The organism is Pseudomonas sp. W15Feb34, assembly GCF_023127765.1.
In the GTDB taxonomy this organism is placed as follows: domain Bacteria; phylum Pseudomonadota; class Gammaproteobacteria; order Pseudomonadales; family Pseudomonadaceae; genus Aquipseudomonas; species Aquipseudomonas synxantha_A.
Genome location: NZ_SPKN01000044.1, coordinates 230,686 through 286,898, shown reverse-complemented (window position 1 = coordinate 286,898; position 56,213 = coordinate 230,686). Strand labels below are relative to the sequence as shown.

Here is a 56,213-nt window from a genome sequence, read left to right as displayed (position 1 = left end):
GGTGGTCGTGCTGTTCCTGGTCCAGGGCTGTGGGGCCTGCCTTGTGGTGTACATGCGCGATCACAAGAACCCGGTTGCCTTCGCATCACTGGCAGCCTTTGCACTCATCGTCTTCCTCGGGCTGATCCCGGCAAGCGGGTCGAAGCTGGGTGGGTTGCCATTGCAAGGCTCCGCCTCCGGAGGGCGCGTGTGTACGCTGATGACCTGGTCGGACGACGCCAAGGTTCTTCGCGGGCTGGTAGACGCCGACAACCCGCAGCGCAGTGTAAAACTGCGGGTAATGGCAGACTCGGACGGCAGCTACATCGTGCGCCCCTGGCAGGCCAAGGAAAAAACCGTCAGCTTCGTACCCCATGCCAGCGTCGCGCAGTTGGACGAATGCCCGTGAGTTCAGCGCTTGTTCAATACCCGCGCCAAGCGATCCCCACTCAGTTGAATTACCGCCACCAGCACCACCAACAACACAATCACCGTGAGCATGATCTGCGAATCAAATCGCTGATAGCCATAGCGGTAGGCAATGTCGCCCAGGCCACCGGCACCGATCGCACCGGCCATGGCCGATGAGTTGATCATGGTGACCAGGGTGATGGTGAACCCGCCGACGATCCCCGGCAGGGCTTCCGGCAGCAGCACATGCCAGATGATGTGCCAGCGCCGGCAACCCATGGCCTGAGCCGCTTCGATCAGGCCGTGGTCGACCTCGCGCAGGCTGACTTCGGCAATGCGCGCAAAGAACGGTGTGGCGGCGATGGTCAGCGGCACCACGGCCGCCCATACACCGTAGGTGGTGCCGACGATCAGCCGAGTGAACGGGATCAACGCCACCATCAGGATCAGGAACGGAATGGAGCGGAACAGATTGACGAACGCCCCCAGCACGCGGTTAAGCGTCGGCGCCTGGTAGATGCCGCCCTTGTCGCTGGTAACCAGCAATACCGCCAGCGGGATACCGACCAGCAAGGCGATCAGCGACGACACACCGACCATCAACAAGGTGTCGATAGCGCCCTGTACTAAACGATCAAACCACATAGCCCAGCACCTCCACCCGTTGTGCCCAATTGCCGGCGCGGTTACGCAGCTCTTCGGCATTGTGCGGCGACCCATTCACCGCCAGCAGTAATTGCCCCAGAGCGTGCCCCTGGATCCGCTCCACACCGCCTTGCAGCAAACGCACGCGGCCGCCGAGGGCGCTGAACAGTGCGGCCAGGTCCGGCTCATCGGTATCGCTGCCGGTGAACTGCAAGCGCAGCACCAGCGCCGCATCAGCCGAGGTTTGTGTCGGTTGCAGGCGGGCTTGCAATTCGGGCGGCAGGCCGTGTTGCAGCGGTGCGAGCAGGGTCTTGCTGACCTCATGCTGCGGGTTGCCGAACACTTGCCACACCGGGCCTTGCTCGACGATGCGCCCGTGTTCCAGCACCACCACGCGGTCGCAGATTTCGCGGATCACCGCCATCTCATGGGTGATCAATACGATGGTCAGGCCCAGGCGTTGGTTGATCTCACGCAGCAGGCCGAGGATCGACTGGGTGGTCTCCGGATCGAGGGCCGAGGTGGCCTCGTCGCACAGCAGAATCTCGGGGTCGTGCACCAGCGCGCGGGCGATGCCGACGCGCTGTTTCTGCCCTCCGGAAAGCTGCGCCGGATACGCCTTGTGCTTGTCTTGCAGACCTACCAGCTCCAGCAGTTCATGCACCTTACGCACGCGTTGTGCCTGGTTCACGCCGGCGACCTTGAGAGGCAGTTCGACGTTTTGCCACACGGTCTTGGCCGACATCAGGTTGAAGTGCTGGAAGATCATGCCGATGCGCCGGCGCAGCGCTACCAGGTGGTCTTCATCGAAGCCGCCGATGTCCACCTGATCGATCAGTACGCGCCCGCTGCTGGGTTGTTCCAGGCGGTTGATGGTGCGGATCAGCGACGACTTGCCGGCGCCGCTGCGGCCGATGATGCCGAACACTTCGCCACGCTGGATCGCCAGGTCGATGCCTTGCAGGGCGTGCACGGTGCCGCCATAGGTTTTGCCCAGATTGATAAAACGCACGTGGGCGCGATTGAGGTCCGGGTGCAGTTCAGTTTGCTCGGCGTCCCTGGGCGCATGGCCCAGGTCGCGCAGTTGGGCGTTGGCGGCGGTCATTTTTTATCTTCCCAGCCGACTTGGTAGAGCTTGCCCAGGGATTTATTCAATGCGGCACGTACCACCGGCGAGTGCTGGTAGATGTCGACGAACTTGATCACTCGTGGGTCGGTCTTGCTCTTGGGCTGAATCACGAACTGAATCACGTACTCCGGGTGGTCGAGGCCATCGAACAGCAGCGCCGATTCCGCATCGAAGGTCTTGGACAGGCGGATATACGCCGGGTAGCCCTGCACCAGGTCGGCGTCGTCGTAGGCGCGTACCAGTTGCACGGCTTCCACCTGCAGGATCTTGAGCTTTTTGGGGTTGCTGACGATGTCTTCTTCGGTGGCCTTGTAGCCCACGCCCGGCTTAAGGGTAATCAACCCGGCCTTGGCCAGCAGCTGCAAGCCGCGCCCGCTGTTGATCGGGTCGTTGGCAATGGCCACGCTGGCGCCTTCGGGCAGGTCGTTGAAGCTTTTGTATTGCTTCGAATACAGGCCGACGTTGTTGATGATGCCCGGTGCGTAAGACACCAGGTCAAACCCGGCGGCGGCCTTGGCGTTTTCCAGGAAGGGAATGTGCTGGAAGTAGTTCACGTCGATATCGCCGGCGGCAAGGCTGACGTTGGGGGCGATCCAGTCGCTGAACTCGACCAGTTCGACTTTCAGGCCCTGTTTGCCGGCCTCTTCAACGGCCGCTTCCAGCGGAATGGCGAAGGCGGCGGTGGTGCCGATTTTCAGGGGAGGGTCGGCGGCGAAGACCGCTGTGCTGAATAACCCGAAGGCCAGGGCCAGTGCTTTGACTGGGTGGGTGAGCAGTGTTTTTTTCATAATCAATTTCCAGTCATAAGGTATAGGCACAAACAATGGAGATCCAATGTGGGAGGGAGCAAGCCCCCTCCCACATTTTTGATCAGTGTCGGTAGCTGGAGCCGGTGTGTTGTTCGGGTAAGCGAGCGGTGCCGTGGAAGACTTTTTCCCGCAACGTGCCCTGCGCATACTCGGTCTTGTACGACCCACGTCGTTGTAGTTCCGGTATCACTAGGTCAATGAAATCCACATAGCTCTCCGGCGTCACAACGCGCGTCAGGTTGAAACCATCCAGCCCGGTTTCGCTGATCCAGGATTCCAACTCATCGGCAACCTGTTCAGGCGAGCCCACCAAGGTGATATAGCGCCCACCCAGGGCGTGCTGTTCGAGCAATTTGCGCCGGGTCCAGTCGTTGTTTTGCAGGTTCTTGGTGGCCGACTGGATCGCGTTGCTCTTCACGTACTGGATCGGTTCGTCCAGTTCGTAGGCAGAAAAATCAATCGCTGTGGACGCCGAAAAGTGCGCCACGCCGGCTTCCGCACTGGCATAGCTCAGGTACTCGGCGTGCTTGGACCATGCAAGTTCTTCGGTGGCGCCCACGATCACGTTGAGGCCCATGAACACCTTGATGTCATCCGGGTTGCGCCCAGCCTCCACTGCGCTGGCGCGCACCTTGTCCACCTGTAGCCTGGTCGCGGCCTTGTTCTGCCCGCTGATGAACACGCACTCGGCGTGGCGCCCGGCGAACAGCAGCCCGCGCTCGGAACTGCCGGCCTGGAACAGCACCGGCGTACGCTGCGGCGATGGCTCGCACAGGTGATAACCCTCTACCTGATAAAACTCACCGTGGTGCTCCACCTTGTGCACCTTGCCCGGTTGCGCATACACCCGCGTTTGCGGGTCGTTGAGCACCGCGTCGTCTTCCCAACTGCCTTCCCAGAGTTTGTACAACACCTCCAGGTATTCATCGGCCTGGTCGTAGCGCCGGTCATGTTCGACCTGTTCGGTGAGGCCCATGGCTTTGGCGGCGCTGTCGAGATAGCCGGTGACGATGTTCCAGCCGACGCGGCCACGGCTCAGGTGATCGAGCGTGGACATGCGCCGGGCGAACAGATAGGGCGGCTCGTAGGTCAGGTTGGCGGTAAGGCCGAAGCCAAGGTGCCGGGTGACGGCGGCCATGGCCGAGACCAGCAGCAACGGGTCGTTGACCGGCAGTTGGATGGACTCCTTGAGCGGCACGTCAATCGAGTTCTGGTACACGTCATAGACGCCGACGATATCGGCGATAAACAAACCATCGAACAGCCCGCGCTCAAGGATCTGCGCCAATTCGGTCCAGTATTCGAGGCTCTTGTACTCGGTCGAGTTGTCCCGTGGGTGAGTCCACAAACCGTGGTTGATGTGCCCGATGCAGTTCATGTTGAAGGCATTGAGCAGGATCTTTTTCTTGCTCATCAAATGGTCCCCCGCAGAGGCGGGTTTTCATCGTTGAGGTAATAGTTGCCTACCGCATGGTATTTCCAGCGCACCGGATCATGCAGGGTGTGCACCCGGGCGTTGCGCCAGTGGCGGTCCAGGCCATGCTCGGCCAAAGTCGCCTGGCTGCCGGCCAGTTCGAACAAGGTGCTGCCCGCTGCGAGGGAAATCTCGGTGCTCAGGGCGCGCACTTCGGCCACGGCGATGGACGCGGCGGCGACGGTCTGGGCATTGCTGTCGGCCTGGGCGCGGTCGAGGAATTCGCCGGAGCGCTCCAGCAACGCCTCGGCGGCGTGCAAGCGAATGCTCAGGTGGCCGAAGCTCTTTAGAGTCAGCGGGTCTTCGGTGGCCTTGTCGTTGCCGGAATCGATCCACGGGCGGGTCTTGGTGCGCACAAAATGCAACGCATCTTCAAACGCTGCGCGGGCGATGCCGGTGTCGATGGCGGCGTGAAGGATCTGCGCCAAGGGGCCCACGGTGGTCGGGCGTTCGAAGGCGCTCTGGAATGGGATCACGTCCTGCGCTGCGACCCACACGTTATCGAATACCACTGAGCCGCTGCCAGTGGTGCGCTGGCCGAAGCCGCTCCAGTCGTCGATGACCGTCAGGCCCTCGCTGTCACGGGGTACGAACGCCAGTTGCTGGATGCCGTTTTCATCCACCACCGAGGTGGGAATGCGTTGGGCATAGATCGCGCCGGTGGCGTAGAACTTGCGCCCGTTGATGCGAAAACCGTCGCCGTCGCGGGTGAGGCTGGTCACGCGGTCATGGGCGGTCTTGGTGCCCAGTTCCGCCAAGGCGTTACCAAAGCGCTGACCGGCCAGCACCTCGGCGTACAGGCGCTTTTGCTGCTCGGGGTTGCCGTTTACGCGCAGCACTTCAAGGGCATAAAAATGATTTTGCGGGATCTGGCCCAAGGAACCATCGGCCTGGGAAATCAGTGCAATCACCTTGGCCAGGGTGACATTGGATACGCCCGCGCCGCCGAATGCCTTGGGCACCGTGATACCCCACAGGCCGGAGCGCGAAAACACGTCCAGCTCGGGCCACGGCAGGCGGCGTTCGCGGTCGCGCTGGGCGCTGTCGCGGCGCAAATCTTCAGCGAGGTCGCTGGCGACAATAAGGGCTTGCTCATCGCTGGTGATAACCGCGACGTGGTGAGAAAGGGTCATGAGTTTCTCCAGAAGCTCGTGGAAAAAGTGTTCTGGTCGGTTAAATCCAGGAATGACGAGCAGGTAAGGTGCCGTTCAGTCGATAGGCGCCGATGGCGTGATACTTCCAGCGCACCGGATCGTGCAGGGTATGCACCCGCGCGTTGCGCCAGTGACGGTCAAGGTTGAATTCGGCGAGGGTGGCGCGGCTGCCGGCCAGTTCGAAGAGCTTTTCGGTAACCTGCAATGCCACTTCGGTGGTGAGCACCTTGGCCTCGGCCACGGCAATCGAGGCGCGCGCGGCGGACTGCGCGGTGATCGGCGCCGCGCTGACCTGGTCCAGCACCTGACCGGCCTTGCGCAACAGTGCTTCGGCAGCGTGCAGTTCGATCTTCAACTTGCCGATATCGGCGATCACATACAGGTCATCGCTGGCCCGCTCGACCTTGGCGTCGATCCAGGGGCGTGAACGCTCGCGTACAAAGGCGATAGTGTCGTCGAGGGCACCACGGGCGATGCCGGCGTCAATGGCTGCCTGGATCAGTTGCGACACGGCACCCTGGATATTCGGGCTTTCGCCCAGGCGCCAGTTGTCGATGACCAATTCCGGGTCTACCGCCACCCGGTCGAGCAGCACGGTGCCGCTGGCGGTGGTGCGTTGGCCAAAGCCCGACCAGTCATCGACGATGCGCAGCCCCTCGCTGCCGCGCCGCACGAAGGCCATGACTTGCTTGCCGTCATCGTTCAATGCCTTTATCGCGACCCAGTGGGCAAATAGTGCGCCGGTGGAGTAGAACTTCTGGCCGCTGACCACGAACCCATCGCCTTCGGCCGTAAGGCGTGCCTTGAGCTCCAGCGTGTTTTTGGTACCGCGTTCCGGGCCGCCGTTGCCGATGCGCCAACCGTCGAGCACGCTCTGGAACAGCTGCTTTTTCTGGCGCTCGGTCGCGGTGCCCTGCAATACGTGCAGGATGCCGAAATGGTTCTGCGGGATCTGCCCGAGGGCCGGGTCGGCTGCGCTGATGATCGCGAAGACTTCGGCCAGGGTCACAAACGACACCTGTGGGCCGCCGTATTCGCGGGGAATGGAAATACTGCCCAGGCCGCTGCGGGTGAATTGTTCGAGTTGCGCCCACGGCAGTTTGCGCTGCTGGTCGCGCGTAGCGGCCTGCAGGCGCGCAGCCTGGGCCAGCTCATGAGCCGCGCTCAGTGCCTGGGCGTCGTTGCGCAGCACCGTTGCGGGCAACAACAGGGGGGCTACGTCCAGATCACTCTGGGGGGGTGTTAGAGCCAAGTTAGACATCAGCGCCGCTCCTTGGCTGCACGCAATGCCCTGGCGTTATGCACCGGGGTAATTCTGACCATACCGACCTCGCATTCAATGAAATAAAAACAGAAAAATCAGGAATGTCCGGTGGTCCGGTGCATATACCCTAAGCGTGTTAATTCTTTAAATAAACTAACTTTTAGGAATATGCATAGAAGGGCTGTCACCCCGGTTCACAGGGTGAGCCGAAGCGACGCGGTTGATAGCCCGGCGCGGGCGAGGCAGGCGGGGTTGGCAAGACTGGCGTGCAAGCGGCGATACGTAGCGTGCGGGCCGGTGCCCAGCGTGAATTATTGCCCACGCGATCGAGAATGCAGTACGTGACTTCCAATCGGCAGTCGTCGCCCGCTTCGACAATGATCTGGGACGGTACCCACACCTGCACTGCCAGGCCAACGTTTTTGTCCTGGATTTTCGGCAGGTCCAGGCGCACATCACCCCAGCGCAGTGTGATGGCATCGCCGGCACTCATGTTCAAGTAAGGTTCGATGGTCAGCGGAATGCCGCGCCGAACCTGGTTGCGATTGACGCCATGGCGGCGGATCGTCTCGGGCAAACCCACGGGGGCGAGATTCTGGTTTTCATCACTTTCGTGGTTGAGGCATGGCGCAGGCTGGCCTCCGGGGTAGTTGGTCTTGACCCGCACCAGGGCGACGGCCGAGCGCATCGGGCCATGGCCGATTTGCAGGACCTGGTAGTGGACGCGTGCCGGCCCGTCCTGCACGAAGCTTTCCGGTACCCACAGATGAGTGAACGTGCCGATCTTGCACGCCGTCACCTTGCGCGAGGCGGCAAAGCAGTTGTTCCAGAACAGTTCGATCAGGTCGCCTTCCTCCATGCCCGAGTAGGGGGATATGTCGACCTGCAGATGGGTGGAGGCCAGGGCGCTGATGCCGTTTCCTACCGCCTGGGGCAGCTTCGGGGCAGGCAGCATGGCCAGGGTTTGGGTATGTGTCATAAGTAATCTCCTTGTTGCAGCCAGCAGTCATCGTTCCGAACCTTCGGCGCATAGGCACAGGGCGATTCGAAAGGAACGATTCAGTCAGTAGCCGGGATGGGATCCAATCCTCAAGGCGCTAGATAAGAGGGTTGGCCGGGGAGCGTCAATGGAGGCAAAAGGCTAAACGGCGGGTTTGAGGATATTCAGAAGGGTCTGACGGGGAGGGGGATTTTAAGGGGGGGACGGCGGGGGTATTTTATGCGCTGAAATGGTAACCCGTTGTAGGAGTGAGCTTGCTCGCGAAGAACGTAAACGGTAACGCGGTGATTCAGATCGACCGAGTTGCCTGGGCGTTTTTCGCGAGCAAGCTCGCTCCTACAGAGGGTGGGTCAGTGGGCGAGGAATTTGCTCAGAAACTGCCGGGTGCGTTCTTCCCTGGGGTTGGCGAACAACGCTTTGGCTTCACCCTGTTCAACGATCACGCCCTTGTCGAAAAAGATCACCCGGTTGGCTACGTCCCGTGCAAAGCTCATTTCGTGGGTCACGATGACCATGGTGCGGTTTTCTTCGGCCAGGCTGCGAATGGTTGCCAGCACTTCGCCCACCAGTTCCGGGTCGAGAGCCGAGGTGGGTTCGTCGAACAGAATCACCTCCGGCTCCATGGCCAACGCACGGGCAATCGCCACACGCTGTTGCTGGCCGCCGGACAGCCGCCTTGGGTAGGACGCCTCCTTGCCCGCCAGGCCGACCCTGGCCAACAGCTTGCGCCCCAGTTCGGTGGCCGCTTCCCGTGGCATCTTCTTGACCACAATCGGGCCTTCGATGACGTTTTCCAGCGCAGTGCGGTGGGGGAACAGGTTGAAGTTCTGGAACACAAAGCCCACGTGCTGGCGCAGACGACGCACCAGCCCCTGTTGCTGGTTGAGCGGCTTGCTGCCGTCGATCTGGATATCCCCCACCTTGATGCGGCCGCTGGTGGGTTCTTCGAGGAAATTCAGGCAGCGCAGGAAGGTGGTCTTGCCGGAACCGCTGGGGCCGATGATGGCGACCACTTCGCCTTCCTTGACCTCAAGGTCGATGCCGTCAAGCACCACTTGACCGTTGAATTGTTTGGTCAGTTTTTCAACCACGATCATGCTTCAGGACTCCAGGTCATGCCGGTTGACCCGGTCTTCCAGACGATTTTGCAGATGCGCCAGGATGCTCGCCAGGATCCAGTAGATCAGGGCTGCGGACAGATACATGGTGAAAATTTCGAAGGTCCGCGCCGATACCAGTTGGGCCTGACGGAACAGCTCGGGTACCTGGATGGTGGCGGCCAGCGCAGTGTCCTTGACCAGCGAAATGAAGCTGTTGCCCAGGGGCGGCAATGCCGTGCGCATCGCTTGCGGCAGAATGGCCCGGCGCAGGGTTTGCGCACGGGTCATGCCAATACTGGCGGCGGCTTCCCACTGGCCACGCTCGATGGAGGCGATGGCGGCCCGCAGGATTTCACACGCATAAGCGGCCATGTTCAGCGAAAAGCCGATCATGGCCGCCGGGATCGGATCCAGCTCGATGCCCACTTGCGGCAAGCCGTAGTAGATCAGGAACAGCTGCACCAGCAACGGCGTACCGCGAAAGAACGACACGTAGACTCGGGCCGTCCAGCTCAGCAACTTGAAGCGCGACAGGCGCATCAAGGCCAGGCCGAAGCCCAGCAGCAAGCCGAAAAACATCCCGCCCAGGCTGAGGATTACCGTGTAGTACGCGCCCTTGAGCAGAAAGGGCGCGGAGTCCAGCGCGAGTTGAAGACCTGCTTCCATTATTGAGTGACGTCAGCGTTGAAGTACTTCTCGGACAGCTTCTTCAAGGTGCCGTCGGCGCGCAGTTTGTCGAGGGCCGTGTTGACCGCATCGAGCAATTCAGGCTCGCCTTTGCGCAGGGCGATACCGGACTCCTGACGGGAGAAGGCGTCGCCGGCAGCGGCAGTGTCGGGGGCTTTCTTGGCGTATTCGAGGGCGGCCAGGCGGTCGATCAGGATCGCGTCGATACGGCCGATGCGCAGGTCCTGGAACTTGGTTGGGTCGTCGTTGTAGGTCTTGATAGTGGCTTTGGGTTGATTGTCCTTGAGCCATTGTTCGTAGTTGGTGCCCAGGCCCACGCCGACCTTTTTACCGGCCAGGTCGTCGGCTTTCGTGATCGAGTCGACGTTCTTTTTCAGCACCAGTGCCTGGATGCCGGACACGGTGTATGGCTTGGAGAAATCGTACTTTTTCTTACGCTCTTCAGAGATGGTCACCTGGTTGACCACTGCGTCCAGGCGCTTGGATTCCAGTGCGGCGAGAATGCCGTCCCACGGTGTAGCTTGCAGCTTGACCTTGACGCCCAGCTCCTTGGCCAGTGCTTCGGACAGTTCCACTTCGAAACCGCTGAGCTTGCCGCTTTCGTCGACGAAGCTGAACGGTGGGTAGGTGCCTTCCAGACCGATCTTGATCTCGCCGGCCTTCTTGATGGTGTTCAACTGCTCGCCGGCAACCGCCTGGCCCAACCAACCGGCGCCAAGCGCCAGGCCCAAAGTGCTGACCAGCAGCGTGCGACGCAATACAGAAATAGTCATGAAGAGCCCCTGTGTTTTTATGGTGAGCGAAGCAGGTGACGCAGTAGTCGTATCCTGCCTTAAAGCGCGAAGCGCGTCTTCGCCTTCGGCGCGATGATAAAGCGGGTTTTTAAGACTTGAAAATAATAAAAAAACAATTTCATATTTCTTTTGAGAATATATGCCATTCAATCAATTGAATACTGAGTCATAGGCAAACAATGCCGGCGCCCCACCGGTATGCAGGAAAATGATCGGCCCCTCTTCAAACCGCTGGCGCCCGATGCCGTCCAGCAAACCGGCCATGGCCTTGCCGGTATAGACCGGGTCCAGCAGCAGACCTTCCTGGCTGGCCAAAAGTTTGATCGCGGAAAGTGTGCCGGCATTCGGTTCGCCATAACGGGGGCCGAAATACTCGTCCCACAGGATCACTTTGAAGGCGTCGGGAATAGCCACTCCGAGCAACTCGGCAGTGCGTTCTGCCAGGCTTTGCACTTTGGGCAACTGCGCTTGCTCGGTGCGCGACACGGTGATGCCGATCACCGGCAACTGCGGCAGTACTTCGCTCAAGGCCAGGGCCAGGCCGCTGTGCGTGCCGGCACTGCCTGAGGCGAGCACCACGGCGGCGAACTCAATCCCGCTGTCTTCAATCTGCGCGGCCAGTTCCAGCCCTGCGCGCACGTAACCCAAAGCGCCGAGTGCATTGGAACCACCGATAGGCACCAGGTAGGGCTTCTTGCCATTGCTGCGCAGGCGGTCGGCGAGGGCGGCGAGTTGGGCGTCGGCGTTGTCGAGGTTTTCCACCAGTTCCACTTTGGCGTCAAACAGCTCCAGCAGCAGGCGGTTGCCATTGGCCAGGTAGTTGGCGTCTTCGGTGCCAGTAGGGTTTTCCAGCAGAGCAACGCAGCCCAGGCCGAGTTTGGCGGCCAGTGCGGCGGTCTGGCGGACGTGGTTGGACTGGATCGCGCCGGCGGTGACCAAGGTGTCGGCGCCCTGGGCAATGGCGTCGGCCGCCAGGTATTCGAGTTTGCGCAGCTTGTTGCCACCCATGGCCAGGGGCGTGGTGTCATCGCGCTTGACGTAAATGTCCCTGCCCAGCCAGGCCGACAGCCGTTCAAGTTTTTCCAGAGCGGTGGCACCGCCCAGTAGTTCCAGACGGTTAAAGCGCTTGAGCTGTTGTTTGATCATGGCTACGCACGGTGACTGAATGATGGGGAGGACTATAGGCAGGCACTTTTCATCGGGCAACCGTCAATCGCTTATGAACAATAGTTCTTACGACCACACCATTGGTTCTTAAGAGCTGCCAGGGTGCATACCGTAAAGTGATGGCCATTTCGTCAGGAGTGAATACCGTGAGTGAGCGTTCCAGTCATTGGCAATTGCAGACCATCGTCAGCCAGCTGCGCGGCGCGCGGGACCAGTGGCGAACGCGCAACGGTCGCTTGAGCGGCGAGCACGGTGGCCGTGAATTGCCGTCCCGCGAGGCGGTGGCGCAAATCCTCGAAGCCTTGTGCGGCGCGCTATTTCCCATGCGTCTGGGCCCGGTGGACCTGCGTGAAGAAAGCGAAGACTTCTACGTGGGGCATACCCTCGACGTGGCGCTCAACGCCTTGCTCGCCCAGGCGCGCCTGGAGTTGCGCTACGCCGCACGCCAGGGCGGCGAAGATGACAGCGGTGTGGATGCCCATGCCATTCGGCTGATCCAGGATTTTGCCCTGGCATTGCCGGCTCTGCGCAGCCTGTTGGATACCGACGTACTGGCCGCCTACCACGGCGACCCGGCTGCACGCAGTGTGGATGAAGTGCTGCTGTGCTACCCGGGCATCCTGGCGGTGATTCACCATCGCCTGGCCCACCACCTGTACCGCGCAGGTTTGCCGCTGCTGGCGCGCATCAGTGCAGAAATCGCCCACTCGGCCACTGGCATTGATATCCACCCCGGCGCGCAGATTGGCCCGAGTTTCTTCATCGATCACGGGACTGGCGTAGTGATTGGCGAAACGGCGATCATCGGCGAGCGCGTGCGTATCTACCAAGCGGTGACACTGGGCGCCAAGCGCTTCCCAGCCGATGAGGATGGGCAGCTGCAAAAAGGCCATCCGCGGCACCCCATTGTCGAGAATGATGTGGTGATCTACGCCGGGGCGACGATTTTGGGGCGGATCACCATCGGCCAGGGCTCGACCATTGGCGGTAATGTGTGGCTGACCCGCAGTGTGCCGGCGGGGGCGAATATCACTCAGGCGAACTTGCAGCATGACGATGGGGCGCAGAAGTAATACCTGAGCCAACCGCCGACCCGTGTGGGAGCAGGCAAGCCAGCTCCCACATTTCGTATGTATTTCAACGTGGGGTCGCTGAACGATTTGCCTTCTTCATCCGTCATACCAATCCTTGAGCTAGTGTAGGAATCATCGACCACTCAGCCCTGCGATTAGTCCCAGACCGCCTATTCATGTTTAACTTGAATGTTCGTTCAAGTTAAACCCGGTGGTTCGCTGCCCGCTCACAACAGGAGGCTTACCTTTGCTGAGTCCGTTATTTACAGCCATATCCCGCAACCTTGAGGTGCATCGTTCATGAGTGCATCGTCCACCCCTTCCAGCGGCATGGTGCGCATGAATGCGCCCGTTTTCTACTTTGCCGCCACCTTCATCCTGCTGTTTGGCATCACGGTCATCGCTATCCCGCAACAGGCCGGAGCCTGGCTGCTGGCGGCGCAAAACTGGGCGGCCAATACGGTCGGCTGGTACTACATGCTGGCGATGACCCTGTATCTGGTCTTCGTGGTGGTCACCGCGCTATCGGGCTACGGCAAGATAAAACTCGGTGCCGACCACGACGAGCCCGAATTCAGTTACCTGTCCTGGGCCGGCATGTTGTTCGCCGCCGGGATCAGCATCACGCTGTTTTTCTTCTGCGTCTCGGAGCCGTTGACGCACCTGGTGCAGCCGCCCCAAGGCGAAGCGATGAACGCCGATGCAGCGCGCCAGGCCATGCAGGTGCTGTTCCTGCACTGGGGCCTGCATGGCTGGGGTGTGTTCGCGTTCGTGGGCATGGCCCTGGCGTATTTCGCCTACCGGCATAACCTGCCGCTGGCATTGCGTTCGGCGCTGTACCCGCTGATCGGCAAGCGCATCAATGGCCCTATCGGTTATGCGGTGGATGGCTTCGGTATCATCGCGACGGTGTTCGGCCTGGGCGCTGACATGGGTTTTGGCGTGTTGCACCTCAATTCCGGCCTGGACTACCTGTTTGGCATTGCTCACACCCAGTGGATCCAGGTGGGCCTGATCACGTTGATGATGGGCGCGGCGATCATTGTTGCGGTAGCCGGCGTCGACAAGGGCGTACGGGTGATGTCCGACATCAACATGCTGCTGGCCTGTGCGCTGTTGCTGTTTGTGTTATTCGCCGGGCCTACCCAGCACCTGCTCAACACCTTGATCCAGAACATCGGGGACTACCTGGGCGCGCTGCCGACCAAGAGTTTCGATGTGTACGCCTACGACAAGCCAAGCGACTGGCTGGGCGGCTGGACAGTGTTCTACTGGGCCTGGTGGATCGCATGGTCGCCGTTCGTAGGTCTGTTTATTGCGCGTATCTCCCGTGGCCGTACCATCCGCGAATTCGTGTTTGGCGTGCTGCTGATTCCGCTGGGCTTTACCCTGGCGTGGATGTCGATCTTCGGTAACAGCGCCATCGACCAAGTGCTCAACCATGGCATGGCCGCGCTGGGCCAGTCGGCCATCGATGACCCGTCGATGAGCCTCTACCTGCTGCTGGAAACCTACCCGTGGAGCAAGACGGTGATTGCGGTCACGGTGTTTATCAGCTTTGTGTTCTTTGTGACCTCGGCGGACTCAGGCACGGTGGTGCTGTCCACCCTGTCGTCCAAAGGCGGCAACGCTGATGAAGACGGGCCGAAGTGGCTGCGGGTGTTCTGGGGGGCGATGACAGCGCTGGTGACCAGTGCCCTGCTGTTCGCCGGCAGTATCGATTCGTTGAAATCTGCGGTGGTCCTGACCTCGCTGCCGTTCTCGCTGATTCTGCTGCTGATGATGTGGGGGCTGCACAAGGCGTTTTACCTGGAGTCGCAAAAGCAGATCGCGCAGTTGCATTCCCTGGCGCCAATATCGGCTTCACGCAAAGGCCGTGGCGGCTGGCGCCAGCGCTTGAGCCAGGCCGTGCATTTCCCGTCACGTGATGAGGTGTATCGCTTCCTTGAATCGACGGTGCGCCCGGCGATCGAAGAAGTGACGGCGGTGTTTGTCGAGAAGGGCCTGAATGTAGTCACTCAGCCGGACCCGTCCAACGACAGCGTCAGCCTGGAAATCGGCCATGGCGAGGAGCATCCGTTCATCTACCAGGTGCAGATGCGCGGCTATTTCACGCCGTCGTTTGCCCGCGGTGGCATGGGTTCCAAAGAGATCAACAACCGCCGTTACTATCGTGCGGAGGTGCACTTGAGTGAGGGTAGCCAGGACTATGACCTGGTGGGCTATACCAAGGAGCAGATCATCAACGACATCCTCGACCAGTACGAGCGCCATCTGCAGTTCCTGCATTTGGTGCGCTGATACCGTTCCTCTCAAGTAGGTCTTTGCTGTAAAAGGAAGAGGCAGACTTAAGCGATTCAGCGGGTTAAAAGGCTTGGGAATAACCTTATTCCCGGGCCTTTCAACCCTCAGTCCAGAGAGGATTCGATGACGTACATTGCTGCCGAAAACCGCTATGAATCTATTCCCTATCGCCGCGTAGGCCGCAGTGGATTGGTGCTGCCGGCACTGTCCCTGGGGCTGTGGCACAACTTTGGCGACAGCACCCCGATCGACACCCAGCGCGCTTTGCTGCGCACGGCGTTTGACCTGGGTATCAACCACTTCGACCTGGCCAACAACTACGGCCCGCCCTACGGCAGCGCCGAGATAAATTTCGGCCGTTTGCTGCGCGAAGACTTCAAGCACTACCGCGACGAATTGATCATCTCCAGCAAAGCCGGTTGGGACATGTGGCCCGGCCCCTACGGCCAGGGCGGTGGCTCGCGCAAATACATCCTGGCGAGCCTGGATCAAAGCCTGCAACGCCTGGGCGTCGACTACGTGGATATTTTCTACTCCCACCGTTTTGACCCCGACACGCCCCTGGAAGAAACCGCCAGCGCCCTCGCCACCGCCGTGCAACAAGGCAAGGCGTTGTACATCGGTATATCGTCCTATTCCGGGGTGAAAACCCGCGAAATCGCAGCCTTGCTCAAAGAGTGGAAAGTGCCGCTGTTGATTCACCAACCGGCTTACAACCTGCTCAACCGCTGGGTGGAAAAGGACCTGCTCGACACCACCGAAGAACTTGGCGCTGGGGTGATCGCCTTCACGCCGCTGGCCCAGGGTTTGCTCACCGACAAGTACCTCAATGGCATACCGGCCGATGCACGGGTCAATCGTCCGGGTGGTGGTTCGTTGCAGGCCCAACACCTGTCCGAAGCCAACATCGCTCATGTGCGCGGCTTGAATGAAATCGCCCAGCGTCGCGGCCAGAGCCTCGCGCAATTGGCGCTGGCCTGGACCCTGCGTGATCCACGGGTGACCAGCGCGCTGATCGGCGCGAGCCGGCCGGAGCAGATCATCGAGAACGTCGGGGCGTTGAAGAACTTGAGCTTCAGCGCTGAAGAACTGGCGCAGATTGATCGGTTTGCGCAGGAAGGCGGGATCAACTTGTGGGAAAAGCCATCCACTGCTGAATAACTGACACAACTGGGTCAAAAATGTGGGAGGGGCGGTGCGACGATTCGACTTGCTCCCGATAGCAGTGGGTCAGCTACGGATGAGCTGACTGAACCACCGCCATCGGGAGCAAGTCGAATCGTCGCACCGCCCCTCCCACATTTGGTTTTCGGTGTGGCGACTAGAACGGCACATCCCCAAGAATCGTAGCCCGGTGCATCACCCGCCGCTGTGGCCGGTAGTCATCCACGGCGTAATGCTGGGTCACGCGGTTATCCCAGAACGCCACGTCATTCTCTTGCCAGCGCCAGCGGATGGTGAATTCCGGGCGGGTGGCGTGGGCGAACAGCAGCTTGAGAATGGCCTCGCTTTCGGCCGCTTCCAGTTCATTGATTCGGGTGGTGAAACCGTCGCTGACGAACAGCGATTTGCGCCCACTTACCGGATGCGTGCGCACGACTGGGTGCGATAGCGGCGGGTTTTTCTTGCGAGTTGCCTCCCAGCGCACCAGGTCCTCGGCGGTGTTGCCAAAGCGCTCCAGCGGGAACGACTTGGTGAAGTCGTGTGTGGCGGTGAGGCCATCGAGCAAGCGCTTTAGCGGTTCAGACAGTGCTTCATAAGCCGCAATCCCACTGGCCCACAAGGTATCGCCCCCGAACGCCGGCAATAGCTTGGCGCTGAGCACCGCGCCGAGGGCCGGGGTTGGCAGGAAGGTTACGTCGGTGTGCCACACGGCATTGTCGCGCACGTCGGTGACGGCGGTGTCGAGGATCAGCACTTCGGGCTGTTCCGGCACGTTAGGGTAGATCGGATGAATGTGCAGGTCGCCGAAGTGCGCCGCGAACCGCGCTTGTTGCTGCGGGGTGATCACCTGGTCCCGGAAGAACAATACCGAGTGGTCGAGCAGCGCCTGCTCGATGGCACCGTGATGTGCCTCGCTTAGCGGCTGGGAGATGTCGACGCCACTGATCTGGGCGCCCAGGGCGGTACTTAATGGGGTAACGGTCAGGCTGCTCATTGTAGATTCTTCACTCAGTGTGCCTGGCCATGCCAGGGCACTAATTTACGCTGCAGGGCGCGCAGGCCCATTTCCATGGCGAAGGCGATCAGGGCGATCACCAGGATCCCCAGCACCACCACATCGGTGACCAGAAATTGCGCCGCCGACTGCACCATGAAACCCAGGCCGCTGGTGGCGGCAATCAACTCGGCGGCCACCAGGGTCGACCAGCCCACGCCCAGGCCGATACGCACACCGGTGAGGATATCGGGCAGGGCGCTGGGCAGGATCACATGGCGAATCAGTTGCGCACGGGTGGCGCCCAACGACTGCGCGGCCCGCAGCTTGGCCGGGTCGACGGTGCGCACCCCGGTTGCGGTGGCGATGGCGATCGGGGCGAAAATCGCCAAGTAAATCAGCAGCACCTTGGACAGCTCACCAATGCCGCACCAGATCACGATCAGCGGCAGGTAGGCCAGCGGCGGAATCGGCCGGTAGAACTCGATCAACGGATCGAAAATGCCTCGGGCAATGCGGTTGGCACCGATGGCAATCCCCACCGGCACGGCGGTCAGCACTGCAAAACCCAGGCCCAGGCCGATGCGGCTCAGGCTCGCGCCCAGGTGCTGCCACAAGGTGGAATCCATGTAGCCGGTGGTCGCCAGCAGCCAGCCTTTTTGCAACACGGCGGACGGTGGCGGCAGGAACAAAGGTTCGATCAAACCGGTGGCGGTCACCGCCCACCACAAGGCAAGCAGAGCGACCAGGGTCAGTACGCTGATCCAGCGTGTGCTCAGGCTGCGGCGTAACGGGATAACGGCGGGCGCCACCGGCTTGCTGGCGGTGGCGGGAAGTTCGTAGCTGCTCATGCGTACACCTGCCGTTGGGAGAACACTTTGCCCAGCACGTGTTCGCGGGTTTCGATAAAGCGCGGGTCGGACTTGATTGCGCGGGCTGATTCACCGGCAGCGTAACGTTGGCCGAAATCCAGCTGCAGGCGTTCGACGATCTGGCCGGGGTTGGGCGCCAGCAGGATCAGGTCCGTGGCCAGGAACACCGCTTCTTCAATGTCATGGGTAATCAGGAACACCGGCTTGGCCGTGCGCCGCCACACTTGCAGCAGCAACTCCTGCATTTGTTCGCGGGTGAAGGCATCCAGCGCACCGAAGGGTTCGTCCATCAGTAATACGCGAGGGTCGGCCGCCAGGGCGCGGGCGAGGCCGACGCGTTGCTTCTGGCCGCCGGAGAGTTGCCAGATGCGCCGGCTGTCGAAACCGGCCAGGTCCACCAGCGCGAGCATTTCGCGGGCGCGTACGTCGCGCTGCGCCTTGGGCACGCCGGCCAGTTCCAGGCCGAAGGCGACGTTGGTCAGCACGTCCTGCCAGGGCAACAGGGCGTCGTCCTGGAACACCACACCGCGTTCGGCGCTGGGCCCTTTGACCGGCACACCGTCGAGGGTGATACGCCCGGCAGAAGGCTCGACGAAACCGGCAATCAGGTTCAACAGCGATGTCTTGCCACTGCCGGACGGGCCCAGGGCAACCAGCAGCTGCTGGGGCCCAAGCTCCAGTGAAATATCGGACAGTACCGGTTCCGGGGCGCCTGGGTACTGTGCGCTGATGCGCTCCAGCTGTAGCAAGGCCATCGCGATGAACTCCTTGGATCAGTTAGAAATGAACTTGGCGCTGACGTAAGGGGCGTAGTCGGGCAGTACGGCATCGACCTTGCCTTGTTCCTTGAGGAACACAGCAGTGTCGGTGACTGCCTTGGTGGTCGGCGCGCCCAGCAGGGTCACCTGGTCAGCGGCCAGCGGGTAGACGTTGCCTTGCAGCAGCAAGGGAATGTCACTGGCCTTGGCGCCGGAGAGTTTCACCAGCTTGTCGACGTTGCCGGTGTCGGCCAGCCAGGCTTGTGGGTCTTTACGGTAGGCGGCGTAGGCATCCAGGGTGACCTTGGCGAAGGCGGTGACGATGTCCGGGTGCTTCTCGGCAAAATCCTTGCGCACGATCCAGGCATCGAATGTTGGCGCGCCGAACTTGGCCAGCTCGCCGGAGGTGATCAACACCTTGCCGTTTTCCTTGGCTACGCCCAGAGCCGGGTCCCACACGTAGGTGGCGTCGATATCACCGCGCTTCCACGCGGCGATGATGGCCGGAGGCGCCAGGTTGAGAATGGTGACTTTGGCCGGGTCGATGTTCCAGTGTTTCAGCGCGGCAAGCAGGCTGTAGTGGCCAGTGGAGACGAAGGGCACGGCGATCTTTTTGCCGATCAGGTCCTGCGGGCTGTTGATCCCCGATCCGTTGCGCGCCACCAGGGCTTCGGCCCCGCCGATCTGGGTGGCGACGAGGAAGGTTTCTACTGGGACTTTGCGGGTTACCGCGGCGGTCAGCGGGCTGGAACCGAGGTAGCCGATCTGCACGTCGCCGGAGGCAATGGCGGCGATGATGTCGGCGCCATTGTCGAATTTGCGCCAGTCGATTTTGGCGTTGGTAGCTTTTTCATAGGCCCCGTCAGCCTGGGCGACTTTGGCCGGGTCGACGGTGGTCTGGTAAGCGATAGTCACGTCCGCCGCCTGGGCAAACAGACTGGCACCGGCCAGGGACAACGCGGCCAGCAAGCGCAGAGGGGTCAGCAGTTTCAAGGGGAAGCTCCTCAATCAGGCGGCCGAGAGTCGGCGTGTGAGGAGACTAAATGATCTAAGAACTCGAAAATAAATAACCTTTTCGAATTAGCTTATGAGTAGAAAGGTTGAAGCAAATGTTTGTACCGGTGATGACCAAATGTGGGAGGGGGCTTGCTCCCGATTGCTGAGTGTCAGTCACTGCATCTGTTGACGGACCCACTGCTATCGGGAGCAAGCCCCCTCCCACATTTGAACTGAGTACAGCTCCAGCTAGTTGCTGATGGCCAGAATGCTGGCCTGGTACGACCCGACAAACACATCGAAATCGCCCACCTCGTTCTGCTCAAGCTCCGCCTGTTGCGCCAGCGACACACGGGCCAATTCTTCAAAGTGCGCTTGTTCCTCGGGCGCCAAAGGCTCCTTGCGGAAGTATTCGGCATGTACTTCGCTTTGATGCAGAGAGAACTGCGCAAAGCTTTCCTTGCGTTCAGCCATGGCCGCCAACACCTGGGCCGACGGCGTCAGGGACGGGTCCTTGACCTTGGCCAGTTGGGCATCCAGCGCTTCGCTGTGTTCGGTCATGCCCTGGCTCTCGTCGAGCAAGGCGGCCAATGGTGCAATCTTCTCCAGCAACTGCGCAGCCCATTCCTTCATGTCCACCGGCTGGCCGTCACGTTGCAATTGCAGGCCCGGACGCCGACCTTCCTTGACCACGCTGAGGAAGTTGGAGGTGGCGTTGCCGCACTCGTTGTTGGCGAACAGCGGGCTGTCGTTCAGCGCGCAATACAGCAGGAATGCGTCGAGGAATCGCGACTCCGGCAAGTCGATCCCCATCGGCAGGAACGGGTTGATATCCAGGCAGCGTACTTCGATGTACTGGATACCGCGGGCCATCAGCGCCTGGATCGGCCGCTCGCCGGTGTAGGTCACACGCTTGGGGCGGATATTGGAGTAGTACTCGTTTTCGATCTGCAGGATGTTGGTGTTGAGCTGCACCCACTCACCATCCTTGTGTGTGCCGACTTCAACATACGGCGCGTAGGGCGTTGCCACTGCTTCGCGCAGGCTGTCGGTGTAGCTGGCCAGGTCGTTGTAGCAAGGCGTCAGGCCAGCCTGGGCGTTGCTCTGGTAACCCAGGTCGCTCATGCGCAGGCTCGTGGCGTAGGGCAGGTACAGGGTGTCGGCATCCAGGACTTCAAGCTGGTGCGAGCGGCCGCGCAGGAAACCGGCGTCCAGGGCTGGCGAGGCACCAAAGAGGTACATCAACAGCCAGCTGTAGCGACGGAAATTACGGATCAGCGCGATATAGGCCGTGGACTGATAGTCACGGTCCGTACCGACAAAGCCTTCGGCTTCCTTGAGCAACGGCCACAGCTCTTCCGGCAGCGAGAAGTTGTAATGGATGCCGGCAATGCACTGCATGGTCTTGCCGTAGCGCAGGGCCAGGCCCTTGCGGTACACGTACTTGAGCTGGCCGATATTGGAGGTGCCGTAGTAGGCGATCGGAATATCTTCCTCGGCCGGTAACGGGCACGGCATCGAGGGGCTCCACAGGTATTCGCTGCCCAGCTTGGAGTAGGCAAAGCGATGGATCTTGTCCAGGCTGCCCAGGGTCTCGGCCGGGTTGGGCAGGGCTGGGGTGATGAACTCCAGCAGCGATTCCGAATAGTCAGTGGTGATCTGTTCGTTGGTCAACGCAGCGCCCAGGGCTTCAGGGTGCGGCGTTTGCGCCAGGCGACCCTCGCTGGTGACGCGCAGGCATTCGCGCTCGATGCCGTGCAAGCACTGCTCTAGCAGGGAGAGGTGTTCGCGCTTGCCGAGCAGGGCCAGGCGGCGGTTGAGAAGTTCGCTCAAGTTGGATTCCTTCACGCGTCAGTCGCCCCAATATGGGGGTGGGCAGGACGGTCTACAAGGGTGAAGTGGAAACTGGCGTGATCGCCTGGTTCTGAGTCGATTTGACCCGCTCTGAAAATGCCGACTTCACTCCATGAATTGGGCTACAGCGCAGCGAGAAAATTCCGACGCTGTTATCGCAGCGCCGAAATTAACTCAAATCGAGGGTAGGGAGCTATAGGACAGCGAACGTGCCCTGCGCTTTTGCGACAAGTCTTTCGCCCTGGTACACGTCGGCTTCGACCACCAACGTGCGCCGGCCGGCGTGAATTACCCGGCTGGTGCACAGCACGTCACCGTCTTCGACGGCGCGAATATAATTGATCTTGCATTCGATGGTGGCGCTCTGCTGGTCGAAACCATGGGCGCTGGAACAGGCCAGGCCCATCGTGATGTCCACCAGGCTGAAAATCGCCCCGCCATGGAGCTTGCCTGCACGGTTGCGCAGGTGCGGCTCCAGGGTCAGGGCCACCTCGGCAACGCCTTCATCCAGGCGTTGCAGGCGGCAGCCGATCAGCTCGCTGAACGCGCTCTGGGTCAAACCCGTCGGGATTTCCATCAACGCTTCTTCAACTGTTTGGCATTGGCGAACAGCGATGCCATGGCGTTGTTGCTCGGCGCGGCAGTCGTAGCGTCCTTGCGCGGCGCGTTGTTCTGCGACTGGCGCGGTGCCGAACCTGGGCGAGCGCCACGAGCACCGTCGATCTTCTCGCCCGGGGTATCGCTCATGCGCATCGACAGGCCCACGCGTTTACGCGGGATATCGACTTCCATGACCTTGACCTTGACCACGTCACCGGCTTTGACCGCTTCACGCGGGTCCTTGATGAACTTCTCCGAAAGCGCGGAGATATGCACCAAACCGTCCTGATGCACGCCAATATCCACGAAGGCGCCAAAGTTGGTCACGTTGGTCACTACGCCTTCGAGGATCATGCCCGGTTGCAGGTCCTTGAGGTCTTCGACGCCGTCCTGGAACTCGGCGGTCTTGAACTCGGGACGTGGGTCGCGGCCAGGTTTTTCCAGTTCTTGCAGGATGTCGGTGATGGTCGGCACACCGAAGGTTTCGTCGGTGTACTTCTTTGGATCCAGACGCTTGAGGAAGGCGGCGTCGCCGATCAGCGAGCGGATATCACGGTCGGTCTCGGCGGCAATGCGTTGCACCAGCGGGTAGGCTTCCGGGTGAACCGCCGAGGCGTCGAGCGGGTTATCGCCATTCATCACGCGTAGGAAGCCGGCCGCTTGTTCAAAGGTTTTTTCACCCAGGCGTGCGACTTTTTTCAGCGCAGCACGGGTTTTGAACGCACCATTTTCGTCGCGATGGCTGACGATGTTCTGCGCCAGGGTCGCGTTGAGGCCCGAGATTCGCGCCAGCAGCGCTACTGAAGCGGTGTTCACGTCTACGCCCACGGCGTTTACGCAGTCTTCCACCACCGCATCCAGGCCGCGTGCCAGTTTAAGCTGCGACACGTCGTGCTGGTACTGGCCGACGCCGATGGATTTGGGGTCGATCTTCACCAACTCGGCCAGCGGGTCTTGCAGGCGACGGGCGATGGAGACGGCGCCACGGATCGACACGTCGAGGTCCGGGAACTCCTTGGACGCCAGCTCCGAAGCCGAGTACACCGAAGCACCCGCCTCGGAGACCATGACCTTGGTCATCTTCATGGCCGGGTATTTTTTGATCAGCTCGGCGGCCAGCTTATCGGTTTCGCGGCTGGCAGTGCCGTTGCCGATGGCGATCAGATCTACCGCGTGCTTGGCGCACAGGGCGGCAAGGATCGCCAGGGTCTGGTCCCACTTGTTGTGCGGAACGTGCGGGTACACGGTGGCGTGGTCCAGCAGCTTGCCGGTGGCATCGACCACAGCGACCTTGCAACCGGTGCGCAGGCCCGGGTCGAGGCCCAGGGTGGCACGCGGGCCGGCCGGTGCGGCCAGCAGCAGGTCGTGCAGGTTGTGGGCGAACACGTTGATCGCCTCGGTTTCGGCGCCGTCGCGCAACTCGCCCAGCAGGTCGGTTTCCAGATGGGTGTAGAGCTTGACCTTCCAGGTCCAGCGCACGACTTCACCGAGCCACTTGTCCGCAGGGCGATTCTGGTTCTGGATGCCGAATTGTTGACCGATCATGCCTTCGCACGGGTGCATGGTGCCTGGCAGTTCGTCACCGAGTTTCAGCGCGGAGCTGAGAATGCCTTCGTTGCGGCCGCGGAAAATCGCCAGGGCGCGGTGGGACGGCATGCTTTTGAGCGGCTCGTCGTGTTCGAAGTAGTCGCGGAATTTGGCGCCTTCCTCCTCTTTGCCGGCGATGACGCGGGCGCTGAGGATGGCTTCCTGCTTCAAGTAGGTACGCAGTTTTTCCAGGAGGCTGGCGTTTTCGGCGAAGCGCTCCATCAGGATGTACTTGGCGCCTTCGAGGGCAGCCTTGACGTCGGCGACGCCTTTTTCCGCGTCGATGAAGCGAGCGGCTTCGGTTTCCGGCGTCAACGATGGGTCGTTGAACAGGCCATCGGCCAAATCGCCCAGGCCGGCTTCCAGAGCGATCTGGCCCTTTGTACGACGTTTCTGTTTGTATGGCAGGTAAAGGTCTTCGAGGCGGGTCTTGGTGTCCGCGAGTTTGATGTCGCGCTCCAGTTGAGGGGTCAACTTGCCCTGTTCCTCAATGCTGGCGAGGATGCTGATACGCCGTTCGTCGAGTTCTCGCAGGTAGCGCAGGCGCTCTTCCAGGTGACGCAGTTGAGTGTCGTCGAGGCTGCCGGTCACTTCTTTTCGGTAACGGGCGATGAAAGGCACCGTGGAGCCTTCATCCAGTAGAGCGACGGCCGCTTCGACCTGTTGTGGGCGTACACCGAGTTCCTCGGCGATGCGGCTGTTGATGCTGTCCATAAAACCACCTGAAATTCTTAAAATCAGCGCGCCGGCCCGTAAAAACAAGGCCCGGCGAGGCTGGTTGAGCGGCCCGACTGGCGCCGCTGCCTGGGTCAAGAGGCTGCCTATTGACCCTCGAAATCGAAAAATTCACGACAAGCGGGTAAAAAAAGCCCGGCAGCAAACGGTAACGATCTGACGTTGCCCTGCACGGAGGCGCCGCATTATAACCAGCGTTCTGCTATTGGGGGGTACTGCGCCGGAGGTTGTAGGGCGTGGGTTCGCTGGCAGTAGATGAAAAATCTGCTAACAATGCACACGGTGCGTATAACGGCAGCTACGCCATAATGCGCGCCGAGATAAGAGGAGCATCCAATGAGCAGCACCGCACAAACTGCTGAAGGCGAAAAAATTCTCATCGTTGATGACGATCCGGGGCTGAGCAGCCTGCTGGAGCGTTTTTTCAACTCCAAGGGCTACCGTGCCCGCGCGGTGCCGAACACCGAGCAAATGGACCGCCTGTTGGGGCGTGAAGTGTTCAACCTGGTCGTGCTCGATCTGATGCTGCCCGGCGAAGACGGCCTTACCGCCTGCAAGCGCCTGCGTGGTGCCAACAACCAGATTCCAATCATCATGCTCACCGCCAAGGGCGATGAGTTGAGCCGCATCAAGGGCCTTGAACTGGGCGCTGATGACTACCTGGCCAAGCCGTTCAACCCTGATGAGCTGATGGCGCGGGTCAAGGCCGTATTGCGTCGCCAGGCACCGGCCGTGCCGGGCGCACCGGGCAGCGAAGACGAAAGCGTCACCTTTGGCGACTACGAACTGTCGTTGGCCACCCGTGAGCTCAAGCGTGGCGAAGAAGTGCACATGCTTACCACCGGCGAATTTGCGGTGCTCAAGGCTCTGGTGATGAACGCCCGTCAGCCGCTGACCCGTGACAAGCTGATGAACCTGGCCCGTGGCCGTGAATGGGACGCCCTGGAGCGCTCCATCGACGTGCAGATTTCCCGACTGCGCCGGATGATTGAGCCGGACCCCTCCAAGCCGCGGTATATCCAGACGGTGTGGGGCGTGGGTTATGTGTTTGTGCCGGATGGCACCGCAACCAAGTGACCGATGATTTGCAGGGGCGGGTATCCGGCGTTTGACTCCATAAGAGTCGACGGGATGCCCGGCGTCTGCAATTCTGCGAGCACCGCTCGTTCCTGCAAGGTGTGCAGCTTTCATCTATGAAAACCCCGCTGTGGTTCCCACAAAGTTTCTTCTCTCGCACCCTTTGGCTGGTGCTTATTGTCGTTCTGTTTTCCAAGGCGCTCACGCTGGTTTATCTGTTGATGAACGAAGACGTGCTGGTGGATCGGCAGTACAGCCACGGTGTGGCCCTGACGTTGCGGGGCTATTGGGCCGTAGACCCTGAGAACCGAGAAAAGGTGGCCAAGGCGTCGACCTTGACTCGGGTTGATGGGGCCGGCGTGCCTGAAGGCGAGCAGCATTGGCCTTACAGCGAGATCTATCAGCGCCAGATGCAGGCCGAACTGGGCGCCGACACCGAGGTGAGGCTGCGCATGCATGTTTCACCGGCGTTATGGGTGCGGGCACCTAGCCTGGGCGATGCCTGGATCAAGGTGCCGCTTTATCCGCACCCGCTGCGCGGGCAGAAAATCTGGAACGTGCTGGGCTGGTTCCTGGCCATCGGCTTGCTTTCAACGGCCTCCGCGTGGATCTTCGTCCGTCAGCTCAACCAACCACTCAAGCGCCTGGTATTTGCCGCTCGCCAATTGGGCCAGGGGCGCAGTGTGCGCCTGCCGGTCAGCGACACGCCCAGTGAGATGACCGAGGTGTACGGCGCGTTCAACCAGATGGCGGAAGACGTCGAGCAGGCCGGGCGCGAGCGCGAGCTGATGCTGGCAGGTGTGTCCCATGACTTGCGCACACCGTTGACGCGATTGCGCCTGTCCCTGGAGCTGATGGGGGACCATACCGACCTCACCGATGACATGGTGCGCGATATCGAGGACATGGACGCTATCCTGGACCAGTTCCTGGCCTTCATCCGCGACGGGCGTGATGAAGTGGTTGAGGAGGTGGACCTCACGGACCTCGTGCGTGAGGTGGTTGCGCCCTATAACCAGAACGGTGAGCAGGTGCGCATGCGCCTGGAGCCGATCCAGCCGTTTGCATTGCGCCGGGTCTCGATGAAGCGCCTGCTGAACAACCTGATCGGCAATGCCTTGCATCATGCCGGTTCCGATGTGGAGGTGGCGGCGTATGTCTCCGGTGACAGTGCCGCGCCTTACGTGGTGCTGAGCGTGATGGACCGTGGCACGGGGATCGACCCTGCCGAGCTTGAGGGTATCTTCAACCCGTTCACCCGTGGCGACCGAGCCCGAGGTGGCAAGGGCACCGGGTTGGGGTTGGCGATCGTGCGACGAATCGCCTCGATGCATGGCGGCAATGTCGAGTTGCGTAACCGGGAAGAAGGCGGGTTGGAGGCGCGGGTGCGCTTGCCGCTTGGGCTGATGCTGCCTAGAGATGCGGTCTGACAAACAACAAATATCAAAAATGTGGGAGGGGGCTTGCTCCCGATGGCGGTCTTTCAGTCAAGAAGTTCAGTGACTGTGACACCGCTATCGGGAGCAAGCCCCCTCCCACATTGGTTTCATGTCGGGATTAAAATAGGCTTTTAGCCTTTGCCCTTGGTCCGAGTCATATTCGGCCCACCATTCTTCTCCAAGTGCTGAATGATGATCCCCGCCACGTCCTTGCCGGTGGTGGTCTCGATCCCTTCCAGGCCCGGCGATGAGTTCACTTCCATCACCAGCGGCCCATGATTGGAGCGCAGGATATCCACGCCTGCCACGCTCAAGCCCATCACCTTGGCTGCCCGCAGTGCGGTCATGCGTTCTTCCGGTGTGATCTTGATCAGGCTGGCGCTGCCGCCACGGTGCAGATTGGAGCGGAACTCACCGGGCTTGGCCTGGCGCTTCATCGCCGCGATCACTTTGTCGCCCACCACGAAGCAGCGAATATCCGCGCCGCCGGCTTCCTTGATGTACTCCTGCACCATGATGTTCTGCTTGAGGCCCATGAACGCCTCGATCACCGATTCAGCTGCCGTCGCCGTTTCACACAGCACCACACCGATGCCTTGGGTGCCTTCCAGTACCTTGATCACCAGCGGTGCACCATTGACCATCTCGATCAGGTCAGGGATGTCATCCGGGGAGTGGGCAAAGCCGGTGACCGGCAAGCCGATACCCCGGCGTGACAGCAACTGCAGCGAACGCAGTTTGTCCCGCGAGCGGGCAATGGCCACGGACTCGTTGAGAGGAAACACCCCCATCATTTCAAACTGACGCAACACCGCGCAGCCATAAAACGTCACCGAAGCGCCGATACGCGGGATCACCGCATCAAAGCCTTCCAGGGGTTTGCCCCGGTAGTGGATCTGCGGCTTGTGGCTGGCAATGTTCATGTAGGCACGCAACGTGTCGATCACCACCATTTCATGGCCACGTTCAGTGCCGGCCTCGACCAGGCGGCGGGTGGAATACAGACGCGGGTTTCGCGACAGCACAGCAATCTTCATGCAGCACCTGGGGCAGAAATAGTGGAGACCGGGAACACCGGCTTGTCTTGAACGTACTTGACGCCTGGATTGACGACCAACTGGCCGTCAATCAACGCCTTGGAGCCCAGTAACAGGCGATAACGCATGGCTTTGCGACAGGCGAGGGTGAATTCCACCCGCCATACCCGGTCACCCAGCGCCAGGGTGGTGCTGATCACGTAGCGCACCTGCGCATGGCCGTTGGAGCTCTTGATGGTTTTCATCGTCACCAGGGGCGCTTCGCAGCGACGGTGGCGCAGTTGCACCACGCTGCCCAGGTGCGCGGTAAAGCGCACCCACTTTTCACCGTCGCGCTCAAACGGCTCGATATCGGTGGCATGCAGGCTTGAGGTGCTGGCACCGGTGTCGATCTTCGCGCGCAGGCCCGCCACTCCCAGGTCGGGAAGTGCCACCCATTCACGCAGACCCACAACGGTCAAATGGTCAAATGTCTTCAATATGGGTACCGGTCAATTTGCCCAGGCTTGAGGAGAAACCTTGGCCAGGGCATTGAATGCAGGTTTGGCGAACCAAAAACCCTGCATCAGAAATATTCCACAGTCGGAGAGGAAATCCCGCTCGCCAGCACTTTCGATGCCTTCGGCGATGACAGTAACTCCCAACTGCTCACAGATTGTGACAATCCCCCGGACGATCACCTGACGGACACGGTCTTGATCGACATCGCGAATCAACGCCATGTCGAGTTTGATCAGGTCGGGTTGGAAATCGGCCAGCAGGTTCAGCCCCGAATAGCCCGCACCGAAGTCGTCGATGGCGGTCTTGAAGCCGAATTCGCGATATTCACGCAGAATATTCGTCAAATGGCGATAGTTATCTACATGCTCGCTTTCCAGTGTCTCGAAAATCAGCCGGTCCAGCGGGAAATTGTGCGCCCGGGCGGCCTCCAGGGTGCTGCGAATACACAGTTCCGGACGGTATACGGCATTGGGCATGAAATTGATGGAAAGGTGAGTCTGCATGCCCAGCGCTGCGGCACCGGCAATGGCCTTGGTTCGGCAGCGCTGGTCGAAGCGGTAGCGATTGGTTTCGTTGACCTGGGCCAGCACCGAGAGCGCGCCTTCTCCCTGGGTACCGCGCACCAAGGCTTCGTTGGCGAATATCGAGTGGTCACGCAGGTCTACGATAGGCTGGTAGGCGAACGCAAAGTCGAACCCCAGAGGCTCGCTTTGCTGGCAACCCACGCACCGCTGGTTGGGCGAGGTGAGTGAAAGGGGGAAGTCGGTCACAGCGTATCCTCGCGAAAACAGGGTGCTACCTGGCGTATCTTAGGTGAGCCTTGGGGTTTATGCGTCGAAGGGTTTCAACGGTAAGGTTGCGACATTTTTCAGAGTGAGGAATTCAAGTGGGTCAAAAACAGGAAGAGGAAGAAAAGGTCCGACTGGACAAGTGGTTGTGGGCCGCGCGGTTCTACAAAACCCGTGCCCTGGCCAAGGCCGCAATCGAAAGCGGGAAGGTTCATCATCGCGGCGAGCGCTGCAAGCCGGGCAAGGAGCCACGTATCGGCGATGAGTTTCAGATTCGTACAGGGTTTGATGAAAAGACCGTCGTGGTGCAGGCGCTGTCTGTCGTGCGCCGTGGGGCACCCGAAGCGCAGGCGCTGTACACCGAGACCGAAGCGAGTATCGCCAAGCGCGAAAATGCAGCGGCCATGCGCAAGGCTGGAGCGACTGGAATGACCACCGATGGCAAGCCAAGCAAGAAGCAGCGCCGCGATCTATTCAAGTTCCGCGGCAGCGGCAACGACGATTGATTACGAATCTCCTGCCGGCAGCAGATCAAAATGTGGGAGGTGGCTTGCTGCCGATAGCAGAGTGTCAGCCATTACACTTGTGACTGAGCCACTGCAAATCGGGAGCAAGCCCCCTCCCACATTTAACCCGCGCATTTAAGGAGCGGTGCGTATGACGCTCAATCGCCCGATCACCGGCAGTTTTCCAAGCAACCCGAACACCGGCGCGGTTACCCGCAACAGGAACCCCGACACCTTCGCCCCAAACGGCGTGTAATACCCCCACCCCAGCGCCAACAGCGCCAGCAATACGCCACCTATGTAATCGTCCTGACCCCAGTGCGCGCCCGCAACCAGGCGCGGCATCATGAACAGCAGCGCCAGGCCCCAGATCACCAGCACCTGGCCGATGCGCTTGGCAAATACGGTCATGAACATCCCCCAGATCAACAGCACCGAGGCATGGTCGCCCGGGAAGCTCTGGCTGGAACGGTCCTTCAACTCCCAGGTTTTCTCCAGTCCCGGGAAAAAATCACTCATCTGAATCGCGCCGCTGATCACCATGGATGGGCTGCTGTGCTGCCAGCCCATATGCGCCGCGAGTTTGGAGAACAACATGCGAATAAACAGCAACAGCAGCAGAATGCCGAGAAAACCAAAAAACGCCTGGCGCACCTGCACGGCCTTGAACACCCAGTCGCCGCGGATCAGCAGCGTCAGCAAAATAACGCCGACCACTGCATCAAACGGCCGCAGGCTGGCCACGGCCCACACATGCAGCCAGGTCGAATTGGTGGCTAGCGGGCCATTGAGCAGATGAAACAGCCACTCGTCGAAAATCACACACAGCATCTGGCCCGTGGGCCACAGCCAAAAACACAGCAGTCCGATAGCGAGTAGATTGCAAAGAGCCCATCGCCGGAGGTTCCAGTTGGCTTGGAACAAACCCGGATTGTTCATAAACTGTCCCTCATCGCTCTATTCAGCTCCTTGAATTCAGGAGAAGTCGCACCAAGATGGTGCTAAAGCGTTTAATTTTATAAACCTTGTAATCATTTTGTCATCACTTCAGATACCCAGACCTATGACTGATCTACCGGATACCGACTTCACCCAACGCTTCATCTTCGATGAGAGCGATGCCCGCGGCGAGATGGTGTCGTTGGAGCTCAGCTATGCCGAAGTCCTTGCCAAGCACGCCTATCCGGAGCCGGTCGCGCAATTGCTCGGCGAGCTGATGGCCGCCGCGGCGCTGCTGGTTGGCACCATGAAGTTCGACGGGTTGCTGATCTTGCAGGCCCGTTCCGAAGGGCCGGTGCCAATGTTGATGATCGAGTGCTCCAGCGAGCGCGAAATCCGTGGCCTGGCCCGTTATGAAGCCGACCAGATCGCCGCGGACGCCACCCTGGCCGACCTGATGCCCAATGGCGTCCTGGCACTCACCGTCGACCCGACCGAAGGCCAACGCTACCAGGGCATTGTCGACCTCGATGGCCAAACCCTGTCGGAGTGCTTCACCAACTACTTCGTAATGTCCCAGCAGGTGGGCACCAAGTTCTGGCTTAACGCCGACGGCAAACGTGCCCGTGGTTTGCTGGTGCAACAATTGCCGGCCGACCGCATCAAGGATGAGGATGATCGTGCCGAAAGCTGGCGGCATATCATCGCCTTGGCTGATACGTTGAAGGCCGAAGAACTGCTGGGCCTGGACAACGAAACCATCCTGCACCGCCTTTACCATGAAGAGGCTGTGCGGTTGTTTGACTCGCAAGCCTTGCACTTTCATTGCAGCTGTTCGCGCGAGCGTTCAGGCAACGCCTTGGTCAGCCTGGGCCTGGAAGATGCGCAAAATCTGGTGGTGGAACACGGCGGCCATATCGAGATTGATTGCCAGTTCTGCAACCAGCGCTACCTGTTCGATGCCGCTGATGTAGCCCAATTGTTCGCCGGAGCGGGCATCGACACCCCTTCCGACACCCGCCACTAAAACGTTTAAGCACAGGTAAATCACCTGACAAACGCCGGATTAGAGGTGTTCTGACGGGAGGGCCCTACTCTTTTTGGGCTTTTCTGGCATAATCCGGCCCACTTTTTTCGCGGTAGTAGTGCGCAACTTTCTACTACAAAACGTTTGGAGCACTCGGCCATAGGCCGACGGGGAACCTCATGACGCAAGCCAATAACGCCGTATACACCGATCTGAGTGTTGACGATCTGGTCAAAGAAGCCCTGCAGCGCGGTGAAGGCGTGCTTGCCGATACTGGTGCGCTGGTTGTCGAAACCGGTCACCGCACCGGTCGTTCGCCGGTCGACCGTTTTATCGTTGAAGAGCCTTCCACCCAGGACGCCATTGCCTGGGGCCCGATCAACCGCAAGTTCCCGGCCGACAAGTTCGATGCCCTGTGGGCTCGCGTCGAGGCGTTCAACAACGCGCAAGAGCATTTCGTTTCCCATGTTCACGTAGGGGCCGCAGAAGACCACTACCTGGCCGTGAAAATGACCACCCAGACTGCCTGGCAGAACCTGTTCGGTCGTTGCCTGTTCATCAACCCGGCCCAGTACAACCCGGCCGGTCGTGAAGAGTGGCAAGTGCTCAACGTGGCTAACTTCGAGTGCGTGCCAGAGCGTGACGGCACCAACTCCGACGGTTGCGTGATCCTCAACTTCGCGCAGAAAAAAGTGCTGATCGCCGGTATGCGTTACGCCGGTGAAATGAAAAAAGCCATGTTCTCGGTGCAGAACTTCCTGCTGCCGGCCGCCGACGTACTGCCGATGCACTGCGCCGCCAACATTGGCGAAGCAGGCGACGTGACCCTGTTCTTCGGCCTGTCCGGCACCGGCAAGACCACCCTGTCGGCCGACGAAAGCCGTTACCTGATCGGTGACGACGAACACGGCTGGGGCGAAGGCGTAGTGTTCAACATCGAAGGCGGTTGCTATGCCAAGTGCATCGACCTGTCGGAGAAGAACGAGCCGGTTATCTGGAAAGCCATCAAGCACGGCGCCGTGCTGGAAAACGTCGTGATCGACGAGGCCAAGCACGCCGACTACGCTGATGTCAGCCTGACCCAGAACAGCCGTGCCGCCTACCCGCTGGAGCACGTTGCCAAGCGTTCCGAGAAGAACCTGGGCGGCGAGCCAAACGCAGTGATCTTCCTGACCTGCGACCTGACCGGCGTACTGCCGCCAGTGTCGATCCTCAGCGAAGAACAAGCGGCCTACCACTTCCTGTCCGGCTACACCGCGTTGGTGGGCTCGACTGAAATGGGTTCCGGCAGCGGTATCAAGTCGACCTTCTCCACCTGCTTCGGCGCGCCGTTCTTCCCGCGTCCGGCCGGCGAATACGCTGAGCTTTTGATCAAGCGTATCCGTGGTTTCGGCTCCAAGGTCTACCTGGTCAACACCGGCTGGACCGGCGGCGGCTACGGCGTTGGCAAGCGCTTCAACATCCCGACTACTCGCGGCGTGATCGCCGCGATCCAGAGCGGCGCGTTGATCGGTGCGCAAACCGAGCACCTGGACACCATCAACCTCGACGTGCCGTTGGCCGTGCCGGGCGTTGAGACGGGTCTGTTGAACCCACGCAACACCTGGGCTGACAAAGCCGCCTACGACGAAGCTGCGAAAGCGCTGGCTGGCCTGTTCATCGAGAACTTCAAGAAGTTTGAAGTGAGCGATGCGATCAAGGCTGCGGGTCCTAAGTTGTAAGACTTAGCTGTTGTGAAAAAGCCGCCTCCTGTAGGCGGCTTTTTTGTGCGTACAGGGTTAGTGGGCGATGTGCAGCAGCACCGCGCCGACCAGCACCAGCACAACCCCGAGCACCTGTACCGCCGACAAGCGCTCCTTGAAAAACACAAACCCCAGGATCGCCGCAATACCGCCCGATAGCGTACTGATCACCGTCACCACCGATACCGACCCTGCCATCGCACCCCACGAAAACGCCGAGAACCCGCCGAGGTTCATCAGGCTCGCACCGGTCAACGTCGCGCAATTTTTCAGCGGTGGGATTCTCAGGCCGTCCTTGATCTTCAGCACCATCACCACCAGCACGCACAGGCCCACCAGGTACCCCAACCACAACATGGTGATCGGCCCCAGTGCCGGTAGTGTGTAGCGACCTTGCAGCCAGAAACTGGTGCCGTACAGCGTTGCTGCGAGCATGGCGTAGGCGATGGACAGGCGCGGGTTGTTGTGGGGCGTACCGTTGTCCTTGTGGATGCTGGACAGGACCACGCCGATCACGCACAGGGCGATGCAGCCCAGTTGTATCAGGCTGATGTGCTCACCGCTGGCCCAGGACAGCAGGGTGGTCACCACGCCATAGGACGTGACCAATGGCGCGACGATGGCGGCTTTGCCCAGGGCGAAAGCCTTGGACAGCGCGAGGGCTCCAGAGACGGTCAGCAGGGCCGCTGCGATGCCCAGGAGCCAGACGCTCAACGGCGCATCGAGGGATTTGAACAGGAAGGCCGGGAAAATGACCAGCAGCAGAGTCATGATCAGAAAGCCAAGGGCTTGGCCGAAATACACCGCGCGTTTAACGCCAACGGCGCGGGCATTGAGGCCCACGAGAAAGTCCGTGCCACCCCAGAGCAGGGCGGCCAGCAGGCCCATTAGTACGTCCATGTAAGCTCCTTGTTATGCATACCGCTCGCCAGATTAACGCAGAACCAATGTGGGAGGGGGCTTGCCCCCGATGGCGGTGAATCAGTCAGCTTATCTATAGCTGACCCACCGCAATCGGGGGCAAGCCCCCTCCCACATTTGGATCTCAGTGCTCTTGGGATCAGCTCAGGTTTTCCAAGGTCTGCGTGTCCCACCTTTGGGTCTTGATCGCCAGGTAGAGCATACCGATGGTCAGCGGTATTTTGTCGCCACGGCCTTTGGCGCGCCGCTTCAAGAATACGTCGAACATCGGCGGCTGAAAGTAACGATAAGCGTCGTAGTCGCTTAGGTCGACCCCAAAATCCAGTTCCAGCGCCTCCATGAATTGCTTGGCCTCAACGCCATCGCAAGCAAGGTCGAAGTTGAGCGAGGTTTGCAGGCGAATGGTCTTGTGTTGCGGCAGACCGATTTCTTCATGCAGCAATTGCAGGAGCTGCTGCATGACGGGGTCTTCGGGGAAGTGGGGGGCCAGGTTCATGGTGGGGGCACGTAGGAGTGGGTGAGGGGGCCTGTTACGCTTCAGGCGGTATTTGTTTCGAGTGATAAAGAGAGCCAAGCCTATCAAGAACAGTGCCAGGGGAAGGAGTTGAATGTTCAGAATGATGGCGACGTAGGGCAGCCAGAACAATAGAACCAGTCCCGTTATGATGAAGGTAACGGCGAAACGCTTTCTTAATGAGCAGTCGGTTATTTGGTAGTGCAGCAAAAGGTATAGCCCGATAAAGCACACTAATTGCAGGTAGAGGTTCATGGCTCATGGCACCTCTTCGCTTCGAGTGTCTGGGTATCCCAGTGCTTGGCTTTGACAGCCTGATAGAGCATGTCGATGGTAAGTGGGAGCTTTTCCTCACTGCCTCTTTCTACATATCGCAAATGTGCGTCAAGGCTGCGGTGTTTGAAGTAGCGGCTGTTTTTGTAGTCGCCTGATCTCAGGCCAAATTCTTGCTTCAGTACCCTCATTAATTGCTTGGCTTCGGTACTGCTACAGCCAAGATCATGATTGACCGATGTGTCGAGGGTGATCGCCTTGTGCTTGGGCAGGCCGATACCTTCGTGCAGGACTTGCAGAAGGTGAAGCATGATCGGGTCGTCAGGGAAGTCAGGCGCAAGGTTCAAGATTGGGGCAATCAACAAAGGGTGAGTGGTTTTTACTCTGCGATAGATATTCGGGGTGCTCAGCAACCCGATGCCTGTCACGAAGGCGACTATCGGCAGGCTTTCAAGCTGTGCCCCTATGGTCCAAGAAGTGGCATACAACAGAACTGTTGGGCCTGTTATCAATAGACAGAGCCCAAGCCATTTTCTGAGTACGGGCAACTTTATTGTCTTATCAATAACGGCGGCCAGTACTAGGAAGAGAAGCAGATTGATCCACTGCATGTGTTCATTCACCGCACTAGCCACCTTGGAACTGCCGAACCATTGCCGACAATGATCGCTGAGGACCAATTCCGCCGTTGACCTGTGCGTCGACGCCGATAACAACGTCACCGGCGTGATAGCTGCGAATAATGCCTTTAGTCGTCAGGCTAACAGCTGCTCCGGCAGCGAGCCCAATTGGAGGCGATACCAGGCTCATTGGAGCTGATACTGCGCCGCCGATGAGTCCTGCAACGATTTCCCCGCGAACGTTGAGCAAGTCAGCTCGTTGCCGGGTCAGCGGTTTGGAGATAGCAACAGTCATCTTGCAAGGCAAATCACGGGCAAGCATTTTTTCGTAGAGATCGACTAGTCGATGACGCACCTCGTTTGCGCTGGAGCCAGCTTCTAATAAACACAGCTTTGCCAGCACGTGTCGGTGGGTTGGTAAAATCGTAAGGCGAATCACCGTGAAAGTGATGCCATAGTGACCGACATATTGAGTCCTTTCGATGTTCACAAATTTATGCCGACAGAGCTTGGAGAGGGCTCTAGTTTCGCTCAGGCGAAAGGTATTTCCGTAGAGGGCGAGCGATTGTTTGAAGCAGTTTGGGAAGCGGACGACGCGCCATTTGGTGGTTTCTTACAGTGGTTTCCTGGGTTTACGGCTTGATACCGATTTGGCAGGCTGAACTGGCAAAAAGTGGGAGCCGGGCTTGCCCGCGATGGCGGTGCGTCAGGTTTAAAAAATATAGCCCGATACGCCGCCATCGCAGGCAAGCCAGCTCCCACACGTTTAGCTGTGTAGCGGATCGCTTTGTGTTGGTTGGTCGGCCGCTGGTCGCATTTGCACGTGTTGAGTAGCTTCGAGCAAATCACAGCCGTCCTGAACGAGCAGGTACAGCGCATTGATGATGTGAGAAATGTCTTTGAGGTCGGCGTGTTCGAAGGTCAGGCAAGAGAAGGTTTCCACTAAATCGCTGGCGGCGCGGATACGCTGGTGGGCGGCGGATTGGATGTCATCACAGTGTTCCAATACAGATTCAAAGAAATACGCCAGAGGAGCTGGCACGTTTGTCTCTGCTGTTTTTCGGGTGACCAAACCCGGTCGCTGATTTGGCAGCGACGAGCTGAACCTTAGAAGTGAGGTTGTTCTCGAGCAATAAACATATGGTTTAGTCGTTCGCGGTTCGATCAGGCTCTGGGAGGCTTACTGATACACCGCTCAAAAATCGCCTCCAGTCCTCGATAGTCACACGCCACCGCATCAATATTCGCGGGTATCCATGCCGCGTGTTTCACCAGCCACCAATTCACCGAAAATCCCGCATTCACGATGATCTGTTCAAAGAGGATCCGCTGAGCCCGTCCATTGCCTTCACGGAAGGGATGGATGACATTCAGATCGCCATAAGCTTCAGCGATGTGGTGAACGAGATCGGCCTGGGACGCGCCGGTATACCAATTGGCTTCCTGCATATGCCGACTGATCTTCGCCGCTTCCGGCGGGATGCGCTCCGGGGTGCAGAACAGCGTCTCACCTTTCTGGATGTTGACGCTGCGCAGTTCACCGGCCCAATCGTAGATGTCACCGAACAGGACGCGGTGGATGTGTTGCAGACGATCAAGGTCGTAGGGCGGCGGAAAAAGCGGAAGGTTGCCTACTGCAATCTCGGATAACTCCCGCTCTGCCTCGTGCAGGCGGTGTTCATCGAGCAAATCGAGGCGGTTGCGCAGGACGCTGCTACCGGGGTAGCAGTACGGGTCCTGGCCCACCCCGTATTTGTCGAGCATCAGCGTGAGGTATTGCGGTATTTGGCCAGGACGGCTTCGCGGGTCGGCAGGGGCTTGTCGACATCGGTCGGTTGGGTATCGAACCCTTCCAGGCGCAGGCTGGCCAGGTAATTGGAACGGCGGATCTTGTGATAGTGATCCTGCTTTTGCTCAAACGTCAGTTCGCTCATTGCAGCGTACTCCTGGGTAGCAAGGCTGTGATTGTAGCGCAATGCTTCAGGGGGAAGGCAGTATAAAAACCAAGTCGTAACCTGTATCAAAATCCTGCCGAAGATCTTAATTCAATGTGAGTTTTCGCAATATTCCCCGTCGGCCCTGGGCCATCCCCTGCCTGTGTATCATCCTGTCTCTTATTTCCTTGCGACCTTTCTCGATTCGCCGAACTTACTGGGCTACGTTTTTAAGCCACGTTCAGCGGTCAATGGAGTGACAGCCTTATGCACGACACCCTCCAGCAGGTCTTTGGTTATCCGCAGTTTCGCCTGGGCCAGGAAGAGACGGTCAGCGCCGTCCTGGCCGGGCGTCCGGCAGCAGCAATTTTCCCTACGGGGTCGGGTAAATCTTTGTGCTACCAGCTGTCGGCGGTGTTGCTGCCGCACCTGACGCTGGTGGTGTCGCCTTTACTGGCGTTGATGCAGGATCAATTGGGGTTTCTGCAGCGCCATGGCATTTCGGCAGGCAGTATCGATTCGGCCCAGAGCCGTGATGAGGCCAACGATGTGATGGCCCGTGCGCGTTCGGGCGAGCTGAAAATCCTGATGATTTCCGTGGAGCGCTTGAAGAACGAGCGCTTTCGTAACTTTTTGCACAGCGTGCAGATTTCGCTGCTGGTGGTGGACGAGGCGCACTGCATCTCCGAGTGGGGCCACAACTTCCGCCCGGACTATTTGAAGCTGCCGGACTACCAGCGCCAGTTCAATATCCCACAAGCGTTGCTGCTGACGGCCACGGCGACGCCCAAGGTAATCGCCGACATGCAGGCCAAGTTCGCGATTGCCCCCGGGGATGTGGTGACCACCGGCTTCTATCGGCCCAACCTCAACCTGCTGGTGGAACCGGTCAGCGGTCAGCACAAGCGCCGCAGGTTGGTTGAATGGATGCAGGAGCGGGCCAACCAACCGAGCATCGTCTATGTCACTTTGCAAAAAACCGCCGAGCAGATTGCCGAGCATCTGAACCGCCACGGCATTCAGGCCGAGGCTTACCACGCGGGGCTGCCCCACGATAAACGCGAGGGCATCCAGCAGCGTTTCATGGGTGGGCGCTCCAATTGCATTGTCGCGACGATCGCGTTCGGCATGGGCATCGATAAAAGCGATATCCGCAATGTGGTGCACTTCGACCTGCCAAAGTCCATCGAGAACTACAGCCAGGAAATCGGCCGTGCAGGGCGTGACGGGCAATCATCGGATTGCCTGGTGTTGGCCAATCGCGACAGCCTCAATGTGCTGGAAAATTTCGTCTACGGCGACACGCCGGAGCAAGAGGGCATTGGCCGTGTCCTCGAGGAGTTGCAGGCCGCACGCAGTGAAGGGCAGTGGGAGTTCCTGCTCAGGTCGTTGTCCGATCACAGCAATATTCGCGAGCTGCCACTCAAGACGCTGCTGGTGCAGTTGGAACTCAAGGGTGTGATCGCGCCGCGCTACGCGTTTTATGCCGAATACCGTTTCAAGTACCTGGTCGAGCCCGACGCTTTGCTCGCACGTTTTTCCGGCGAGCGGCAGCAGTTCGTCGCGGCGATCATCCAGGTGTGCAAGCGTGCGAAAACCTGGGCAACGGTGGATTTCGACGCGCTGTATCAACAGCACAATGCCGAGCGCAGCCGGGTGGTCAAGGCGCTGGATTACTTCCAGGAGCAGGGCCTGATCGAGCTGGAAAGCAAACAGATGACCGAGGTCTACAGTTTGCTCGACACCGATTTCGATACAGTGGTGTTGAGCGCCGAGTTATACACAGGCTTCAAGCAGCATGAAGTGACGGAGGTGGCGCGGATTCACGCCATGCTCGACCTGTTCGCCACCGAGCACTGCCTGGGGCAGCGCCTGGCGCAGTACTTTGGTGATGAAAACGCTCCCCTGCGTTGTGGACATTGTTCGGTGTGCCACGGCCATGTCGCGTATCTGCCGCCTCCGCCAAGCCTGCCGCCGCTTGTGGATAAAAGCTTTATGGGGCTGTGCGGCGATTTTATCCACAGGCATCATGAGCACACTGGCGAGCTACCCAGTGCCGAGCGGCTGACGCGGTTTCTTGGCGGTATCAGCGTGCCGTTGTTTACCAAGTTGAAGGCGCGGGGCATTCCCGGTTTCGCCGCGCTGGAGGACTACCCCTACGCCGAAGTGCGCGAATGGGCCCGCGCTCAATTAGACCTACTCTGAAGAGACTTGCCGATGCCTGACTCAACGCCCCTGCGCGCCGATTACCGCTACTTCCAGCCGATCACCACGCGTTGGCACGACAACGATGCCTACGGCCATGTGAACAACGTCACCTACTACAGCTTTTTCGATACGGCGGTGAATACCTACCTGATTGAACAGGGCGGGCTAGATATTCACGACGGTGAGGTGGTGGGATTCGTGGTGAGTTCGGCGTGCGATTATTTTGCGTCGATTGCCTTTCCCGAGCGCATTGAAATCGGCCTGCGAGTGGGCAAGTTGGGCAACAGTTCGGTGCAGTATGAGCTGGCGGTGTTCAAGGCAGGCGAAGAAGAAGCCTGTGCGGCGGGGCGCTTTGTGCATGTGTTTGTGGATCGGGCCTCGAACCAGCCTGTGCCGATACCGGGGATGTTGCGCGAGGCGTTGCAGCGACTGGTGGTCTGACCTTGCGGCACCCCATGTGGGAGGGGGCTTGCTCCTCCCACATTAGTACTGAGGTGCTCTTCAGAGCTTACCGATGACGGTAGTGGTGCTTGTTCTTGCGATGCCCATAGGCATGACCACGGCCTGGATGGCCATCGCGGTAGTAGCGACGGTCGTCACGGTCGCGGTCGCGATAACGGCGGTCGTCGCGGTCACTTTCGTTACCCATGTAGTTGCCCAGTGCACCGCCCGCGCCACCGCCGGCCGCCGAGCCGATCAGTGCGCCGGTACTGCCGCCGACACTGCGGCCCACGACGTTGCCGCCAGCTGCGCCCAGTGCGCCGCCAATGGCGGCTTCGCCACGGCTGCGCTTGTCGGCGCCGACCGCACTACCACCCGCGCCGCCCAGGGCCGCGCCGATGGTCGAACCGGTATTGCCGCCCAGCTGCTGGCCGACAACAGAACCTAGAACCCCGCCCAATGCGCCGCCTACACCGGCTTCGGTGGTGCCACCGGCCATGGCTGCGCCACTGACCAGGCCAAGGGACAACAAGAGAATCGAGGAGAACTTCATTCAGGGAAACCTCAAGGGGATGACGGCGCGATCCTGAGGTTGTATCGAGCCGCTGACAATCGAAATCCGACCGGCGGCAGAGGTTGTATACAATTTGCTAAGTTGCTGTTTTGTATGGGGAACTTAAGTTGTTTTTACAGGTCTTTAGTTACTTCGGAACGGCCGCTTTTATGCAAAAGCGGCCTTTTTTGTGCCCGTAGAATATGTAGAGATTGTGCGGGCCTCGAAAGCGGTCATTCAAACAACAAAGATCCCGGGTCAGGCCGAGCGCGCCATGATCAACCCAGTATCACTCGCCGCCTCCAGACGAATTGCGACGAACTTCGACGTTGGCGTATGGCTGCCGTCGCCGGTGCTTTCCAACGGCACCAGTGGGTTCACTTCCGGGTAGTACGCTGCCGCCTGTCCGGCCGGAATATCAAACGCCAGCAAGGTAAAGCCCTTCACCCGGCGCTCACGGCCGTCCTCCCACAGCGACACAATGTCGGCCTTCTGCCCTGGCTTGAAGCCCAGGCGGATGATGTCGGCTTCGTTGACGAACAGCACGTCACGCTGGCCCTTGACGCCACGGTAACGGTCGTCCAGGCCGTAAATAGTGGTGTTGTACTGATCGTGGGAGCGCATCGACTGCATGATCAGGTCTGGTACCCGGCCCGTGGCGTGGGTGCGTTCGTGGATCAGGTCTTTGGGCAGGATGTTAGGGCGGAAACTGGCGCGGCCCGACGGCGTGTTCCAGCGACGTGCGCCGGCCGAGTTGCCAAGGTAAAAACCACCTGGGTGCTTGATGCGTTCGTTGAAATCCTTGAAGCCCGGGATGGTGTCGGCGATCAGGTCGCGGATGCGCCCGTAGTCGGCTACCAGCCAGTTCCAGTCCACCGGTGTGCTGCCCAGGGTGGCGGCGGCAATTCCGGCCAGGATCGCGGGCTCGGATTTCATCAGCGCCGACAGCGGTTGCAGTTGGCCATTGGAGCCATGGACCATGCTGAACGAATCTTCCACCGTCACCGCTTGCGGGCCGTCGGCCTGGATGTCGATATCAGTACGGCCCAGGCACGGCAGGATCAGTGCGTCTTTACCGTGCATCAGGTGGCTGCGGTTGAGCTTGGTGCTGATTTGCACGGTGAGGTCGCAATTGCGCAGGGCTTCGAAGGTACGCGGGCTGTCTGGCGTGGCTTGGGCGAAGTTGCCGCCCAGGCCGATAAACACCTTGGAGCGGCCTTCGAGCATGGCGTGAATCGCTTCCACCACGTTGTGACCATTGTCTCGCGGCACCTGAAACTGGAAACGACGCTCCAGCGCGTCAAGGAACGCCACCGGTGGGCGCTCGTTGATGCCCATGGTTCGATCGCCCTGCACGTTGCTGTGACCGCGCACGGGGCACAGGCCGGCACCAGGGCGGCCGATATTGCCACGCAGTAGCATCAGGTTGGCGATTTCCTGGATGGTTGGCACCGAGTGACGGTGCTGGGTAATCCCCATTGCCCAGCACATGATCACGTTCTTGCCTTTGGCGTACATGCGCGCCGCTTGCTCGATCTCGACCAGGGTCAGGCCGGATTGCTCGACGATTTCTTCCCATGAGGTGTCGTCGATCTGGCCCAGATACTCCAAAACGTTGGCGGTGTGCTCATTGAGAAAGTCATGGTCGAATACCGCTTCCTTGCCTTCGGCCAGCGCTTGGCGTTCCCACAGCAGCAGGAACTTGGCCATGCCGCGCAGAATCGCCATGTCGCCGCCCAGGGCCGGGCGGAAGTAGGCAGTGTTGGTCGGCTTGTCGCCGTTAGTGAGCATTTCGAGCGGATGTTGCGGGTGCTGGAAGCGCTCCAGGCCGCGCTCTTTCAGGGGGTTGATGCACACCACCTGGGCACCGCGCTTCACCGCTTCGCGCAACGGTTCAAGCATGCGCGGGTGGTTGGTGCCGGGGTTCTGGCCCCAGACGAAAATAGCGTCGGCATGTTCGAAGTCGTCAAAGGTCACGGTGCCTTTGCCCACGCCCACACTCTGCGCCAGGGCTACGCCGCTGGCTTCGTGGCACATGTTCGAGCAGTCCGGGAAATTGTTGGTGCCGTAGGCGCGCACAAACAACTGATACAGGTAGGCGGCTTCGTTGCTGGCGCGACCCGAGGTGTAGAACTCGGCCATGTTCGGGCTGGGCAAGGCGTTGAGGTGCTTGCCGACCAAGTCAAATGCCGCATCCCAGCTGATGGGGGTGTAGCGGTCGGTTTGTGCGTCATAGCGCATCGGCTCGGTCAGGCGGCCCTGATATTCCAGCCAATAGTCGCTTTGCTCCAGCAATGCCGTGACGCTGTGCTTGGCGAAGAAGGCTGCATCGACGCGGCGCTTGGTGGCTTCCCAGTTGACCGCCTTGGCGCCGTTTTCGCAGAACTTGACCATGCCGCTTTCCGGCGAGTCGCCCCAGGCGCAGCCCGGGCAGTCGAAGCCGCCGTTCTGGTTGGTCTTGAGCATCATGCGCAGGTTTTTAAGCGCGTTATCGCTGGTCAGCCAGGCTTGTGCCACGCTGATCAGGGCGCCCCAGCCGCCGGCCGGGCCTTTATAAGGCTTGTAGCGCGGAGTTGGGGTTTGGTCGGCTTGGTGGTGAAGGCTCATGGCTGGTGCTCCATCGCTGGGCTGTAGACCCGTGGCGCGCTTTTCTGCGGCAGGTGGATGAGATTGAGGTTGTGCCGGCGTGCCCATTGCAAGGCCAGGCCGGTGGGCGACGACAGGCTGACCAGGGTCTGGATGCCTGCACGCAAGACTTTCTGGATCAATTCAAGGCTGCAGCGGCTGGTAACAATCGCCAGGCCGCCGTCGGTCGGAATCTTTTGGCGGATCAACGCGCCGATCAATTTATCCAAGGCGTTATGCCGGCCGATGTCTTCACGGCCCAACAGCAATTCGCCTTGATCGTTCATAAACACCGCCGCGTGCACTGCACCGCTGTACTGGCCCAACGGTTGGAACGCACTGATGCGCTGGCGCAGGCCGTCGAGCCATTGCGCTGGCGGCAAGGGCGCGCCGGGCAGCACTTGAAGGTCGGGCAGGGCCTGCTCAACCGCTTCTACACCGCACAGGCCGCAGCCGCTGGTGCCCGCTAATTGGCGGCGCTGCTGCTTGAGGTTCCAGAAGGCGCGGCTGGAAATCTGTACCTGAGCATACTGAGCGGAGCCCGCGCCGCTGATTTTGAGATCATAAATATCGCTAACGTCGGCAATAATGCCGCTGCCGAGGCTGAAGCCGACGATAAAATCCTCAAGATCAGTCGGTGTGACCAACATGACAGCCTGACTGATATCGTTATAGGCAATGGCCAACGCCACCTCTTCGGCCAACGCAGTGCTGCCGACTTCAGTGTGTTCAAGATTGCAGTATTGGTAGCTCTGGCTGGCGGCGGGCGCGGGCGTTTCAAGGGCGGGCGCCGCGCAGGTTGGGCGCTTGGCGTTCATGGGGCAGTACCACCGACGGATTGATCAGTGTTCAGACTAGGCGCGACAAAGGGTCGCGTCTAATTGCCAGTATTGATGTATTGATAGATGGCGTCGATCAAGGTTCCCGCCCATTTCGCCGGGGGCTTATTCCAGGGACGGCGGATCTGGATACTTTTGAGTCTTTAGCCGGTTTGGAACCCAAGTCTGCTGGACTGGTCTAGTCTTGGGCATCTGGAAATTAAATCCCAAGGAGAGCGCACCATGAGTATTTTTAGCTTTATCAAAGAAGCCGGCGAAAAGATTGTCGACCTGTTGACGCCGGGTAATGCGAACGCCAGTGAGCAGCTGAAGGAACATGTGAGCAAGGTGGGCCTGGGTAATCCAAACGTGCAGACCATGGTGGATGGCGACAAGGTCACTGTGACTGGTGAAGTGGCGAGCCAGGAAGAGAAAGAAAAGATCCTTTTGGCACTGGGCAACATTGCCGGCGTGGCAAGCGTAGATGACCAGATCACTGTCACCGGCCCTGCAGTTGCCGCGGCTCGCTTCGTCGTGGTGAAAAAGGGCGACACACTCAGCGCGATTTCTCTCGCGGTGTACGGTAACGCAAACCAGTACAACAAGATTTTCGAGGCTAACAAGCCGCTGCTGTCGCACCCGGACAAAATCTATCCAGGCCAGACACTGCGTATCCCTGAGTAATACGCAGGACAAAATGTGGGAGGGGGCTTGCTCCCGATGGCGGTGGTTCAGTCACCTGATACTTGGCTGATACACCGCTATCGGGAGCAAGCCCCCTCCCACATGGGTTCAGAGCCCGACAATGAGATCTCGGTAATCCTCTACTGCCGCAAACTCTGCGGTGTCCTTCGGGCCTTTCTTGCTATCAGGCTCTTTGACTGCCAGCAAATGCCCCACGCCGAAATCCCGGGCACTGCGCAGGATCGGCAAGGTGTCATCTATAAACAGACTACGGGCCGGGTCAAAGTGGATATCGGCTTGCAACGCTTCCCAGAACTGTGGGTTTTCCTTGGGAAAACCGTAATCATGGGAGCTGATCAATCGCTCGAAATACGGCGCCAGTTCAATGCGTTCCAACTTCAATGACAGCGAATCACGATGAGCGTTGGTGATCATGATCACGCGCTTGCCGGCCTGTTTGATCGCCTTCAGAAAAGTATCGGCATCCGGGCGCAGGGCGATCAGGTGGGCGGTTTCCAACTTGAGTTCGCGCACCGGGATCGCCAGTTCAGTGCTCCAGAAATCCAGGCAATACCATTGCAACTGTCCGGCGTTACGCTCAAACAACGGCTGCAACTCCATTTCGGCCATGGCCCGGCTCACGCCGTGCAGTTCGGCGTAGCGGTGGGGCAGGTGTTCCATCCAGAAATGGTTGTCGTAATGCAGGTCGAGCAGGGTGCCGTCCATGTCCAGCAGGACGGTGTCGATGGCGTGCCAGGGCAAAGAGGGCATGGTGCGTTCTCATGTAAGTAAAGATATCCGACACAGACAATCGGAAAAGCCACGGTATAGTAACCCGATCACGCCAAGGAGCCGCTTATGCGCCAGAAACCCACCGTCCTCGCCCGCGAAATAGTCGCCAGTAGCCGTTTGTTCCGCGTGGAGGAAGTGCAGTTGCGCTTTTCCAATGGCGTTGAACGGACCTACGAGCGCCTGGTGGGGCGCGGCGCGGGCTACGGCGCGGTGATGATTGTGGCGATGATCGACGAGGATCATGCATTGCTGGTCGAAGAATACTGCGGTGGCACTGACGAATATGAATTGTCCTTGCCCAAAGGTTTGATCGAGCCCGGCGAGGACGTGCTGGCGGCGGCGGACCGCGAGCTCAAGGAAGAAGCTGGCTATGGCGCACGGCAGTTGGAGCACATCACCGAGCTGTCGTTATCGCCGGGCTATATGAGCCAGAAAATTCAGGTAGTACTGGCCACCGACCTTTACGAAGAGCGCCTGGAGGGCGATGAGCCTGAGCCGATGCGCGTGGACAGGGTCAACCTGCGGGAGCTTTCTGCGCTTGCGCAAAACGAGCAATTCAGCGAGGGCCGAGCGCTTGCCGCGCTGTACCTGGTACGCGATCTGTTGACCCAGCGTGGAGCGTTCAACGCATGAGCGAACTGTTTTTAGGCCACCCGTTTATCGCCCCCGTGATTGAGCTGGCCCGCCAGGCCGGCGAAGCTATCCTGCCCTACTGGCGCGCCAATGTAGCCGTGACCTCCAAAGCGGATGATTCGCCGGTGACGGCTGCCGATCTGGCCGCTCACCATCTGATTCTCGCGGGCCTGACCGCGCTTGATCCGAGTATTCCGGTACTCTCCGAAGAAGACGCCGATATCGATCTGAGCGTGCGTGCCCAGTGGCAGCGCTGGTGGTTGGTGGACCCATTGGATGGCACCAAGGAATTCATTTCCGGCAGCGAAGAATTCACTGTCAATATTGCCTTGATCGAACAGGGCCGCGTGGTGTTCGGCGTAGTGTCGATGCCGACCACTGGCCGTTGCTACTTCGGTGGCGCGGGCCTTGGGGCATGGCGTTCAGATGTGAAGGCCGCACCCAAGCAGATCCAGGTACGCCAGACCCCGGCCGTGGGCGAAGCCTTTACTGTGGTCGCCAGTCGTCGGCATACCAGCCCTGAGCAGGAACGCCTGCTGGATGGCTTGAGCGAAGGTTTGGGCGCGCTGAAGCTGGCGAATATCGGCAGCTCGTTGAAGTTTTGCCTGCTGGCCGAAGGCAGTGCTGACTGCTATCCGCGCCTGGCACCGACCTCACAGTGGGATACCGCTGCGGCACAGGGCGTACTGGAAGGCGCGGGAGGTGAAGTGTTGGAGTTGAATGGTCAGCCGTTCAGCTACCCGGCGCGGGAATCGCTATTGAACCCGTTCTTTCTGGCGCTGCCAGCCAAGGCCGCATGGCGTGAGCGCCTGTTGACCCTGGCCAGATCTTAAGATCACTGCAGAGCAAAATGTGGGAGCATCGCTTGCCTGCGATGACGGAGTGTCAGTCATACAGGTATTGGCTGATCCACCGCTATCGCAGGCAAGCCAGCTCCCACTTTTATTTTATGTAATGGCTGCTAGCGGTGCAGGACGTACTGGCCGGTAAAGGCCACTGCACGCTCCTCACTGCCTTCATTCACAATCCATGTCTCTAGCGCCAACCGCGCCCGTCCATAACGCTTGTACGTCGCCAGGAAACGCTTCCACACTTTTTCTTCCGGCGCCGCGCAAATGGCCGTTGCATCCTGCGTCACCGGCAGCGGATAGCTGATCTGCCCTTCCTGAATCACGATATGACCGTCTTCTATCCCCGCTTCGCGCAGCTTCAGGTGCAGCCAACCCCAGCCTGCCAGTACGGCGCCACAGTAGAGGCTGCCACCGAACATGGTGCTTTTGTGGTTGATATTGGCTTGCAAGGGCAGGTGCAGCTGCAGTTGGTCGTGTCGCCAGTCGAGCACCTTGAGACCCATCTCCCGGGTGAGGGGAATGTCGTGGTGAAGGACGGCTTCCAGGTAACGGCTGTTGCGGCTCATAGTGGTCTCTTGGTGGTAGGCGGATTCATTCGTCGTCGGCGCTTTGGCTGGTGCTGTCGGCGAAGTTCAGACCGTGTTTGCGTAACTTGTCGTGCAAGGTCTTGCGCGGCACGCCCAACGCTTCGGCGAGGCTGCGCACGGAGCTGTGAGGGCGGGTGAGTTCGGCGGCGATCAAGCTTTTTTCGAACTGCTCGACTTGCTCGCTCAAGCCGCCGGGCGTGGACGTCAGCACGCCCGCGGCGGGATTGTCCTGGGCGCTATCGAGCGCCAACTCCAGGCCCAGGGCGAAACGCTCAGCGGCGTTTTGCAGTTCCCGCACATTGCCCGGCCAGCTATGGCGCAATAACAGCGCGCGTTGGCCCGGTTGCAGCTCATGCAGGGGCAGGCCGTGGCGGCTGCTGGCCTCGTCGGCGAAGTGCTGGAACAGCATCAATGCATCTTCACCACGCTCGCGCAGAGGCGGGATGCGTAGCGGTGCGACGTTGAGGCGGTAATACAAGTCGGCACGGAAACGGCCCTGGTCGGCGGCTTGGCGCAGGTCTTCCTTGGTGGCGGCGATAATGCGGATATCCAGCGGAATCAGCTGATTGCCGCCCAAGCGCTCCACCACGCGCTCCTGCAACAGGCGCAGCAACTTGACCTGCACATCCAGGCTCATGCTTTCGATTTCATCGAGAAACAGCGTGCCGCCATTGGCGAACTCGAACTTGCCGATGCGGCGTTTCTGCGCGCCGGTGAACGCCCCCGTCTCATGGCCGAACAGTTCGCTTTCTACCACCGATTCGGCCAGCGCCCCGGCGTTGATCGCCACAAATGGGCCACTGCGGCGGCTTGAAAGGTCATGCAGGGCGCGGGCGACGACTTCTTTGCCAGCACCGGTTTCGCCCAGGATCAGCACATCGGCCTTGGTCGCGGCCAAGGCGCCAATCTGCTCGCGCAGGCGCAACATTTGCGGGGAGTGCCCCACCAGGCGCGTGCTCAGTTGCTGACGATCGCTGAGGGCCAGGCGCAGGCTGCGGTTGTCCAGCACCAGGCGACGCAAGGCCAGGGCGCGGCGCACGCTGTCGAGCAGTGCGTCGCTGGCGAAGGGTTTTTCGAGGAAGTCATACGCGCCGGCACGCATGGCCTGCACCGCCAACGGTACGTCGCCGTGGCCGGTGATCAGCAGCACCGGCAGGTCCGGGTCCTGGCCATGCAGTTCGGCCAGCAGCTCCAGGCCGTCCATGCCGGGCATACGGATGTCGCTGACCACCACTCCAGGCCAGTCGCGGGACAGGCGTGCGGTGAGGCCGGTGGCTTCGCCCAGGGGCAGGACTTTGAGTCCGGCCAGGTCCAGGGTTTGGCACAGGGCTTGACGCAGGTGTGGATCGTCGTCGATCAACACCACCTGAATCTGGTTGTCGATGCTCATACACTGCGGTCCTCGGACGGTTGCAGACTGACGCCCGGCGAGCCGGCACGCAATTTCAAGGTTAACAGCGCGCCGCCTTCCTTGTGGTTGGCGAACAGCAGTTCGCCACCAAAGGCGCGCATCAGGGTGTCGCAGATTGCCAGGCCCAAGCCCAGGCCCTGGGTGCGCGTCTTGGTGGTGTAGAACGGCTCGCTGGCGCGGCCCAGGGCTTCCATGCAAAAGCCTGGGCCGTTGTCGCGAATGTACAGGTTGACGCCCTGGGGCGTGGTTTCGGCACTCAGCCAGAGTTTGCGCGGCGGGCCTTTTTCAGTGAGGGCGTCCAGGGCGTTGGCCAGCAAGTTACCCAGTACCTGGCGCAGGCGGGTTTCACCGGCCTGCACCCATAGGGTTGCTTCCGGCAGGTCGCGGATCAATTCCACTTCCATCGAGCGCCGCCGCTTGGCCAGCAACGCCAGGGCGTCGTCCAGGGCCGGTTGCAAGGCTACGCTCTCCGGCGCGTGACGATCACGGCGAGCGAATGCACGCAAATGGGCGATGATCGAGGCCATGCGCCCGGTCAGCTCGCTGATCAGTTTGAGGTTGCCGCGGGCATCGCTGGTGCGCTCATGGTCGAGGAGGATTTCGGCGTTTTCTGCATAGCTGCGAATCGCCGCCAACGGTTGGTTCAGCTCATGGCTGATACTCGCCGACATGGTGCCCAGGGCCGAGAGTTTACCGGCCTGGACCAGGTCGTCCTGGGCGCGCACCAGTTCCTGCTGGGCGTGTTCGCGCTCCAGCACTTCCTGTTTCAGGCGCCGGTTCAGGCCCTCCAGGTCGCTGGTACGCTCGGCCACGCGCATTTCCAGCTCACGGCGGGCCTTGGCTTCGAAGGCGATGCGTTCCAGGTAGTGCCGACGGCGCTGCATCAACAATCCCAGCAACAGCATCAGCACCAACAACGTGGCACCGCCCACGGCGACAACCGTGCGCACCGGACGGTTGATCAGCGAGCGTGGCGCCAGGATTTCCACATTCCAGCCGGTTTCGGCGATGGCGGTGGATTGGCGCAGCCAGGCGCTGCTGCTCAGGCTCAGCGGCTGCGGGTCACGGGTGGGGTAGGGCTGTATGGCGATGATGGCCTGGCGCTCTTCGGCGGTCAGTGGCCGCGTGGCGCGGAAACGCCATTGCGGGCGCGAGGTGAGGATCACCACGCCGTTGTGGTCGGTGACCAGCAGTTGTTCCGGGGTATTGCCCCACAGGCTTTCGGTGTGATCAAGGTCGACCTTGACCACCAGCACGCCGATGATGGTGTCGCCGTCACGCACCGCGGCGGCGAAGAAGTAGCCGCGCTTGGCTGAGGTGGTGCCCAGGCCGAAAAACCGACCCAGGCGCCCGGCCATGGCTTCGCTGAAATAGGGGCGAAAGGAGAAATTGCGCCCGACGAAGCTGTCTTGTTTGTCCCAGTTGGAAGCGGCAAGGGTCTTGCCGGTGGTGTCCATCAGGTACATCACTTCCACGCCCGCCTGGGCGGCGACATCCTTGAGCAGCAGGTTGGCATTGGCCAGGTTGGTACTGACGTGAGGTGCGTCCAGGGCGATGCGCAGGGCCGGCAAATCGCCGAGGATTTGCGGCAACACTTCATAGCGGTGCAGGGTGCCCAACAGGTTGGCGACATACAGGTCGAGAGTCTGGCGGTTTTGCCCGGCCAATTCGCTGCGGTAGTAGCGCTCGGCCAAATGCTCCAGCGGCCACAGCAGCGGTGCCAAGCACAATGCCAGCAGGGCGAGGCTGCGCCAGCGGGGTCTTCGCGGAAGGGGTGGAGTCATGGGGAGTGTGCGCCTGTGGGTACAGGCGCATTATGCCTAGTGCTGCTTGGCAAGACACTCGTGCAATGCATCTTGCCAATGGGGCTGGCTGACGTGCCATTGCTGTTGCAGACGCGAGCAATCCAGGCGCGAGTTCAGCGGGCGCTTGGCGGGGGTGGGGTAGGCACTGGAAGGGATCGGCTCCAGTTCGGCGCAGGCTTTGCCCTCGATCCGCAATTGCTCGCCAATGGCTTGGGCAAAGCCGAACCACGAGGTCTCACCTTGTGCGGTGAGGTGGTAAACCCCCCAGTCTCCGGCCTTACCGGCCTGCCACTGCTCAATCAGCGCACGGGTGCTGCTGGCGATGGTCCCGGCCCAGGTCGGCGCACCGATCTGGTCGGCGACGATGCGCATCTGCGCTTTTTCCTGCAGCAGGCGCTGCATGGTCAGCAGGAAATTCTTGCCATGGCTCGAATACACCCAACTGGTGCGCAAGATCAGGTGTTCGCCACCCACGGCAGCAATCGCCTGTTCACCCGCCAGTTTGCTCTGACCATAGACACCCAAAGGGTTGGGTGTGTCGCTTTCGATGTAAGGGGCAGGTTTGCTGCCATCGAACACGTAGTCGGTCGAGTAATGAAGCAGCGGGATGCCCAGTGCCTTGGCTTCCTCGGCGAGGATGCCGGGGGCGATGGCGTTGATCGCAAAGGCTGCGTCCGGTTCGCTCTCGGCCAGATCCACGGCCGTGTGAGCTGCCGCGTTGATGATCAGGCCAGGGCGGTGGGCACGTACCTGTTGGCGGATGAGGTCAGCGTCAGCCAGGTCAAGCTGGTCGCGGCCCAGGATGACGAGTTCGCCCATGCCTTGGAGCCGCTGTTGCAGCTCTTGGGAGACTTGGCCGTGTTGGCCGGTGATTAATATTTTCATGGGAACAGGTCGGCTTCCATCAGCAGTTTTCCGACCTGGTCTTTGGCAGACAATTGCGGCGGCTCGACCAGCTCCCAGTCGATAGCCAGCGTCGGGTCATTCCAGAGAATGCTGCGCTCGGCGCTTGGCTGGTAGTAATCGGTGGTTTTGTACAGGAACTCTGCGTGGTCGCTCAACACCACGAAACCATGCGCAAAACCTTCCGGCACCCACAATTGACGATGGTTCTGTGCCGACAGGCGTACACCCACCCAGTGTCCGAAGTTTGGGGAGCTGCGACGGATGTCGACGGCTACATCCAGCACTTCGCCGTGAGTGACACGCACCAGCTTGCCTTGAGTGTGCTCAAGCTGATAGTGCAAGCCCCGCAGTACGCCTTTTTGCGAGCGCGAGTGGTTATCCTGCACAAAATCACGCTTGAGCCCGGTAGCTGCTTCAAAAGCGCGGGCGTTGAAGCTTTCGTAGAAGAAACCGCGCTCGTCACCGAATACCTTTGGCTCAAGGATCAGCACGCCGGGTAGTGTGGTTTCAACTATGTTCACTGGGTCTCTCCGGCGAGGGAATACAGGTACTGGCCATAGCCGGTCTTGCCGAAGTATTTGGCGCGTTCCAGCAGATAGTCGCGGTCGATCCAGCCGTTTTCGTAGGCGATCTCTTCCAGGCAAGCCACTTTCAAGCCCTGGCGGTGCTCGATGGTCTGCACGTAAGTCGAGGCCTCCAGCAGGCTGTCATGGGTGCCGGTGTCGAGCCAGGCAAAACCGCGACCGAAGCGTTCTACATGCAGGTCGCCGCGCTGAAGATAGGCGTTGTTGACGTCGGTGATTTCCAACTCGCCGCGCGGCGAAGGCTTGACGGCCTTGGCGATCTTGATCACGTCGTTATCGTAGAAATACAGGCCGGTGACGGCATAGGGTGACTTGGGCTTCGCCGGTTTTTCTTCGATGGACAGGGCGCGGCCCTCTTTGTCGAAATCAATCACACCGAAGCGCTCCGGGTCTTTTACCCAGTAGCCGAATACCGTAGCGCCCGATGAACGCTCGGCTGCAGTGCGTAATTGATCACCAAAATGTTGGCCGTGGAAGATGTTGTCCCCCAGAATCAGGCACACGGCGTCATCACCGATGAACTCTTCGCCAATGATAAATGCTTGAGCCAACCCGTCTGGAGACGGCTGTTCGGCATAGGTGAAATGCACGCCAAACTGGCTGCCATCTCCCAGCAGGTTTCGGTACTGTGGCAAGTCTACCGGCGTGGAGATCACCAGGATGTCCTTGATCCCGGCAAGCATCAGCACGGATATCGGGTAGTAGATCATGGGTTTGTCGTACACCGGCAACAGCTGTTTGGACACTCCCAGAGTAATGGGGTGCAAGCGGGTGCCGGAGCCGCCAGCCAATACGATGCCCTTCATCATGCGATTAGATCCTTCAAGTCGGTGTTGCCCAATCGTTCGCCCTGATAACTACCGTCCTGGACCCTGCGGCACCATTCCAGGTTATCGAGGTACCACTGCACGGTTTTGCGCAGTCCTGTCTCAAAGGTTTCTTCCGGGACCCAGCCCAGTTCGCGTTCGATCTTGCTGGCGTCGATGGCGTAGCGCTGGTCGTGGCCAGGGCGATCCTTGACGAAGGTGATCAGGTCAGTGAATTTTGCCACGCCGGCAGGGCGCTGCGGCGCCAGCTCTTCCAGCAGGCCGCAAATGCCACGTACCACGTCGATGTTCTTCTGCTCGTTATGACCACCGATGTTGTAGGTCTCGCCCACCACCCCAGTGGTCACCACTTTGAGCAGTGCGCGGGCATGATCCTCGACGAACAGCCAGTCACGTACCTGCAAACCATCGCCGTAGACAGGCAGTGGCTTGCCCGCCAAGGCGTTGAGAATAACCAGCGGGATCAATTTTTCGGGGAAGTGGAATGGCCCGTAGTTGTTCGAGCAATTGGTCAGCAGTATCGGCAGGCCGTATGTACGCTGCCAGGCGCGTACCAGGTGGTCGGATGCCGCCTTGCTCGCGGAGTAGGGAGAGCTGGGCGCGTAAGGCGTGGTTTCGGTGAAGAGGTCGTCTACGCCGTGCAGGTCGCCATACACTTCGTCAGTGGAAATGTGGTGGAAGCGGAACGCGCTTTTGGCCGGTTCTGCCAGCTTCTGCCAGTAAGCCCGTGTGGCTTCCAGCAGGCTGTAGGTGCCGACGATGTTGGTCTGGATAAAATCCGACGGACCGTCAATGGAGCGGTCAACGTGGGATTCGGCCGCCAAGTGCATGATCGCATCAGGTTCAAAGCGTGCGAGTACGGTGCTGACGGCGGCCTGGTCGATGATATCGGCCTGGACAAACTCATAGCGGCTGTTGGACGCGATGCTGGTCAGCGATTCAAGGTTGCCGGCATAGGTGAGCTTGTCCAGATTGAGCACTTCATGTTCGGTATCTTGAATCAAATAGCGGATCAGGGCTGAGCCGATAAAGCCAGCGCCGCCAGTAACGAGAATGCGCATATCGGAGGGCCCTTTCCTTAGATGGACATTAAGCGAATGAAGCATAGCTTGAGTTGTGTGGGCCGGGTGGTGCAAGTCCGGCGTTTACTGGGGGTTGCCTTGTGACCCGGAACAATGGCGATATAGACGTCTGAAAAAACAAAGGTCGTCACAATGTCGTTAGCCACATTGACCCACCGCGCCAGTTTACCTTGCCCACAAGTAAGCCCCGACCAGGCGGCCAGCCTACTCGAGCGGCATTATGGGATGAGCGGTGTGCTGCAAGCGTTGGGCAGTCAACAAGACCTCAACTACAAGATTGACAACGCCCAGGGCCGTTTTGTTCTCAAAATCTGTCGCGGTGACTACGCCGCCGTTGAACTCGAGGCCCAACACGCGGCCCTCAATAGTCTGCAAGCACATGTCCATCTGCGCGTGCCCAAGGTGATTCAAGCGTTGGATGGTAATGAGCTGCTGACGGTAGACGTGGACGGGCACACCCTGCACCTGCGGCTACTGGAGTACATCGACGGCCAGCCCCTTACGCATTTACCGCACCTGGGCCGCGATGTGATCGCAGGCTTCGGTGAGCTGTGCGCACAGATGAGCCTCGCGCTGCAAGGTTTCGAGCATCCGGGCCTTGCGCGCACCCTGCAATGGGATCCGCGCCATGCGCAGGCGTTGATCACTCATCTGCTGGCAACCTTGCCTGACCTGCCGCAACGCGCCGTATTGGAGCGCGTAGCCACGCAGGTCGAGGCGTATGTCCAACCGTTGGCACCACGCCTGCCGTGGCAAGCGGTGCACCTGGACATCACCGATGACAATGTGGTGTGCCAGCGTGATGCCCAGCGGCGCTGGCGTATCCACGGCGTGATTGATTTCGGCGATTTGGTGCACACCTGGCGGATTGCTGACCTGTCGGTAACCTGCGCGTCCCTGTTGCACCACGCTCACGGTGACCCGTTTGCGATTCTGCCGGCAATCCAGGCCTGTCACGCGGTGATGCCGTTACAGCGCGAAGAGTTGGAGGTGTTGTGGCCGCTGATCGTCGCACGCGCGGCGGTGCTGGTGCTCAGCAGTGAACAGCAGCAACGCCTGGACCCGGATAACACGTATTTAAAGAAAAACGCTGAGCACGAGTGGGAAATTTTCCATGTTGCGACGGCGGTGCCGTTTGCGCTGATGCGAGCGGCGATTCTCACTGGCGTTGGCGAGACGTTGCCACCGGTTGCCAGCCATGACTTTGCACCCTTGTTGCCGGGCCTGGTGGGCCGCGAGTTCGCGCTGATCGACCTGGGCGTACTCAGCCCGCATTGGGAGGCCGGCAATTGGGAAACCCCGGGAATAGATCGGCGGTTGCTGGCTGAAGCAGCGGCAGTACATGGGCTGGCGGCCAGCCGGTATGGGCAATACCGCTTGTCGCGTACCTGTGCCGACAGCGCGGTAGAGCCGCAGACCTTGCCCCTCCATGTCGAACTGCACCTGCCCCACGGCAGCGTGCTGCAAGCCCCCTTTGCAGGCACGCTGCGTGAAGGCGCCGATGGCTTGCTGTGCTTGCACGACCCTAGGCTGAGCCT

The 56,213-nt window shown here is 60.1% G+C and carries 55 protein-coding genes (2 of these 55 only partly in view); 15 read left to right on the top strand and 40 right to left on the bottom strand.

The genetic code is table 11. The annotated features are described in order from the left end of the window. On the top strand, positions 1 to 388 hold the end of the coding sequence (locus E4O97_RS21275) for a hypothetical protein (RefSeq protein WP_216090589.1). 716 nt of this gene lie to the left of the window's left edge; the window shows 388 of its 1,104 coding nt (coding positions 717–1,104); its start codon lies beyond the left edge, outside the window; its stop codon occupies positions 386 to 388. A 2-nt stretch (positions 389 to 390) separates the two neighbouring features. On the opposite strand, the gene E4O97_RS21270 is transcribed toward E4O97_RS21275, so the two are convergent. From E4O97_RS21270 to E4O97_RS21220, 11 genes are all read right to left on the bottom strand, one after another. Then, positions 391 to 1,035, bottom strand: coding sequence for a methionine ABC transporter permease (locus E4O97_RS21270; protein WP_032878426.1), 645 nt, complete (start codon positions 1,033 to 1,035; stop codon positions 391 to 393). Further along, positions 1,025 to 2,140: an ATP-binding cassette domain-containing protein gene (locus E4O97_RS21265; protein WP_216090590.1), complete on the bottom strand. Its 1,116-nt coding sequence runs from the start codon at positions 2,138 to 2,140 to the stop codon at positions 1,025 to 1,027. Before E4O97_RS21265 ends, E4O97_RS21270 begins: the two co-directional genes overlap by 11 nt. Then, the gene (locus E4O97_RS21260; RefSeq protein ID WP_248162135.1) at positions 2,137 to 2,952 is read right to left on the bottom strand and encodes a MetQ/NlpA family ABC transporter substrate-binding protein; all 816 of its coding nucleotides are present in this window, start codon (positions 2,950 to 2,952) and stop codon (positions 2,137 to 2,139) included. Before E4O97_RS21260 ends, E4O97_RS21265 begins: the two co-directional genes overlap by 4 nt. Positions 2,953 to 3,034: 82 nt before the next feature. Continuing rightward, the gene (locus E4O97_RS21255; protein ID WP_248162133.1) at positions 3,035 to 4,387 is read right to left on the bottom strand and encodes an LLM class flavin-dependent oxidoreductase; all 1,353 of its coding nucleotides are present in this window, start codon (positions 4,385 to 4,387) and stop codon (positions 3,035 to 3,037) included. Further along, on the bottom strand, positions 4,387 to 5,580 hold the full coding sequence (locus tag E4O97_RS21250; RefSeq protein ID WP_005783783.1) for an SfnB family sulfur acquisition oxidoreductase: 1,194 nt from the start codon (positions 5,578 to 5,580) through the stop codon (positions 4,387 to 4,389). Before E4O97_RS21250 ends, E4O97_RS21255 begins: the two co-directional genes overlap by 1 nt. A gap of 40 nt (positions 5,581 to 5,620) precedes the next feature. After that, complete coding sequence (locus tag E4O97_RS21245) at positions 5,621 to 6,862, bottom strand: SfnB family sulfur acquisition oxidoreductase (RefSeq protein ID WP_032803216.1); 1,242 nt, start codon at positions 6,860 to 6,862, stop codon at positions 5,621 to 5,623. 187 nt (positions 6,863 to 7,049) lie between these two features. Beyond that, the gene (locus E4O97_RS21240; protein ID WP_248162131.1) at positions 7,050 to 7,844 is read right to left on the bottom strand and encodes a hypothetical protein; all 795 of its coding nucleotides are present in this window, start codon (positions 7,842 to 7,844) and stop codon (positions 7,050 to 7,052) included. A 371-nt stretch (positions 7,845 to 8,215) separates the two neighbouring features. Further along, entirely contained in the window at positions 8,216 to 8,962 is a 747-nt protein-coding gene (gene tcyN / locus E4O97_RS21235; RefSeq protein WP_005783788.1) for an L-cystine ABC transporter ATP-binding protein TcyN, read from the bottom strand. 3 nt (positions 8,963 to 8,965) lie between these two features. Further along, the gene (tcyL, locus tag E4O97_RS21230) at positions 8,966 to 9,631 is read right to left on the bottom strand and encodes a cystine ABC transporter permease (protein WP_032878420.1); all 666 of its coding nucleotides are present in this window, start codon (positions 9,629 to 9,631) and stop codon (positions 8,966 to 8,968) included. Further along, positions 9,631 to 10,425: a cystine ABC transporter substrate-binding protein gene (gene tcyJ / locus E4O97_RS21225; RefSeq protein WP_103733992.1), complete on the bottom strand. Its 795-nt coding sequence runs from the start codon at positions 10,423 to 10,425 to the stop codon at positions 9,631 to 9,633. The genes tcyL and tcyJ overlap by 1 nt, the downstream gene beginning before the upstream one ends. A gap of 171 nt (positions 10,426 to 10,596) precedes the next feature. Then, positions 10,597 to 11,592, bottom strand: a complete 996-nt coding sequence (locus E4O97_RS21220) for a D-cysteine desulfhydrase (RefSeq protein ID WP_248162129.1) — start codon at positions 11,590 to 11,592, stop codon at positions 10,597 to 10,599. Positions 11,593 to 11,759: 167 nt separating this feature from the next. On the opposite strand from E4O97_RS21220, the gene epsC reads away from it, so the two are divergent. The 3 genes from epsC (at position 11,760) to mgrA (ending at position 16,151) form a co-directional block, all read left to right on the top strand. Further along, positions 11,760 to 12,686, top strand: a complete 927-nt coding sequence (gene epsC, locus E4O97_RS21215; protein ID WP_005783794.1) for a serine O-acetyltransferase EpsC — start codon at positions 11,760 to 11,762, stop codon at positions 12,684 to 12,686. A gap of 339 nt (positions 12,687 to 13,025) precedes the next feature. Then, entirely contained in the window at positions 13,026 to 14,987 is a 1,962-nt protein-coding gene (betT, locus tag E4O97_RS21210; protein WP_164366000.1) for a choline transporter BetT, read from the top strand. 126 nt (positions 14,988 to 15,113) lie between these two features. Beyond that, a complete protein-coding gene (gene mgrA, locus E4O97_RS21205) occupies positions 15,114 to 16,151 on the top strand; it encodes an L-glyceraldehyde 3-phosphate reductase (RefSeq protein ID WP_248162127.1) in 1,038 nt (345 codons plus the stop codon). Positions 16,152 to 16,311: 160 nt separating this feature from the next. Here the strand turns inward: mgrA and tauD are convergent, their stop codons facing one another. The 7 genes from tauD to E4O97_RS21170 form a co-directional block, all read right to left on the bottom strand. Beyond that, positions 16,312 to 17,148 (bottom strand): taurine dioxygenase, encoded by an 837-nt coding sequence (gene tauD / locus E4O97_RS21200; RefSeq protein ID WP_223018004.1) that lies wholly within the window; start codon positions 17,146 to 17,148, stop codon positions 16,312 to 16,314. 14 nt (positions 17,149 to 17,162) lie between these two features. Continuing rightward, entirely contained in the window at positions 17,163 to 17,999 is an 837-nt protein-coding gene (gene tauC / locus E4O97_RS21195) for a taurine ABC transporter permease TauC (RefSeq protein WP_078820031.1), read from the bottom strand. Then, positions 17,996 to 18,775, bottom strand: coding sequence for a taurine ABC transporter ATP-binding subunit (tauB, locus tag E4O97_RS21190; protein ID WP_248133281.1), 780 nt, complete (start codon positions 18,773 to 18,775; stop codon positions 17,996 to 17,998). Before tauB ends, tauC begins: the two co-directional genes overlap by 4 nt. An 18-nt stretch (positions 18,776 to 18,793) precedes the next feature. After that, positions 18,794 to 19,771: a taurine ABC transporter substrate-binding protein gene (gene tauA / locus E4O97_RS21185; RefSeq protein WP_032878411.1), complete on the bottom strand. Its 978-nt coding sequence runs from the start codon at positions 19,769 to 19,771 to the stop codon at positions 18,794 to 18,796. A 252-nt stretch (positions 19,772 to 20,023) separates the two neighbouring features. Then, positions 20,024 to 21,607: a glutamate--cysteine ligase gene (gshA, locus tag E4O97_RS21180; protein WP_248162125.1), complete on the bottom strand. Its 1,584-nt coding sequence runs from the start codon at positions 21,605 to 21,607 to the stop codon at positions 20,024 to 20,026. 214 nt (positions 21,608 to 21,821) lie between these two features. Continuing rightward, positions 21,822 to 22,205: a PaaI family thioesterase gene (locus E4O97_RS21175; RefSeq protein WP_248162122.1), complete on the bottom strand. Its 384-nt coding sequence runs from the start codon at positions 22,203 to 22,205 to the stop codon at positions 21,822 to 21,824. Continuing rightward, positions 22,205 to 24,529 carry a Tex family protein gene (locus tag E4O97_RS21170; RefSeq protein WP_248162120.1) on the bottom strand — a complete coding sequence of 775 codons (2,325 nt, stop codon included), beginning with the start codon at positions 24,527 to 24,529 and terminating at the stop codon, positions 22,205 to 22,207. The genes E4O97_RS21175 and E4O97_RS21170 overlap by 1 nt, the downstream gene beginning before the upstream one ends. A gap of 357 nt (positions 24,530 to 24,886) precedes the next feature. Between E4O97_RS21170 and ompR the strand changes: the two genes are divergently transcribed. Next, a complete protein-coding gene (ompR, locus tag E4O97_RS21165) occupies positions 24,887 to 25,627 on the top strand; it encodes a two-component system response regulator OmpR (RefSeq protein ID WP_003187669.1) in 741 nt (246 codons plus the stop codon). Between the two features lie 116 nt (positions 25,628 to 25,743). Next, positions 25,744 to 27,057 carry an ATP-binding protein gene (locus E4O97_RS21160; protein ID WP_005783812.1) on the top strand — a complete coding sequence of 438 codons (1,314 nt, stop codon included), beginning with the start codon at positions 25,744 to 25,746 and terminating at the stop codon, positions 27,055 to 27,057. A 140-nt stretch (positions 27,058 to 27,197) separates the two neighbouring features. Here E4O97_RS21160 and rimK read toward each other — a convergent pair whose 3' ends face one another. From rimK to E4O97_RS21145, 3 genes are read right to left on the bottom strand one after another with little or no spacing between them, the layout of a single operon-like run. Then, positions 27,198 to 28,103, bottom strand: a complete 906-nt coding sequence (gene rimK, locus E4O97_RS21155) for a 30S ribosomal protein S6--L-glutamate ligase (RefSeq protein ID WP_003187674.1) — start codon at positions 28,101 to 28,103, stop codon at positions 27,198 to 27,200. Beyond that, positions 28,100 to 28,564: an ATP-dependent zinc protease gene (locus E4O97_RS21150; RefSeq protein ID WP_169986753.1), complete on the bottom strand. Its 465-nt coding sequence runs from the start codon at positions 28,562 to 28,564 to the stop codon at positions 28,100 to 28,102. The genes rimK and E4O97_RS21150 overlap by 4 nt, the downstream gene beginning before the upstream one ends. A gap of 30 nt (positions 28,565 to 28,594) precedes the next feature. Further along, positions 28,595 to 29,374 carry an EAL domain-containing protein gene (locus E4O97_RS21145; RefSeq protein WP_078820035.1) on the bottom strand — a complete coding sequence of 260 codons (780 nt, stop codon included), beginning with the start codon at positions 29,372 to 29,374 and terminating at the stop codon, positions 28,595 to 28,597. 116 nt (positions 29,375 to 29,490) lie between these two features. On the opposite strand from E4O97_RS21145, the gene E4O97_RS21140 reads away from it, so the two are divergent. Then, positions 29,491 to 29,898 carry a S4 domain-containing protein gene (locus tag E4O97_RS21140; protein WP_005783819.1) on the top strand — a complete coding sequence of 136 codons (408 nt, stop codon included), beginning with the start codon at positions 29,491 to 29,493 and terminating at the stop codon, positions 29,896 to 29,898. A 135-nt stretch (positions 29,899 to 30,033) separates the two neighbouring features. On the opposite strand, the gene E4O97_RS21135 is transcribed toward E4O97_RS21140, so the two are convergent. Further along, a complete protein-coding gene (locus tag E4O97_RS21135) occupies positions 30,034 to 30,837 on the bottom strand; it encodes a phosphatase PAP2 family protein (protein ID WP_248133280.1) in 804 nt (267 codons plus the stop codon). 124 nt (positions 30,838 to 30,961) lie between these two features. Here E4O97_RS21135 and hslO point away from each other — a divergent pair, with 124 nt between their 5' ends. Both hslO and E4O97_RS21125 read left to right on the top strand, forming a co-directional pair. Continuing rightward, a complete protein-coding gene (gene hslO / locus E4O97_RS21130) occupies positions 30,962 to 31,864 on the top strand; it encodes an Hsp33 family molecular chaperone HslO (RefSeq protein WP_005783822.1) in 903 nt (300 codons plus the stop codon). Between the two features lie 179 nt (positions 31,865 to 32,043). Next, positions 32,044 to 33,585, top strand: a complete 1,542-nt coding sequence (locus E4O97_RS21125; RefSeq protein ID WP_005783824.1) for a phosphoenolpyruvate carboxykinase — start codon at positions 32,044 to 32,046, stop codon at positions 33,583 to 33,585. A gap of 57 nt (positions 33,586 to 33,642) precedes the next feature. On the opposite strand, the gene E4O97_RS21120 is transcribed toward E4O97_RS21125, so the two are convergent. From E4O97_RS21120 to E4O97_RS21090, 7 genes are all read right to left on the bottom strand, one after another. Further along, the gene (locus E4O97_RS21120; protein ID WP_248162118.1) at positions 33,643 to 34,506 is read right to left on the bottom strand and encodes a DMT family transporter; all 864 of its coding nucleotides are present in this window, start codon (positions 34,504 to 34,506) and stop codon (positions 33,643 to 33,645) included. Between the two features lie 160 nt (positions 34,507 to 34,666). After that, positions 34,667 to 35,023, bottom strand: coding sequence for a DUF1493 family protein (locus tag E4O97_RS27565; RefSeq protein ID WP_348984553.1), 357 nt, complete (start codon positions 35,021 to 35,023; stop codon positions 34,667 to 34,669). A gap of 269 nt (positions 35,024 to 35,292) precedes the next feature. Next, a complete protein-coding gene (locus E4O97_RS21110; protein WP_236648041.1) occupies positions 35,293 to 35,925 on the bottom strand; it encodes a DUF1493 family protein in 633 nt (210 codons plus the stop codon). A 16-nt stretch (positions 35,926 to 35,941) separates the two neighbouring features. Continuing rightward, positions 35,942 to 36,424 carry a hypothetical protein gene (locus E4O97_RS21105; protein ID WP_248162114.1) on the bottom strand — a complete coding sequence of 161 codons (483 nt, stop codon included), beginning with the start codon at positions 36,422 to 36,424 and terminating at the stop codon, positions 35,942 to 35,944. A gap of 276 nt (positions 36,425 to 36,700) precedes the next feature. Then, on the bottom strand, positions 36,701 to 36,976 hold the full coding sequence (locus tag E4O97_RS21100) for a hypothetical protein (RefSeq protein WP_032878404.1): 276 nt from the start codon (positions 36,974 to 36,976) through the stop codon (positions 36,701 to 36,703). Between the two features lie 122 nt (positions 36,977 to 37,098). Continuing rightward, complete coding sequence (locus tag E4O97_RS21095) at positions 37,099 to 37,698, bottom strand: putative adenosine monophosphate-protein transferase Fic (protein WP_078820040.1); 600 nt, start codon at positions 37,696 to 37,698, stop codon at positions 37,099 to 37,101. Continuing rightward, entirely contained in the window at positions 37,698 to 37,868 is a 171-nt protein-coding gene (locus E4O97_RS21090; protein ID WP_003187692.1) for a YhfG family protein, read from the bottom strand. The genes E4O97_RS21095 and E4O97_RS21090 overlap by 1 nt, the downstream gene beginning before the upstream one ends. 267 nt (positions 37,869 to 38,135) lie before the next feature. Here E4O97_RS21090 and E4O97_RS21085 point away from each other — a divergent pair, with 267 nt between their 5' ends. Together E4O97_RS21085 and E4O97_RS21080 are read left to right on the top strand one after the other, a co-directional pair. Next, positions 38,136 to 40,073, top strand: coding sequence for a RecQ family ATP-dependent DNA helicase (locus E4O97_RS21085; RefSeq protein WP_248162112.1), 1,938 nt, complete (start codon positions 38,136 to 38,138; stop codon positions 40,071 to 40,073). 12 nt (positions 40,074 to 40,085) lie between these two features. After that, positions 40,086 to 40,517, top strand: coding sequence for a thioesterase family protein (locus E4O97_RS21080; RefSeq protein ID WP_032878401.1), 432 nt, complete (start codon positions 40,086 to 40,088; stop codon positions 40,515 to 40,517). Positions 40,518 to 40,584: 67 nt separating this feature from the next. On the opposite strand, the gene E4O97_RS21075 is transcribed toward E4O97_RS21080, so the two are convergent. The 3 genes from E4O97_RS21075 to fdhD all read right to left on the bottom strand — a co-directional run bounded on the left by E4O97_RS21075 (position 40,585) and on the right by fdhD (position 44,513). Continuing rightward, positions 40,585 to 41,070, bottom strand: coding sequence for a glycine zipper domain-containing protein (locus E4O97_RS21075; protein WP_005783837.1), 486 nt, complete (start codon positions 41,068 to 41,070; stop codon positions 40,585 to 40,587). Positions 41,071 to 41,328: 258 nt separating this feature from the next. Continuing rightward, the gene (locus E4O97_RS21070; protein ID WP_248133275.1) at positions 41,329 to 43,677 is read right to left on the bottom strand and encodes an FdhF/YdeP family oxidoreductase; all 2,349 of its coding nucleotides are present in this window, start codon (positions 43,675 to 43,677) and stop codon (positions 41,329 to 41,331) included. Continuing rightward, complete coding sequence (gene fdhD, locus E4O97_RS21065; protein ID WP_005783839.1) at positions 43,674 to 44,513, bottom strand: formate dehydrogenase accessory sulfurtransferase FdhD; 840 nt, start codon at positions 44,511 to 44,513, stop codon at positions 43,674 to 43,676. The genes E4O97_RS21070 and fdhD overlap by 4 nt, the downstream gene beginning before the upstream one ends. Positions 44,514 to 44,756: 243 nt before the next feature. Between fdhD and lysM the strand changes: the two genes are divergently transcribed. Next, the gene (lysM, locus tag E4O97_RS21060) at positions 44,757 to 45,197 is read left to right on the top strand and encodes a peptidoglycan-binding protein LysM (protein ID WP_248162111.1); all 441 of its coding nucleotides are present in this window, start codon (positions 44,757 to 44,759) and stop codon (positions 45,195 to 45,197) included. 108 nt (positions 45,198 to 45,305) lie between these two features. Here the strand turns inward: lysM and yrfG are convergent, their stop codons facing one another. Next, on the bottom strand, positions 45,306 to 45,968 hold the full coding sequence (gene yrfG, locus E4O97_RS21055) for a GMP/IMP nucleotidase (protein WP_032878397.1): 663 nt from the start codon (positions 45,966 to 45,968) through the stop codon (positions 45,306 to 45,308). 87 nt (positions 45,969 to 46,055) lie between these two features. Here yrfG and nudE point away from each other — a divergent pair, with 87 nt between their 5' ends. Continuing rightward, a complete protein-coding gene (gene nudE / locus E4O97_RS21050; protein ID WP_005783845.1) occupies positions 46,056 to 46,622 on the top strand; it encodes an ADP compounds hydrolase NudE in 567 nt (188 codons plus the stop codon). Then, positions 46,619 to 47,455 (top strand): 3'(2'),5'-bisphosphate nucleotidase CysQ, encoded by an 837-nt coding sequence (gene cysQ, locus E4O97_RS21045; RefSeq protein WP_005783847.1) that lies wholly within the window; start codon positions 46,619 to 46,621, stop codon positions 47,453 to 47,455. Before nudE ends, cysQ begins: the two co-directional genes overlap by 4 nt. A gap of 128 nt (positions 47,456 to 47,583) precedes the next feature. Here the strand turns inward: cysQ and E4O97_RS21040 are convergent, their stop codons facing one another. The 7 genes from E4O97_RS21040 to rfbB are packed head-to-tail and all read right to left on the bottom strand — an operon-like array spanning position 47,584 to position 54,654. Continuing rightward, positions 47,584 to 48,039 carry a thioesterase domain-containing protein gene (locus E4O97_RS21040; RefSeq protein WP_248162110.1) on the bottom strand — a complete coding sequence of 152 codons (456 nt, stop codon included), beginning with the start codon at positions 48,037 to 48,039 and terminating at the stop codon, positions 47,584 to 47,586. A gap of 25 nt (positions 48,040 to 48,064) precedes the next feature. Continuing rightward, entirely contained in the window at positions 48,065 to 49,450 is a 1,386-nt protein-coding gene (locus E4O97_RS21035) for a sigma-54 dependent transcriptional regulator (protein WP_248162109.1), read from the bottom strand. After that, a complete protein-coding gene (locus tag E4O97_RS21030; protein ID WP_032878392.1) occupies positions 49,447 to 51,255 on the bottom strand; it encodes an ATP-binding protein in 1,809 nt (602 codons plus the stop codon). The genes E4O97_RS21035 and E4O97_RS21030 overlap by 4 nt, the downstream gene beginning before the upstream one ends. Before the next feature lie 36 nt (positions 51,256 to 51,291). After that, a complete protein-coding gene (gene rfbD / locus E4O97_RS21025; RefSeq protein ID WP_248162108.1) occupies positions 51,292 to 52,161 on the bottom strand; it encodes a dTDP-4-dehydrorhamnose reductase in 870 nt (289 codons plus the stop codon). Then, the gene (gene rfbC / locus E4O97_RS21020) at positions 52,158 to 52,703 is read right to left on the bottom strand and encodes a dTDP-4-dehydrorhamnose 3,5-epimerase (protein WP_216090600.1); all 546 of its coding nucleotides are present in this window, start codon (positions 52,701 to 52,703) and stop codon (positions 52,158 to 52,160) included. Before rfbC ends, rfbD begins: the two co-directional genes overlap by 4 nt. Then, positions 52,700 to 53,575, bottom strand: a complete 876-nt coding sequence (gene rfbA, locus E4O97_RS21015) for a glucose-1-phosphate thymidylyltransferase RfbA (RefSeq protein ID WP_148853123.1) — start codon at positions 53,573 to 53,575, stop codon at positions 52,700 to 52,702. Before rfbA ends, rfbC begins: the two co-directional genes overlap by 4 nt. Continuing rightward, entirely contained in the window at positions 53,572 to 54,654 is a 1,083-nt protein-coding gene (gene rfbB, locus E4O97_RS21010) for a dTDP-glucose 4,6-dehydratase (protein ID WP_248162106.1), read from the bottom strand. The genes rfbA and rfbB overlap by 4 nt, the downstream gene beginning before the upstream one ends. A 153-nt stretch (positions 54,655 to 54,807) precedes the next feature. On the opposite strand from rfbB, the gene E4O97_RS21005 reads away from it, so the two are divergent. Beyond that, positions 54,808 to 56,213, top strand: partial view of an aminotransferase gene (locus tag E4O97_RS21005; protein WP_248162104.1) — the start only. 1,504 nt of this gene lie beyond the right edge of the window; the window shows 1,406 of its 2,910 coding nt (coding positions 1–1,406); its start codon is at positions 54,808 to 54,810; its stop codon lies beyond the right edge, outside the window.

Excerpts from the sequence above, each read along its gene's own strand:
- E4O97_RS21270 (WP_032878426.1), bottom strand. The coding sequence starts at position 1,035 with ATGTGGTTTGATCGTTTAGTACAGGGCGCTATCGACACCTTGTTGATG.
- E4O97_RS21265 (WP_216090590.1), bottom strand. The coding sequence starts at position 2,140 with ATGACCGCCGCCAACGCCCAACTGCGCGACCTGGGCCATGCGCCCAGG.
- E4O97_RS21260 (WP_248162135.1), bottom strand. The coding sequence starts at position 2,952 with ATGAAAAAAACACTGCTCACCCACCCAGTCAAAGCACTGGCCCTGGCC.
- E4O97_RS21255 (WP_248162133.1), bottom strand. The coding sequence starts at position 4,387 with ATGAGCAAGAAAAAGATCCTGCTCAATGCCTTCAACATGAACTGCATC.
- E4O97_RS21250 (WP_005783783.1), bottom strand. The coding sequence starts at position 5,580 with ATGACCCTTTCTCACCACGTCGCGGTTATCACCAGCGATGAGCAAGCC.
- E4O97_RS21245 (WP_032803216.1), bottom strand. The coding sequence starts at position 6,862 with ATGTCTAACTTGGCTCTAACACCCCCCCAGAGTGATCTGGACGTAGCC.
- E4O97_RS21240 (WP_248162131.1), bottom strand. The coding sequence starts at position 7,844 with ATGACACATACCCAAACCCTGGCCATGCTGCCTGCCCCGAAGCTGCCC.
- tcyN (WP_005783788.1), bottom strand. The coding sequence starts at position 8,962 with ATGATCGTGGTTGAAAAACTGACCAAACAATTCAACGGTCAAGTGGTG.
- tcyL (WP_032878420.1), bottom strand. The coding sequence starts at position 9,631 with ATGGAAGCAGGTCTTCAACTCGCGCTGGACTCCGCGCCCTTTCTGCTC.
- tcyJ (WP_103733992.1), bottom strand. The coding sequence starts at position 10,425 with ATGACTATTTCTGTATTGCGTCGCACGCTGCTGGTCAGCACTTTGGGC.
- E4O97_RS21220 (WP_248162129.1), bottom strand. The coding sequence starts at position 11,592 with ATGATCAAACAACAGCTCAAGCGCTTTAACCGTCTGGAACTACTGGGC.
- betT (WP_164366000.1), top strand. The coding sequence starts at position 13,026 with ATGAATGCGCCCGTTTTCTACTTTGCCGCCACCTTCATCCTGCTGTTT.
- mgrA (WP_248162127.1), top strand. The coding sequence starts at position 15,114 with ATGACGTACATTGCTGCCGAAAACCGCTATGAATCTATTCCCTATCGC.
- tauD (WP_223018004.1), bottom strand. The coding sequence starts at position 17,148 with ATGAGCAGCCTGACCGTTACCCCATTAAGTACCGCCCTGGGCGCCCAG.
- tauC (WP_078820031.1), bottom strand. The coding sequence starts at position 17,999 with ATGAGCAGCTACGAACTTCCCGCCACCGCCAGCAAGCCGGTGGCGCCC.
- tauB (WP_248133281.1), bottom strand. The coding sequence starts at position 18,775 with ATGGCCTTGCTACAGCTGGAGCGCATCAGCGCACAGTACCCAGGCGCC.
- E4O97_RS21175 (WP_248162122.1), bottom strand. The coding sequence starts at position 22,205 with ATGGAAATCCCGACGGGTTTGACCCAGAGCGCGTTCAGCGAGCTGATC.
- E4O97_RS21170 (WP_248162120.1), bottom strand. The coding sequence starts at position 24,529 with ATGGACAGCATCAACAGCCGCATCGCCGAGGAACTCGGTGTACGCCCA.
- ompR (WP_003187669.1), top strand. The coding sequence starts at position 24,887 with ATGAGCAGCACCGCACAAACTGCTGAAGGCGAAAAAATTCTCATCGTT.
- E4O97_RS21160 (WP_005783812.1), top strand. The coding sequence starts at position 25,744 with ATGAAAACCCCGCTGTGGTTCCCACAAAGTTTCTTCTCTCGCACCCTT.
- rimK (WP_003187674.1), bottom strand. The coding sequence starts at position 28,103 with ATGAAGATTGCTGTGCTGTCGCGAAACCCGCGTCTGTATTCCACCCGC.
- E4O97_RS21135 (WP_248133280.1), bottom strand. The coding sequence starts at position 30,837 with ATGAACAATCCGGGTTTGTTCCAAGCCAACTGGAACCTCCGGCGATGG.
- hslO (WP_005783822.1), top strand. The coding sequence starts at position 30,962 with ATGACTGATCTACCGGATACCGACTTCACCCAACGCTTCATCTTCGAT.
- E4O97_RS21125 (WP_005783824.1), top strand. The coding sequence starts at position 32,044 with ATGACGCAAGCCAATAACGCCGTATACACCGATCTGAGTGTTGACGAT.
- E4O97_RS21120 (WP_248162118.1), bottom strand. The coding sequence starts at position 34,506 with ATGGACGTACTAATGGGCCTGCTGGCCGCCCTGCTCTGGGGTGGCACG.
- E4O97_RS27565 (WP_348984553.1), bottom strand. The coding sequence starts at position 35,023 with ATGAACCTGGCCCCCCACTTCCCCGAAGACCCCGTCATGCAGCAGCTC.
- E4O97_RS21110 (WP_236648041.1), bottom strand. The coding sequence starts at position 35,925 with ATGCAGTGGATCAATCTGCTTCTCTTCCTAGTACTGGCCGCCGTTATT.
- E4O97_RS21095 (WP_078820040.1), bottom strand. The coding sequence starts at position 37,698 with ATGCTCGACAAATACGGGGTGGGCCAGGACCCGTACTGCTACCCCGGT.
- E4O97_RS21090 (WP_003187692.1), bottom strand. The coding sequence starts at position 37,868 with ATGAGCGAACTGACGTTTGAGCAAAAGCAGGATCACTATCACAAGATC.
- E4O97_RS21085 (WP_248162112.1), top strand. The coding sequence starts at position 38,136 with ATGCACGACACCCTCCAGCAGGTCTTTGGTTATCCGCAGTTTCGCCTG.
- E4O97_RS21080 (WP_032878401.1), top strand. The coding sequence starts at position 40,086 with ATGCCTGACTCAACGCCCCTGCGCGCCGATTACCGCTACTTCCAGCCG.
- E4O97_RS21075 (WP_005783837.1), bottom strand. The coding sequence starts at position 41,070 with ATGAAGTTCTCCTCGATTCTCTTGTTGTCCCTTGGCCTGGTCAGTGGC.
- E4O97_RS21070 (WP_248133275.1), bottom strand. The coding sequence starts at position 43,677 with ATGAGCCTTCACCACCAAGCCGACCAAACCCCAACTCCGCGCTACAAG.
- fdhD (WP_005783839.1), bottom strand. The coding sequence starts at position 44,513 with ATGAACGCCAAGCGCCCAACCTGCGCGGCGCCCGCCCTTGAAACGCCC.
- lysM (WP_248162111.1), top strand. The coding sequence starts at position 44,757 with ATGAGTATTTTTAGCTTTATCAAAGAAGCCGGCGAAAAGATTGTCGAC.
- yrfG (WP_032878397.1), bottom strand. The coding sequence starts at position 45,968 with ATGCCCTCTTTGCCCTGGCACGCCATCGACACCGTCCTGCTGGACATG.
- nudE (WP_005783845.1), top strand. The coding sequence starts at position 46,056 with ATGCGCCAGAAACCCACCGTCCTCGCCCGCGAAATAGTCGCCAGTAGC.
- cysQ (WP_005783847.1), top strand. The coding sequence starts at position 46,619 with ATGAGCGAACTGTTTTTAGGCCACCCGTTTATCGCCCCCGTGATTGAG.
- E4O97_RS21040 (WP_248162110.1), bottom strand. The coding sequence starts at position 48,039 with ATGAGCCGCAACAGCCGTTACCTGGAAGCCGTCCTTCACCACGACATT.
- E4O97_RS21035 (WP_248162109.1), bottom strand. The coding sequence starts at position 49,450 with ATGAGCATCGACAACCAGATTCAGGTGGTGTTGATCGACGACGATCCA.
- E4O97_RS21030 (WP_032878392.1), bottom strand. The coding sequence starts at position 51,255 with ATGACTCCACCCCTTCCGCGAAGACCCCGCTGGCGCAGCCTCGCCCTG.
- rfbD (WP_248162108.1), bottom strand. The coding sequence starts at position 52,161 with ATGAAAATATTAATCACCGGCCAACACGGCCAAGTCTCCCAAGAGCTG.
- rfbA (WP_148853123.1), bottom strand. The coding sequence starts at position 53,575 with ATGATGAAGGGCATCGTATTGGCTGGCGGCTCCGGCACCCGCTTGCAC.
- rfbB (WP_248162106.1), bottom strand. The coding sequence starts at position 54,654 with ATGCGCATTCTCGTTACTGGCGGCGCTGGCTTTATCGGCTCAGCCCTG.